The sequence below is a fragment of the Pseudomonas sp. PvP028 genome, from assembly GCF_017832255.1.
Classification (GTDB): Bacteria; Pseudomonadota; Gammaproteobacteria; order Pseudomonadales; family Pseudomonadaceae; genus Aquipseudomonas; species Aquipseudomonas syringae.
The window spans coordinates 5,769,537-5,825,667 of the sequence record NZ_JAFIBL010000001.1 but is presented as its reverse complement, the minus strand read 5'-3'; the positions used below and the strand labels follow the sequence as shown (position 1 = coordinate 5,825,667).

Here is a 56,131-nt window from a genome sequence, read left to right as displayed (position 1 = left end):
TCCTCGCGTCGCAAGATCGCTCAGTTCACCAACGTCGAAGAGCGTGCGGTCATCGCCCTCGAAGACGCGGACACCATCTACAAGATCCCGGGCATTCTGCATTCGCAAGGCCTGGACGATTTTGTGGTCGAGCGCTTCGGCCTGCAATGTGGTGGTGCCGACCTGTCCGAGTGGGACAAGGTCGTCGACGCCAAGCTCAACCCGGAACACGAAGTGACCATCGCGATGGTCGGCAAGTACATGGAGCTGCTCGATGCCTACAAGTCGTTGATCGAAGCCATGAGCCACGCCGGTATCACCAATCGCACCAAGGTCAACCTGCGTTACATCGACTCTGAAGACATTGAAAACCAGGGCACCGGCCTGCTGGAAGGCGTGGATGCGATCCTGGTTCCCGGTGGCTTCGGTCTGCGCGGCGTCGAAGGCAAGATCACTGCCGTTCAGTTCGCCCGTGAGAACAAGGTTCCGTACCTGGGCATCTGCCTGGGCATGCAGGTCGCGGTCATCGAGTTCGCCCGTAACGTGCTGGGCTGGAAAGACGCCAACTCCACCGAGTTCGATCGCACCAGCGCGCACGCTGTAGTGGGTCTGATCACCGAGTGGGAAGATGCCACCGGCGCAGTCGAAACCCGTACCGAAAGCTCCGATCTGGGCGGCACCATGCGTCTGGGCGCGCAAGAGTGCCAGCTTGAAGCCGGTTCGCTGGTCCACGACTGCTACACCAAGGACGTGATCGTCGAACGTCATCGTCATCGCTATGAAGTGAACAACAACCTGTTGCCGCAACTGATCGAGGCGGGCCTGAAGATTTCCGGCCGCTCCGGCGACGGCGCGCTGGTTGAAGTGGTCGAAGCACCGGATCATCCATGGTTCGTCGCTTGCCAGTTCCACCCGGAATTCACCTCCACGCCCCGTGACGGTCATCCGCTGTTCAGCGGCTTCGTCAAGGCGGCACTGGCTCAACATCAGAAAAATTCCTGACAGGGACTGCAGACATGGCTCAGAAAATCATCCGCGTAGGTTCGATCGAGATCGCCAACGACAAGCCAATGGTGCTGTTCGGCGGTATGAACGTACTCGAATCCCGGGATATGGCCATGCAGGTCTGTGAAGAATACGTAAAGGTCACCGAAAAGCTCGGTATGCCTTACGTGTTCAAGGCCAGCTTCGACAAGGCCAACCGCTCTTCGGTGAACTCCTACCGTGGGCCGGGCCTTGAAGAAGGCATGCGTATTTTCGAAGAGATCAAGCGCACCTTCAACGTGCCGCTGATCACTGATGTTCACGAGCCGCATCAGGCCGCCGTGGTGGCTGAAGTCTGCGACATCATTCAGTTGCCGGCTTTCCTGTCGCGGCAGACCGATCTGGTCGTCGCGATGGCGAAAACCGGCGCAGTCATCAACATCAAGAAAGCCCAGTTCCTTGCACCCCAGGAAATGAAACACATCCTGACCAAGTGCGAAGAGGCCGGTAACGATCAGTTGATTCTCTGTGAGCGTGGCTCCAGCTTCGGTTACAACAATCTGGTCGTGGACATGCTTGGCTTCGGCATCATGAAGCAGTTCGAATATCCGATTCTGTTCGACGTGACCCACGCCCTGCAGATGCCGGGCGGTCGTTCCGATTCTGCTGGCGGGCGCCGCGCTCAGGTGCTGGATCTGGCGAAGGCCGGTATCAGTCAGAATCTGGCCGGCCTGTTCCTTGAAGCCCATCCGGATCCTGATAACGCCAAATGCGACGGGCCATGTGCCCTGCGTCTGGACAAGCTCGAGCCGTTCCTGGCCCAGCTCAAGTCCCTGGATGAACTTGTAAAGAGTTTTCCGATCGTAGAGACCGCTTGAACAGGGTTCTCCGGTAAAGTGCCGTTCCCCGTCATTCGTGACGGGGTTGTCGCATTCAGACCTGCCTTTTTCTGCGTCTGATTGCGAGCATTGTTTCCCCAGCTGCGTCGTTTTCGTCAATCTTGGAGTGTTTACAACAATGGCAAAAATCGTCGACATCAAAGGTCGTGAAGTTCTCGACTCCCGTGGCAATCCCACCGTAGAAGCAGATGTGCTCCTCGATAACGGCATCATCGGCAGCGCCTGTGCGCCGTCCGGGGCCTCAACCGGCTCGCGCGAAGCGCTGGAGCTGCGTGATGGCGACAAGAGCCGTTACATGGGCAAGGGCGTTCTGAAAGCTGTGGCCAACATCAATGGCCCTATCCGTGACCTGCTTCTGGGCAAGGACCCGGTTGACCAGAAGGCGCTGGATCACGCGATGATCGAGCTGGACGGCACCGAAAACAAGGCAAGCCTGGGCGCAAACGCCATCCTCGCGGTCTCTCTGGCAGCTGCCAAGGCCGCGGCGCAGGATCAGGACCTGCCGCTGTACGCGCACATCGCCAACCTCAATGGCACACCGGGCGTGTACTCCATGCCGGTGCCGATGATGAACATCATCAACGGTGGCGAGCATGCCGATAACAACATCGACATCCAGGAATTCATGATCCAGCCTGTCGGCGCCAAATCCTTCGCTGAAGGCCTGCGCTGGGGCACCGAGATTTTCCATCACCTCAAGGCTGTACTCAAAGCGCGTGGCCTGAACACCGCAGTGGGTGACGAAGGTGGCTTCGCGCCCAACCTGGCGTCCAACAAGGAAGCGCTCGACGCTATCGCCGAGGCGGTTGCCAATGCGGGTTACACGCTGGGCACCGACGTGACCCTGGCGCTGGACTGCGCAGCGAGCGAGTTCTACAAGAACGGCAAGTACAAGCTGAGCGAAGAGGGCGAATACAGCTCTGCCGAGTTCGCCGAATACCTTGCCGAGCTGACTCGCAAGCACCCGATCATTTCCATCGAAGACGGTCTGGACGAGTCCGATTGGGATGGCTGGAAAATCCTCACCGACAAGATCGGCGAGAAAACCCAGCTGGTAGGTGACGACCTGTTCGTGACCAACACCAAGATCCTCAAGGAAGGCATCGACAAGAAGATCGCCAACTCGATCCTGATCAAGTTCAACCAGATCGGTACGCTGACCGAAACCCTGGAAGCCATTCAGATGGCCAAGGCTGCCGGTTACACGGCAATCATCTCTCACCGTTCCGGCGAGACCGAAGATTCGACCATTGCTGACTTGGCTGTGGGCACCTCTGCCGGTCAGATCAAAACCGGTTCGCTGTGCCGCTCCGATCGCGTGTCCAAGTACAACCAATTGCTGCGCATCGAGGAGCAATTGGGCTCCAAGGCTGTGTATCGTGGTCGTGCCGAGTTTCGCGGCTGAGCCATAGATGGTAAAAAGACGCAGAGTGCTGCACGGATTCGGGTTCCCTGACTCGCCTGTGCAGCTCCGATGCTGACGCTCCGCGGTAATCTGGAGTGATTGAGCCTGGCTTATGTCAGGCTCAATGCCCTCAGTCGTTTGTTGTTCACGTTGGCTCTGCTGTCTTTTTTACTGGGTACCTGATATTTCAATGCGCAGTCCTAACTGGTTGTTCCTCGTCCTGCTCCTGTTGCTGGCTGGCTTGCAGTACCGCCTTTGGGTCGGTAACGGAAGCCTCGCGCAAGTGGCCAGCCTGACTCAGCAGATTGCCGACCAGCACGCTGAAAATCAGGTGCTGCTTGAGCGCAACCGTGTGCTCGATGCCGAGGTCATGGAATTGAAAAAAGGTCTGGAAACCGTCGAAGAGCGTGCCCGACATGAATTGGGCATGGTCAAGGACGGCGAAACCCTTTACCAGCTCGCGCAATAATCAAGTTGGTGCGATGAAAGACTTTCTTCCTGCCTTCTGGGCAGTGATACCTGCAGCGGGCATTGGTGCTCGCATGGCAGCCGACCGTCCCAAGCAGTACCTGCCACTGGGCGGCCTGACAATTCTGGAACACAGCCTGCTTTGCTTTCTCGATCACCCCCGGCTCAAGGGGCTTGTGATCAGTCTGGCTGTGGACGACCCTTACTGGGCTGCATTGCCCTGCGCGCATGACACTCGCATTCAGCGCGTGGACGGCGGCAGCGAGCGCTCAGGCTCGGTGCTCAATGCGCTTCTGCACCTGCATGCGCAGGGCGCCAGTGATAATGACTGGGTGCTGGTTCATGACGCTGCGCGTCCGAACCTGGCGCGCAGTGATCTGGACAATCTGCTCGGCGAACTGGCCGATGATCCTGTTGGCGGCCTGCTGGCCGTGCCGGCCCGCGATACGCTCAAGCGTGCCGACAGCAGCGGTCGTGTGCTGGAAACAGTGGATCGCAGCCTGATCTGGCAAGCCTTCACGCCGCAGATGTTTCGTCTTGGGGCCCTGCATCGCGCCTTGGCGGACAGCCTGGTCTCTAACGTCAGCATCACCGATGAGGCATCGGCCATCGAGTGGGCGGGGCAATCTCCACGCCTGATCGAGGGACGCTCAGACAACATCAAGGTCACGCGCCCGGAAGACCTGGAATGGCTGCGCCAGCGCCGTAGCGAGTTCGGGCGCTAGGCCCCGCTACTGGCGGTACTCATCCCTCATCGCCAAGCCTTCCTTGAGATAATCCACCAGCTTGCGCACCTTGGGTGACAGGTGCCTTTGCTGCGGATAGAGCCCCCACACGGCCGTGTTGGGCGGTTGATGCGCCTCCAGCAATGAGACCAGCGTGCCGTCGTTGAGATGTTTCTGCACGTAGTAATCCGGCAACTGACACAAACCCACGCCATGCAACGCGGCATCCAGCACGGCCTGGCCGCTGTTACAGCGCCAGTTGCCTTGCACGCGCTGGGAAAATTCACGCCCGTTCTGCTGGAGCTGCCAGGTATCGCTGCCTCCGATCAGGCAATTATGGCGATTGAGTTCCGAAAGGCTGTGCGGTCTGCCGTAACGCTCGATGTAGGACGGCGAAGCACACAGGTACATCTGCCGTGGCGCGAGGCGGGTTGCGACCAGGCGCGAGTCCTGCAGCCGACCCAGACGAATCGCCAGGTCCATGCCTTCATGAACCAGGTCCAGCGTTTCATTGCTCAGCTCGATATCGACCCGCAGGTGCGGGTACAGGTCCATGAAGCGTGTGACCAGCGGCGTGATGAAGCGCTCGCCATAGGCCACGGCGCAGGTCATGCGCAACAACCCCTTCGGTTCGCTGGCCAGATCGCCCACCGCGCGCAGTGCTTCTTCGCGGCCGTCCTGCAGGCGCTGGCAGTGATGCAGAAAGGTCTGACCGGCTTCGGTGAGCGCGACCTTGCGGGTACTGCGGTAGAGCAGACGAGTATGCAGGCGTTCTTCAAGGCGCACGATCTGACGGCTGACATGCGACGAGGAGACCCCGAGCCGCAGAGCCGCGGCGGTGAACTGCCCGCATTCCGCGACGGCGACGAACTCATCCAGACCTTCCCAACGATTGGTGTACATCAATTATCCCTGTACAGCATTAATGTTTTGCTTTTAGCCGTATTACTCGTCAATTGGCACTGTACTACACTGCAATCCTTGTTTTTACCCGTCGGAGAAGATTGATGATCAAGTCGCGCGCTGCTGTCGCTTTTGAAGCCAAAAAGCCATTGGAGATCGTTGAAGTCGATGTGGCCATGCCCAAGGCGGGAGAAGTGCTGCTCAGAGTAGTGGCCTCCGGCGTCTGCCACACCGATGCCTACACACTGTCCGGGGCTGACCCTGAAGGGATCTTTCCATCGATCCTCGGCCACGAAGGTGGTGCGATTGTCGAGGCGGTGGGTGAGGGCGTGACCTCGGTGGTGGTCGGCGATCACGTGATTCCGCTGTACACCCCGGAATGCCGTCAGTGCAAGTTCTGCCGCTCGGGCAAGACCAACCTGTGCCAAGCGATTCGTACCACTCAGGGTAAAGGCCTGATGCCGGATGGCACTACGCGTTTTTCCTACAAGGGCGAGCCGATTTTCCACTACATGGGCACCTCGACCTTCTCCGAATACACCGTACTGCCGGAAATCTCGGTGGCCAAAATCGACAAGCAGGCACCGCTGGAAAAAGTCTGCCTGCTGGGTTGCGGTGTCACCACCGGTATCGGTGCGGTGCTCAACACCGCCAAGGTCAAGCCTGGCGATACCGTAGCCATCTTCGGTCTGGGCGGTATTGGCCTCTCGGCATTGATCGGTGCGGTCAAAGCCAAGGCGGCTCGCATCATCGCCATCGACATCAACCCTGCCAAGTTCGAGATCGCCAAACAGCTGGGCGCGACTGATTGCGTCAATCCGAAGGATTTCGACCGTCCGATCCAGGAAGTCATCGTCGACATGACCGATGGCGGCGTCGACTTCTCGTTTGAGTGCATCGGTAATGTGCAACTGATGCGTGCTGCGCTGGAATCCTGCCACAAGGGCTGGGGCGAGTCGGTCATCATCGGCGTGGCCGGTGCCGGTCAGGAAATCGCTACCCGTCCGTTCCAGCTGGTGACCGGGCGCGTCTGGCGCGGTTCGGCGTTTGGCGGCGTGCGTGGCCGTACCGAATTGCCGAGCTATGTGGACATGGCGCAGACCGGTGAAATCCCGCTGGATACGTTCATCACCCACACCATGGGCCTGGAAGACATCAACAAGGCGTTCGACCTGATGCACGAAGGCAAAAGCATCCGCACGGTCATTCATTTTTAAGGAGCAGCAGCAAGCTGTCAGCTCCAAGCGGCAAGCACGAAGGTCTCTTACATGCTTGTAGCTTGCGGCTTGCGGCTTGTAGCTAGAGGACACGATATGCCTTTGGAAAATATTTCCTGCCAAAAGAGCTTCGGCGGCTGGCACAAGCGCTACAAGCACCATTCTCAGGTGCTCGGTTGTGACATGGTGTTTGCCGTCTATCTGCCGCCACAGGCGGAGCAGGGCGGCAAGCTGCCGGTGTTGTACTGGCTGTCCGGCCTGACCTGCACGGATGAAAACTTCATGCAGAAAGCCGCCGCCCATCGACTGGCGGCCGAGCTGGGCATCATCATCGTGGCGCCTGATACCAGTCCGCGCGGTGCTGACGTGGCAGATGACCCTGACGGCGCCTGGGACTTCGGTCAAGGCGCGGGCTTCTACCTCAACGCCACCGAGCAGCCTTACGCGCGGCATTACCAAATGCATGATTACGTAGTCAAGGAACTGCCGGCGCTGATCGAGGGGCATTTCCCGGCGTCACAGGTGCGCAGCATCAGCGGGCACTCGATGGGCGGTCACGGCGCGCTGGTCTGCGCATTGCGCAATCCAGGTCGCTATCGGTCGGTATCAGCGTTCTCGCCGATCAGTAATCCGATCGATTGCCCCTGGGGGCAAAAGGCATTCTCCCGTTATCTGGGCGAAGACCGTTCTCGCTGGCGCGAGTGGGATGCCAGCGTGCTGATTGCGCAGGCGTCCGAAAAGCTGCCGACTCTGGTCGATCAGGGCGATCGTGATGATTTTCTGGTCAACCAGCTCAAACCCGAGGTGCTGGTTCAGGCGGCCAAGACTGCGGACTATCCGCTGACCCTGCGCATGCAGCCAGGTTACGACCACAGCTATTTCTTCATCGCCAGCTTCATCGAAGACCATCTCAGGCATCACGCAGCAGCCTTGAACAGCTAACGCGCGCCAAAGCAGGTAGAATCACGCCCTGACTTTTTTCAGGGCGTTTTTTTATGCGTATTGGCCATGGCTTTGATGTGCACCGTTTCGCTGAAGGCGACTTCATTACCTTGGGCGGCGTGCGGATTGCACACGGGTTCGGTCTGCTGGCCCATTCCGATGGCGATGTCCTGCTGCATGCCTTGAGCGACGCGCTTCTGGGTGCCGCAGCGCTGGGCGATATCGGCAAGCACTTTCCCGACACGGATCCGCAGTTCAAGGGCGCCGACAGTCGCGTGCTGCTGCGTCATGTCCTCACGCTGATCCATGGCAAAGGCTGGAAGGTCGGTAATGTCGACGCCACCATCGTCGCTCAGGCACCGAAAATGGCGCCGCATATCGATGCCATGCGTGCATTGATCGCTGCAGACCTTCAGGTTGAGCTGGATCAGGTCAACGTCAAGGCCACGACGACTGAAAAGCTTGGCTTTACCGGGCGTGAAGAAGGCATCGCGGTGCATGCCGTTGCGTTGTTGCTACGCGCATGAATGAACGTGAACTGCTGGGCCCGCGAGCTTACGGCGAGGCATTGGGGCGTGCAGTCCTCAAAGCGACTGCCGAAGACTTTCAGGTCGACGAAGTGCTGGACATTCCGCTTTCCGGGGATGGCGAGCACTTGTGGCTATGGGTCGAGAAACGCGGTCTGAACACGGAAGAGGCGGCCCGCCGACTGGCCAGGGCTGCGGGCGTCCAACTGCGCACAGTCAGCTATGCCGGGCTCAAGGATCGTCAGGCACTGACCCGCCAGTGGTTCAGCATTCAATTGCCTGGCAAGGCCGATCCTGACCTGTCCGCTGCGCAGGACGACACGCTGCAGATTCTCAAGAGCGGCCGCCACAAACGCAAACTGCAACGCGGCGCCCATGCGGCCAATGGCTTCACGCTGCGTCTGACCCAGCTGGATGCAGACAAGGGCGCCTTGAATCAGCGTCTTGAAACCATCGCTCGGCAGGGCATCCCTAATTATTTCGGCACGCAGCGTTTCGGCTATCAGGGTGGAAATCTTGGCGAGGCACGCGATTACGCCGCCCGCAAGGCGCTGCCTGAGCAACGCGCGGTGCGTTCGCGACTCTTGTCCACGGCGCGCAGTTACCTGTTCAATCGGGTGCTGGCCGCTCGGGTTGTCGATGGCAGCTGGCAGAAGGCTCAGGTCGGTGATTTGCTCGCGTTCACCGACAGCCGCAGCTTTTTCCCGGCCGGGGTGGATGAATGCAGCGATCCTCGTCTGGCGATCCTCGATCTGCACCCCACCGGACCTCAATGGGGTGAAGGCCCTTCGCCAGCTGGCGGTGCGACGGCAGCGCTGGAAAATACCGTTGCCGACGACGAATCTGTATTGCGTGACTGGCTGGTCAGAGCGGGCATGGAGCACGAACGTCGCATCCTGCGACTGCCCATTGGGCGGCTGACGTGGCATTATCCCGAGTCTGACATTCTGCAACTGGAATTCGTCCTTCCGCCCGGATGTTTCGCGACCGTTTTGGTCCGCGAACTCATCGATCTGGTGCCGGTTGGGCAGACGGACAGCTCATGCGTATTCTGATATCAAATGATGACGGGGTGAATGCGCCCGGTCTTGTCGCGCTCCATGCGGCGTTGGCGAACTACGCCGACTGCGTGGTGATTGCGCCTGATCAGGACAAAAGTGGTGCCAGCAGTTCTCTGACACTCGACCGCCCCTTGCATCCGCACACCCTGGAAAATGGCTTCATCAGTGTCAACGGTACGCCCACCGACTGCGTGCATCTGGGCATTCACGGGCTACTGGAACGTCAACCGGACATGGTGGTTTCAGGCATCAATCTGGGGGCCAATCTGGGCGACGATGTACTGTATTCCGGAACGGTCGCTGCAGCCCTTGAAGGGCGTTTTCTGCAGCGACCGTCGTTTGCCTTTTCGTTTCTGTCACGTCAGCCGGATAATCTGGCGACGGCGGCGCATTACGCGCGCTTGCTGGTCGAGGCCCATGAGCAACTCGACCTGCCACCCCGCACGGTATTGAACGTGAATATTCCCAACCTGCCGCTCGAGCATATCCGCGGCATTCAATTGACCCGATTGGGGCATCGTGCCCGCGCTGCGGCACCGATCAGAGTCGTCGATCCGCGTGGCCGCGCCGGCTACTGGATCGCTGCTGCAGGCGACGTCGAGGACGGCGGTGCCGGGACCGACTTTCATGCGGTCGTACAAGGCTACGTATCGATCACGCCGTTGCAGCTGGATAGAACCTATCAGGACGGATTCAGCAGCCTGAACACCTGGCTGGAGGGACTTCGTTGATGTCACGCGAGCAGGATGATTTATTGCGTCGAGGGATCGGAATGACGTCGCAGCGTACCCGCGAGCGTCTGATTCAACGCCTCTGCGAAGAGGGCATTTCCAACCAGCGGGTACTGGACGTCATTCGCAAGACGCCCCGGCATCTGTTTGTCGATGAAGCGCTGGCGCATCGCGCCTACGAAGACACCGCATTGCCCATCGGCCACAACCAGACGATTTCCCAGCCTTACATGGTCGCGCGGATGAGCGAGTTGCTGTTGGCAGCCGGGCCGCTGGACAAGGTCATGGAGATCGGTACAGGGTCCGGCTATCAGACTGCTGTGCTGGCGCAGCTGGTAGAACGAGTGTTTTCGGTAGAGCGCATCAAGGTGCTTCAGGATCGCGCCAAGGAGCGTCTGGTCGAGCTCAATCTGCGCAACGTGGTGTTCCGTTGGGGTGATGGTTGGGAAGGCTGGCCAGCCCTGGCGCCGTATAACGGCATCATCGTTACGGCGGTGGCCACCGATGTGCCGCAGGCATTGCTCGATCAACTGGCACCGGGAGGCCGATTGGTCATCCCCGTGGGCTCGGGAGAGGTTCAGCAGTTGATGCTGATCATTCGTGAAGAAAACGGTTTTTCCCGACATGTGCTGGGGGCTGTGCGCTTCGTGCCACTGCTCAATGGACCCATCGCTTGAAGATTGTCTGCGGTAAACAATGAATTCTGGCGTCAGTCATCGGTCTACAGCGCGCGGCCACAAATGTTAAATGGCCTGATGGCATCATTTCCATGCAGCTGATTGATACTTAACAGCGTTTTTCAGCGGATATCACTGGCTGCCCGTCGCTATTACGGCACAATAGGCATCTTTTTTGAATTCAGTCACCAGTAAAGGGAGTGGCGGGTGAGTCTCACAGTCATTCAGCAGCTCAGGTCTTCAAGAAGTTATCAGCGTCTGGTGATTGGCATTGCTCTCAGTGTCCTTTTGGTCGGCTGCTCCAGCTCGCCTTCAGGCGGCGTTCGCGTCGTTGATCGCAACGGCAACGCCGTGGCCCAGCGCCCGACAGTGACCACTGGCCAATATGTGGTCAGGCGCGGCGATACGCTTTTTTCCATTGCATTTCGTTACGGCTGGGACTGGAAGGCGCTGGCTGCCCGCAACCAGATTCCGGAGCCGTTTACCATCAAGCCAGGTCAGACAATTCGCTTTGACGGGCGCTCCTCTTCAACGCCGAGCGTGGCTTCAACGTCGGGCGCCGGGCGTCCAGTGACGTCCACATCGACCACCACCAGCAGCTCCGGATCCGTCAAAACCACGGTCATGTCCAAACCTGTTGCGGTTGTACCTGTGGTTATACCGCCGTCGGCGACCACCGGGACAGGCCCGGCCGGCAAGTCTCCGACGGGTTGGACCTGGCCTTCGAGTGGCATTTTGATAGGAAAATTTTCCTCAAACGGCAGTTTGAATAAAGGAATTGATATCGCTGGTGATTTGGGACAGCCTGTTTTGGCAGCGTCTGATGGTTCAGTTGTTTACGCCGGAAGTGGATTACGGGGCTACGGCGAATTGATCATCATCAAACACAGCGATACCTACGTCAGTGCCTACGGTCATAACCGCAGGCTTTTGGTACGGGAAGGACAACAGGTCAAGGCAGGGCAGACGATTGCCGAAATGGGGTCAACAGGAACTGACCGGGTGAAACTGCATTTTGAGATTCGCCGCCAAGGGAAACCCGTAGATCCGTTAGGATTCTTGCCACGTCGTTGATAGTTGTCAGCCTGTTCCTGGCGTAGTAGGAACAGGCTCAAGCGTTGCCATGGAATCAGGCGATGCTGGAGCTTGAGGTCGAACTCACCAAAGGACTAAAACAATGGCTCTTGGCAACGAAGCGCCGGAGTTTGACATCGATGATGAAGTGCTCCTTATGGAAGCCGGCATTGTCCTGAAGGAAGCGTCAAACGAGAAGCAGCCAGCCGCTGTCTCGGGACGTACCAAGGTCAAGCATTCAACATCGCTCAAACAACACAAGTACATTGACTACACGCGGGCGCTCGATGCTACCCAGCTGTACCTCAATGAAATCGGTTTTTCTCCTCTATTGTCCCCGGAAGAAGAAGTTCATTTTGCGCGCCTGTCGCAAAGTGGAGACCCGGCCGGGCGCAAACGCATGATTGAAAGCAATCTGCGGCTGGTAGTGAAAATTGCCAGACGCTATGTCAATCGTGGGCTGTCATTGCTCGATCTGATCGAGGAGGGCAACCTGGGGTTGATCAGGGCGGTCGAGAAGTTCGACCCGGAGCGCGGCTTTCGTTTCTCGACCTACGCTACCTGGTGGATTCGTCAGACCATCGAACGCGCGATCATGAATCAGACACGGACCATCCGACTGCCGATTCATGTGGTCAAGGAGCTGAACGTTTATCTGCGTGCGGCCAGAGAGCTGACCCAGAAGCTGGATCACGAACCTTCTCCTGAAGAGATCGCCAACCTGCTGGAAAAACCGGTAGGCGAGGTCAAGCGCATGCTGGGCCTCAACGAGCGTGTCTCGTCAGTGGACGTTTCGCTAGGACCGGATTCGGACAAGACGCTGCTTGATACGTTGACCGACGACCGTCCGACAGACCCCTGTGAGCTGCTGCAGGACGACGATCTCTCACAGAGCATCGATCAATGGTTGTCTGAACTGACCGAGAAGCAGCGCGAAGTGGTGATTCGCCGCTTTGGCTTGCGCGGGCATGAAAGCAGCACGCTTGAAGATGTAGGGCTTGAAATCGGTCTGACGCGTGAGCGTGTAAGGCAGATTCAGGTCGAAGGACTCAAGCGCCTGCGCGAGATCCTCGAGAAAAACGGTCTGTCCAGCGAGTCTCTCTTCCAGTAGTCCCCTTCCTCAGCATCCATCCAGGGCCGATATAACACAGTGTGTGTATATCGGCCTTTTTATATGTCTTCCATAATTTAAATGTTTCTGCGCGTCCTGCCAGCCAATGCAGTTCTGCTTGGACGGCAGCGGCATGCTTGTACTCAGAGGGCTCAAAGCCTGTAAGTCATTGCGCACGCTTGCTGTAAGTCATTCAGGTAACCGGAGTGAGGCTTGTCGCCAATTCATCGGTTTTTTTATCGCAAGATGTTGTTTTAGAATGGATTTTAATTCTGAAAGGCAATTGTCCAGGAAATATTCTGGAGCGTTTCGGGTGTTGCTCTCCAGCGTGATATCTCTAATATCGGAGCTGTGCCAACGGACCGGCACAGGCTATCAAGGATGACGGCCAAGGACATCGCGGGATGCGATTCATCAGGATGATGACAAGGGAATACAGGGATCAAGGAAAAATGTGGGCGGTTCATACCGCCCCTTTTTTTGTCTGCAGAAAAGCGTATCCAACAAAAAAGGCCCTCTTGGGGGCCTTTTGTCTGCGTGGAATCTAGCGTTCCAGTTCAGCGATCTTGCCGGTTTTGCCATCCCACTCTGCCGCATCCGGCATAGCGTCTTTCTTTTCGGTGATGTTTGGCCAGACTTCGGCAAGCTCGGCATTCAGCTCGATGAAGTTTTCCATGCCGGCAGGGATCTCATCTTCCGAGTAAATGGCTACGGCAGGGCACTCTGGCTCGCAGAGCGCGCAGTCGATGCACTCGTCCGGGTGGATCACCAGGAAATTCGGGCCTTCGTAAAAGCAGTCCACCGGACAGACTTCTACGCAGTCGGTGTACTTGCACTTGATGCAGTTGTCGGTGACGACGAAGGTCATTTCTAATTTTCTCCTCAGGCGGCTGCGGCATAGCCCTTCCAGACAGGGGTGCCAGGTTCGGGAGGTTTCCCGGCCCTATGAAAACACGTGCTTTTGGTGGGTCGCCTTGAGGCAGTAAGACTGCGTCGTCTACTACCTGTCCCTGCTACCTACCGTCGGTTCGCTGCATTTTCACGCGGCTCGAAAAACGCCTCGACCAGGCTAAAAGCCGAGAGCGTCCCAAACCGCGCGGGATTCTAACAGTATGTAACGCTTCGCGTCACAGGCGAGTTTGCAATGTGTATAGCAAATCCAGCGCCTGCCGCGGGGTCATATCGTCGACCTTGACCTTCGACAGCTCGTCGAGCACCGGGTGCGGCAGACTTGCGAACATATCGCTCTGTTGCGGGACTGCGGGCTTGCCGGGTTTGGCGCGCGGCTGCTCGTGCGGCAGGCTGGTGGTTTCCAGACGCTGCAAATGCTCCTTGGCGCGGCTGATGACCTTGCCCGGCACGCCGGCCAGTTGCGCCACGGCCAGACCGTAGCTCTGGCTCGCAGGCCCTGGCAGGACGCGGTGCAGGAACACGATGCGCTCATTATGCTCGGTGGCGTTGAGGTGCACATTGGTCACCAGCGGCTCGCTTTCCGGCAACACCGTCAGTTCGAAATAGTGCGTGGCGAACAGTGTGTAGGCGCGCAGTTGTGCGAGGCACTCAGCCGCCGCCCAGGCCAGCGAAAGGCCGTCGAAAGTACTGGTGCCGCGCCCGACTTCGTCCATCAGCACCAGACTTTTATCGGTCGCGTTGTGCAGAATGTTTGCCGTTTCGCTCATTTCCACCATGAACGTCGAGCGTCCGCCCGCCAGATCGTCGCTGGAGCCGATGCGGGTGAAGATCCGGTCGACCAGCGACAGTTCGCAGCTGGCAGCAGGGACGAAGCTGCCGATATGGGCCAGCAGCACGATCAGCGCCGTCTGACGCATATAGGTCGATTTACCGCCCATGTTCGGGCCGGTGATGACCAGCATGCGCGTGCTGTCGTCCAGCGCCAGGTCGTTGGCAACGAAAGGCGTACTCAGCACCTGTTCCACGACCGGATGGCGGCCCTGCTCGATGCGCATGCAAGGTTCGGCGACAAAGCGTGGGCAATTGAGGTCCAGGTTCAGTGCGCGCTCCGCAAGGTTGCTCAGCACGTCCAGTTCGGCCAGCGCCGCCGCTGTGTCCTGAAGCGGCGCAAGATGCCCGATCAGGTCTTCGAGCAGTGTTTCGTAGAGCATCTTTTCCCGAGCCAGCGCGCGGCTCTTGGCCGACAACGCCTTGTCTTCGAACTCCTTGAGCTCGGGTGTGATAAAGCGTTCGGCACCCTTCAGGGTCTGGCGGCGTATGTAATCAGCCGGCGCCTGCTCGGCCTGCTTGCTTGGCAGCTCGATAAAATAGCCATGCACGCGGTTGTAGCCAACTTTCAGGTTGCCGAGGCCGGTGCGGGCTTTTTCGCGGGCTTCCAGGTCGATCAGGAACTGACCGGCGTTTTCACTCAGCGACTGCAGATCATCCAGTTCAGCGTCGTAGCCGGTCTTCAAAACACCGCCGTCACGGATGACCGCAGGCGGATTGTCGATGATCGCGCGCTGCAGCAGGTCGGCCAGCTCGGGATAGGTGCTGGCAGTCTGCGCAAGTTGCTGCAGGTGCGGCGCGTCCAGATCGGTCATCGCCTGTTGCAGTTCGGGCAGGGCGCTCAGGGCGTCGCGCAGGCGGGCGAGGTCACGTGGCCGCGCGTTACGCAGGCCGATACGCGCCAGAATCCGCTCGATGTCGCCGATTTCCTTGAGCTGTGGTTGCAGGTTTTCGAAGCGATAGCGTTCCAGAAAGCAGGTGATTGACGTCTGGCGTGCCTGAAGGATGGTCAGGTCGCGCAATGGCCGGTTCAGCCAGCGGGTCAGCAACCGTGTCCCCATTGCGGTCTGGCAGCGGTCCATCACCGATTGCAGGGTGTTGTCACGGCCCCCGGACAGGTTGGTGTCCAGTTCCAGGTTACGGCGACTGGCTGCATCGAGAATCACGGTATCGTCGAGACGTTCGTGACGCAGGCTGCGTAAATGGGGCAGGGCGGTGCGCTGGGTTTCCTTGGCATAGCTGAGCAGGCAGCCGGCAGCACCGATGGCCAGCGTCAGGTTTTCGCAACCGAAACCCTTGAGGTCCTGGGTTGCAAACTGCTGACACAGACTTTTATGGGCTGAGTCGCGCTCGAAATCCCAGGGCGCGCGACGTCGAGAACCGCGGCGCTTCTCGGCAGGCAGACCTTGTGGCCAGTCATCCGGAATCAGCAACTCGACCGGGTTGATGCGCTCGAGCTCGGCCAGCAGGTTCTCCCAGCCCTTGATCTCCAGCACACTGAAGTTGCCACTGGTGATATCCAGTACCGCCAGGCCGAACAGGCGTTCGTCACCCAGCACGGCGGCGATCAGGTTATCGCGGCGCTCGTCGAGCAGGGCCTCATCGCTGATGGTCCCTGGCGTGATGATCCGTACTACCTGACGATCCACCGGCCCCTTGCTGGTGGCGGGGTCGCCGATCTGCTCGCAGATCACCACCGATTCGCCCAGTTTCACCAGCTTGGCCAGATAACCCTCGGCTGCGTGGTAGGGAATCCCGCACATGGGAATGCTCTGACCTGCCGACTGGCCGCGTGCGGTCAGGGTTATATCCAGCAGCTTGGCGGCTTTCTTCGCGTCTTCGTAGAAGATCTCGTAGAAATCGCCCATGCGATAAAACATCAGTTGATCCAGGTGCTGGTTTTTGAGTTTCCAGTACTGCTGCATCATCGGAGTGTGTGCGGAGAGGTCGGAAATTGCTTTATTCATCAGTGGCTTAGGCAAGTTCTTGAGAGGAGTGAGGCAACCTTGAGACGCGACGGGTGGCCCTTGTCTGAAGCAAGGGGCGTCTGCCGGGTATGTGCGATGGCGGCAAGGTTATCACGCTCGACCGGGTGGTGCAGTGACAGCGTGGCTTCCCGCGTATTGGTGACCGGGCGTTTCCAGACAGCCATGCATCCCGATTTGCCGTATAGACTTTCATCGCTGCCACTCGATCACCGGGCGGTAACTTATAAAAAAGGACTTTTATATGAAGAACAAACGAGCAAGGGATTCTGTCAGCGGGCGCTTCATCCCTTTGGAAGAAGCCAGAAAAAGGCCGAGAGAAACCACGGTGGAAACGGTCAAAAAGCCCGGGCGCAGGAAAAATGACAAGTAAAGCAGCATGCTCAGCCCTGTTGCGCGGCAGGTGCGCCGCCTCAGGATTCACCTTTACAGGCTTTCCAGCATGAATGATTACACCGTGAATGAGATAACCGGGCTTGCCGATACGCTTGGCAGGCTTCTGGGTGCAATGAACGCGCAGGTGACTACGGCCGAATCCTGTACGGGGGGCGGAATCGCTGAAGCGATCACGCGCATTGCCGGCAGCTCGGCGTGGTTCGAAGCGGGCTACGTGACCTATTCGAATGTCCAGAAGACCCGCCAGCTGGGAGTGCCCGAGATGTTGTTCGAACAGGTCGGGGCGGTCAGCCAGGCGGTTGTCGAAGCCATGGTGCGAAGCGCACAGCGTGAAAGTGGTGCACGATTCGCCGTTGCGGTCAGCGGTGTCGCAGGGCCCGGCGGCGGTTCGCCGGACAAACCGGTCGGTACCGTGTGGCTGTGCTGGGGCAAGGATGATGTGCTGATCGCCCGGCGTTGCCACTTCGATGGCGACCGTGATCAGGTCCGTCGACAGACGGTTGAAGCCGCGCTGCACGGGCTGATACAGCTTGCACGCGGAGAAATGCCAAAACAGGGGTAGGCGCGCGCTCACTGCTGTGGAATAATACTGTCTACTTATACAGGTGTTGTGGCCATCAAGGCCCTAATTGAATTTGATTACGTGAGGACTTCAATGGACGACAACAAGAAGAAAGCCTTGGCTGCGGCCTTGGGTCAGATCGAGCGTCAGTTCGGTAAAGGTGCCGTGATGCGCATGGGCGATCATGATCGCCAGGCGATTCCTGCCATCTCCACCGGTTCGCTGGGTCTGGATATCGCACTCGGTATTGGTGGTCTGCCGAAAGGCCGGATCGTGGAAATCTACGGTCCTGAGTCTTCCGGTAAAACCACGCTGACACTGTCGGTCATCGCTCAGGCCCAGAAAATGGGTGCTACCTGCGCCTTTGTCGACGCCGAGCACGCACTGGATCCGGAATACGCCGGCAAGCTGGGCGTCAACGTCGACGACCTGCTGGTTTCGCAGCCGGACACCGGTGAGCAGGCGCTGGAAATCACCGACATGCTGGTGCGCTCCAACGCCATTGACGTGATCGTGGTCGACTCCGTTGCTGCGCTGGTGCCCAAGGCAGAGATCGAAGGCGAAATGGGTGACATGCACGTGGGTCTGCAGGCACGTCTGATGTCGCAGGCGCTGCGCAAGATCACCGGCAACATCAAGAACGCCAACTGCCTGGTGATCTTCATCAACCAGATCCGTATGAAGATCGGCGTGATGTTCGGCAGCCCTGAAACCACCACCGGTGGTAACGCGCTGAAATTCTACGCTTCGGTACGTCTGGACATCCGCCGTACAGGCGCGGTCAAGGAAGGCGATGAAGTTGTCGGCAGCGAAACCCGCGTCAAGGTCGTGAAGAACAAGGTAGCTCCGCCGTTCCGTCAGGCCGAGTTCCAGATTCTTTATGGTAAGGGTATCTACCTGAACGGTGAAATCGTCGATCTGGCCGTTCTGCATGGTTTTGTCGAGAAGTCCGGCGCCTGGTACAGCTACCAAGGCAGCAAGATTGGTCAGGGTAAGGCCAACTCGGCCAAGTTCCTGGCAGATAACCCGGAAATCTGTAAAGCGCTCGAGAAGCAGATCCGCGACAAGCTGCTGACCCCTGGCGTCGATACCAAGGCTGTCGGCTCCCGTGAAGCAGTGGCTGCCGATGATATGTCTGAAGCAGATGTCGATATCTGATAGCCATGCCTGCCGTGCTCGATACACCCGTCGCCGTCAGGCGCACTGCAATGGACCTGCTCGCACGTCGCGAGCACGGTCGAGTCGAGCTGACGCGTAAACTGCGTCAGCGCGGCGCTCCCCCCGAGCTTATCGATGCAGCCCTTGATCGTCTGGTCGAGGAAGGACTGCTCTCTGAATCCCGTTACCTCGAAAGCTTCGTTTCTTACCGGGCACGTTCGGGCTACGGTCCTGTTCGTATTCGCGAAGAGCTTGGTCAGCGTGGCTTGCAACGTGCTGACATTGAGCAGGCTCTAAGGGAGTGCGGCGTTGATTGGCAGGAGAAGCTTCACGAGCTCTGGCAGCGCAAGTTTGCCGGTGCTTTGCCTGTCGATGCGCGCGAGCGAGCCAAGCAGGGGCGTTTTCTGAGTTATCGCGGCTATCCGCTGGAAATGATCGGCCGCTTGTTAAGCGGCCGTGGCGGGGATGACTGATATATCCGGGGGCTTACTGTGGCGTCCGGTTCCGAGCTGCGTCCCTTGTCGCTGAAGCGTCTTCCCAGTTTTCCTGTTGATTGATGTAATCCACCAGTTCCCGAAGTCTGCCCTGATTGCGCCCTGTGAAGGTGAACGCCAGTCGTGTCAGGTGACTGAATTGCGCTTCATCGTGCTCTTCGCCCTGATAACTGTGCTGATGAAAGTTTTCATTGATGCACAGGTCAGCGAACGCTTCCTGCATGTGCTCCAGGGCCTGTTCGTTCAGCGCATGATGCATACGGATCACGAACTTGTTTTTCAACCAGCGGCTGGAATGGAAGTTGGCGTAAAACCGGTTGATCTCCTCCACCGCTTCATCAGCGCTGTAAACCAGCCTCATCAGCTTCATGTCGGCTGGCAGAATGTAGTGATTGTCCTGCAACTGATGCTTGATGAAGTCCAGCGCACCTTGCCAGAAACTCCCGCCAGGCGTGTCCAGCAATACAACAGGCACCAACGGGCTTTTGCCGGTTTGTATCAGCGTCAGCACTTCCAAGGCTTCATCCAGAGTTCCGAACCCGCCTGGGCATAGCACCAGCGCGTCGGCTTCCTTGACGAAGAACAGCTTGCGCGTGAAGAAGAAGTGGAAGGGCAGCAGGTTTTCGCTGCCTTCTACCGTCGGGTTGGCGTGCTGTTCGAAAGGCAGGGTAATGTTGAACCCGAGGCTGTGTTTCAAGCCTGCACCGGCATGAGCTGCCGCCATGATGCCGCCGCCTGCGCCGGTGATGACCATCATGTCGGCGCGGGCCAGTTTTTCACCCAGCTCTGTGGCTTGTGCGTACAGCGGATGTTCCATTGGTGTACGGGCGGAGCCGAACACAGTGACTTTGCGGCGGCCCTTGAAGCGTTCGAGCACCCGAAAGGCTTTGTCCAGTTCGCGCAGGGTTTGCAGCGTTATCTTGACGTCCCAGCGGTTGCGGTCATCCTGGGCCATGCGCAGCACCGTGAGCATCATGTCGCGGTACAGCGGCAGGTTTTTCGTGCCCGGAGCCACCTCATTGATGTGCTCTTCAATCTTGCTGGTCAGGTCGAGGCCGTCGCTTTGAAAGTGTCGGGATAGAAGATCGTCAGGTACATACGGCATTCGGGATTTTTCCTCCTGCAGGATCAATGGCCCAGTGGGGCGTGTTGAACCGATGATGTCCCGGTTTGCAGAGAAAGGCTACCCATTGCCTGTTCATTGCCAGGGTGGATTAGTTGCAGGATGTCTTGAGTATTGCTCGACTGACGCGCCTGAGGGACAGGCGCGCGGGGGGCGGCTACATGTCGGGCGTGGCTTATTGCTTGGGCTTTACAGTGCAGTCGGAAGCCTGAAAGGTCTGCGTCACAACCGGGCGGTTGGTCTTGTACTCGGTGAACTGATACTTGAGTACGGCCCCCTTGGTCATCAACTGGCGGAAACCATTGTTGTGGCAAACGCTATTACCCAACTGGTTGCGCATCACGTCCGGATTAGCGCGCATCTGCTGAGCCTGGCCTTCACGAACGCTCAGGTGGTTGATCAACTGGTTGCCGCTGACGGTATAGCCCTGATCGAGGATGTCTTCGTTGATCGCTCGCGGCGTGCCGACACTGCTTTCCTTAGCGACTTTTTCCAGCATCTTGCTGAGTTCGAACTCCTGTTTCGACGCCGCTTGGGCGCACAGTGGAGCAACGAGCAAAAGCGTAAGGGTGGGTACGATAAGGCGCAGCATTAAACTCTCCTGATTAAGTCACTGGCCGTTGGACCAGCGACTTCAAAGTGCGTTCCGGGCAGCCCACCGATAGCGCGGGGTGCTGTGGCGCAGCAGTATAGAGCAGGAGCCTTGATCGGGCCTAGGCTCTGTATGAAAAGAGGCCGCCGGACTGAAAGCGCGTTGAAGTGCCGGGCCTCTGATAAACTGCGCGGACTTTAATCCAGCCGAGTCTTTGTGGTGTCGATGTATTTCCCCCGCAGGCATGTCCTGTAATGAGCCATGCCGTTTCCCGCCTGCGCGATGAGCGTCTGGCCCGCAGTACCAGGCCTTTTATTGCCCGTGGCTCGCGCGCGCCGCGCTGTCCGGAATGTCGGGTTATCTCCAGCTATTGTCTGTGCGAATGGCGACCCAGCGTCGCTGCCGACTCAGGCATCTGCCTGCTGATGTATGACACTGAGCCCTTGAAGCCGACCAACACCGGTTGGCTGATTGCCGATGTCATCCAGGACACTCATGCCTTCCTCTGGTCGCGGATAGAGGTCGATGAGCAATTGCTCGCCTTGCTGGACGACCCGCAGTGGCAGCCCTACATCGTGTTTCCCGGAGAATTTGTCGCCGAGGAGCGCGTGGTCAATAAGGTCTCGCGCCTGGATGGCAAGCGCCCGTTGTTCATTCTGCTGGATGCTACCTGGACCGAAGCGCGCAAGATGTTTCGCAAGAGTCCTTATCTGGAGCGGTTTCCGGTCTTGAGTCTGGAACCCGAGCAGATCTCGCGCTACCGTTTGCGTCGATCCAGGCGCGACGACCACTTCTGCACCGCAGAAGTGGCCGCCCTCTGTCTGGAACTGGCTGGTGATGCCAGTGCCAGCGGCGTGCTGGATGCTTATCTGGACGTGTTCAGCGCTCATTATCTGGGCGCCAAGTATCAGAACCCGATTGATCCCGACGACGTGGCGCATACCCATTTGAAGGCCTTCATTTGAAGGCTGTTCATAACCAGTGGCGGTCTAACTGCGCGGGTTTGGCTAATTGCCATCTATGTTCCCGGGTATCGACGCTTCGCGCTTGACCGTCATGGCCATGCTGGGCATGCTTGGCGCCGCCTGGAAGCCGATTCATCTGGTCTGGCAGTGCGCCGGAGCCCGCTACGGGTTTCGCGCCGAGCGTTCGCCAGCCTCGCTGGGCGGCCGATTCTTCGGCCCCTCACTATAAAAACAGGATCATTACATGACCTACGACATCCTGATCGCTGATGATCATCCCCTGTTTCGCAGTGCGCTGCATCAGGCGCTGAGCATCGGCCTGGGGCCTGACGCAAGGCTGGTCGAGGCAGAAAGCATTGCCCAGCTTGAGTCGCGGCTGGGGGAAAAAGCTGATTGGGATCTGGTTCTGCTGGACCTGAACATGCCTGGTGCCTATGGTTTCTCCGGGCTGGTCCTGTTGCGTGGCCAGTACCCGCAGATACCGGTGGTGATGGTCTCGGCGCAGGAAGAAGCCTCTATCGTGGTGCGCTCCAGAGAGTTTGGTGCCAGCGGCTTCATTCCCAAATCCAGCTCGCTGGAAGTCATTCAGCAGGCGGTACGCACGGTGCTCGATGGTGACGTCTGGTGGCCGCCGCAGGTCAATGAAGTGATCAGTGTTTCAGACGAAGCAAAGGCTGCCAGCGCAGGCCTTGCCAGCCTGACGCCGCAGCAGTTTCGAGTGTTGACGATGGTCTGTGAAGGCTTGCTGAACAAGCAGATCGCTTCCGAGCTCAGCGTGTCCGAAGCCACCATCAAGGCACATGTCACGGCGATTTTCCGCAAGCTTGGCGTACGCACGCGTACCCAGGCAGCATTGTTGTTACAGCAGCTTGAGTCCATTTCGTCCAGCTGACGGCTTTCAGGTTGCGAGCATTCACGCTTTTTTGACCTTTATTGCCTTAGCTTTCCTCATCTTTTTACACAGCAGTCTCTCTATGTCGCCCTTCAAAGGCCAAACCGGTCTGAAACGTATTCTTAACGCCGCTGGTTACTCACTGGACGGTATGCGCGCAGCCTTCAAAGGTGAAGCGGCCTTCCGCCAGTTGGTACTGCTCAACGTGGTCCTGATTCCGCTGTCGTTTTTTCTGCACGTCAGCAAGGGCGAGCATGCCCTGCTGGTAGCCGTGTGCCTGCTGGCGCTGATCGTCGAGCTGCTTAATTCGGCCGTAGAGGCGGCCATTGACCGTATCTCCCTGGACTTGCACCCGCTGTCCAAGAACGCCAAGGACATGGGCAGTGCTGCCCAGTTCATCGCCCTGAGCATGATTGGTCTGGTGTGGGCGATCATTCTGCTGGGCTGATGCCTTTCGATACAGACCGTCAATACAGGCTGGGCAGCACGATCTCGTCGCTGCGCTGCACCCCGGCGGTGAACGCGCGGCACAGCTCGAGAAACTCGCGCATGGCCGAGGTCTGGTATTTCTGTTTGTGCCAGATGAAGTAGAACTGCCTGGCCAGGTCCAGCTCGGGCGTGGCCAGTTCGACCAGATTGCCGCGACGAAAGGCATCGCGCAGCGCCAGTCTGGAAATGCAGCCAATGCCCAGCCCGGATTCGACTGCGCGCTTGATGGCTTCGGTGTGCTCGAGCTCCAGCCGGACATTCAGCCCGTTACGATGATGACGCATCGCCTGGTCGAAGGTCAGGCGTGTGCCGGAGCCCTGTTCCCGGAGAATCCAGGCTTCATGGGTCAGCTCTTCCAGGGTTACCTGGGCGCGCTTGGCCAGCGGATGCTGCGGGGCGCAGAACACCACAAGTTCGTCTTCGACCCAGGATTGCACTTCGATGTCCGGGTGGCTGCAATCGCCTTCGATGAGGCCCAGATCGATCTCGTAGTGCGCAACCTGTTGCACGATATGCGCGGTGTTCTGGACATGCAGCTTGACCTGGCTTTCCGGGTGGCGCTGCATGTAGCCGCCGATCAGCAGGGTCGCCAGGTAATTGCCGATCGTCAGCGTCGCCCCGACCGCCAGCGAGCCGAAGCCTGATTTACCGTTGAGCAGGTCTTCGATTTCCTTGGCCTGATCGAGCAGCGCGACAGCTTGCGGCAGCAATTGCCTGCCGGTGGCGTTGAGGCTGAGGCGCTTGCCGGCGCGGTCAAACAGCTGGCAGCTCGACTGGCGCTCCAGCTCGGTGATGGAGGTGCTGGCAGCCGACTGCGAAAGCGAAAGCAGTACCGCGGCTTTGGAGACGCTTTCCTGCCGGGCGACGGCCACAAATACCTGGAGCTGACGGAGAGTAAATCGCATATCTATATAACCGATAACCTATATCTTGATAATTCATTTAACAGATATTGTGTCTGCCACTAGAATGTCGCGCAATAGCGCAGTGCTTCTGCGCGCACTATTTTTTCAGGAGTCCTCACGTACATGAGCAACATGAACCACGAGCGTGTCCTCAGCGTCCACCACTGGAACGACACCCTCTTCAGTTTCAAGTGCACCCGCGACCCTGGTTTGCGTTTCGAGAACGGTCAGTTCGTGATGATCGGTCTGCAGCAGCCAAACGGTCGTCCGCTCATGCGTGCCTATTCGATTGCCAGCCCGAACTGGGAAGAGCATCTGGAATTCTTCAGCATCAAGGTGCCGGACGGCCCGCTGACCTCCCAGTTGCAGCACCTCAAGGAAGGCGATGAGATCATCATCAGCAAGAAGCCTACGGGTACGCTGGTGCTGGACGATCTCAAGCCGGGCAAGCATCTTTACCTGCTGAGCACCGGTACCGGCCTTGCGCCGTTCATGAGCGTCATCCAGGATCCCGAGACCTATGAGCGTTTCGAGAAAGTCATCCTCTGCCACGGCGTGCGTTACGTGAACGAAGTCGCCTATCGCGAGTTCATCACCGAGCATCTGCCGCAGAATGAGTTCTTCGGTGAAGCGCTGCGTGACAAGCTGATCTACTACCCGACGGTCACCCGCGAGCCCTTCGAGAACGAAGGCCGTCTGACCGACCTGATGCGCAGTGGCAAGCTGTTCAGCGACATCGGCCTGCCGCCGATCAACCCGCAGGATGACCGTGCGATGTTGTGCGGCAGCCCGAGCATGCTCGACGAGACCAGCGAAGTGCTCAACAGCTTCGGCCTGACCGTTTCGCCGCGTATGCGTGAGCCGGGCGACTATCTGATCGAGCGTGCGTTCGTCGAGAAGTAAGCCGGCTGCACAAGACCCGCCTCGTCCTTGAGTGGATCAGGCGGGTTTTTGTTGCGCGGGATTTGTCGCCCTGATCAGTTCAGACCAGCAGCAGCTTCAGGCGAGCAGTACTTCCAGCACGCAAATCACGCCGGCCTGCGGGTAGTGCCAGCGCACGTCCAGATCCCAGAACTGAGCGCCATAGCGACGTTCCGGCGTGGGTAGCTGGTAGGCCGGGCGCGGGTCCTGGGCCAGACACTGCTCGATCAGTTCGACCAGCGGCTCATTCAGGCGCAGCGCGTGTTCACGAGCCTGTTGCAGCGCGGAGTCTTGCCAGTGCACCGGTATCAGGGCTGGCGCAGCACTGGCGATGTGGTTGGTCGCGTCGGCAATTGCATCGGCGTAGGGTACGTAGGGCTTGATGTCCAGCACCGGCGTGCCATCCAGCAGGTCGATGCCGGACAGCCAGAGTCGCCCAGGCTCGACCTTGTCCAGCTTGACCACCGACTGGCCGATGCCATTGGGGCGATGGGTTGCGCGGGTAGCGAACACGCCCATCGACTGGTTGCCACCCAGGCGCGGCGGGCGCACCTTCAGGCGGGGCTTGTCTTCCAGCGCCTGGTGGAACAGAAACAGCAGCCAGACGTGACTGACTTGTTCCAGCCCCTGAACCGCTTCACCCTGATCGAAAGGTGCCAACAGCTCCAACACCCCGCGTGCCGCCGGGGCCAGCTGTGGCTGGCGCGGGATGGCGAATTTTTCCTTGAAGCAGGAGCGCACGAAGCCGACAGGGGAGACGTTGTAGCTCATCGAGGCTGGTTCAGCCGCGCACGCGCAGGGTCAGGCCCTTTAGGAAATTGCGCAGCAGTTGATCGCCACAGGCGCGATAGTTGGTGTGTCCGACCTTGCGGAACAGAGCGCTCAGTTCTGGTTTGGAAACCGGGAAGTCGACCGATTTGAGGATGGCGTGCATATCGTCTTCTTTCAGTTCGAACGCCACGCGCAGTTTTTTCAGGACGATATTGTTGGTGATCGGCAAATCGATCGCCTGTGGCGGACGGCTTTCGTCCTTGCCACGCTTGAAGTAGACCAGGCCATCGAGGAAGTGCGCCATGATTTCATCGCTGCAATCCAGGTAGCCTTCTTCTTCCTCTTTTTTCATGAAAGCGATGACATCGCTCTTCGACACTTCAAAACCGGTCAGTGCGGTGATTTCGACAATCTTGCTGTCGCTGATATCGAGCATGTAGCGCACGCTGCGCAGTACGTCGTTGTTCATCATGAGGCGTGGTTCCTGATAAGTCGTAGGGCAGCGCATGACGGTGGCCATGCGCGCTGTAATAAGGTGGGTGGCGCGAGGATCAGAACTTTTCCTTGGCCGTCATGTAGCGCCACTGGCCCTCGGGCAGTTTGCCCATGGACACGCCGCCGATGCGGATGCGGCGAATGGCGACGATCTTCAGGCCGACGGCCTCGCACAGCAGGGCGATGATGCCGGGCTGCGGGTTTTTCATCGCAAAGCGCAGGCGGTTCTCGTTCTGCCAGCTGGCTTTCACGGCTGGCAGCTCCTTGCCTTTGTAAGTCAGGCCGTGGTTCAGCCGGTTGAGGCCATGAGCAACCATCTCGCCCGAGATCTCCACCACGTATTCCTGCTCGATCTTGCTCCGGTCATCGGTGAGCTTGCGCAGGATCTTCCAGTCCTGGCTGAACACCATCAAGCCGCTGGCATTGGCCTGAAGGCTTGAAATCGCCTCAAGGCGCATGAAATGACCCTTGAGCGGACGCTTGCTGTAGCTGTGATCTACGGAGAGCGTGCCCGGCGTAATCATCTGCAAAGCCTCTTCGGCACTTGCCGAGGCGGGTTTGTGCAGGATGATCGTCACAGGCTCCGGGGAGTCGGCCTTGGCGTCCGGGCTGAGCTCGATTTTCTGGGTGCTGACCTTGAAGTGCGGCTCTTCGATGACCTCGCCGTCCACAGTGACCCAGCCACCCTCGATAAACAGTTCGGCCTCCCGGCGGGAGCAACCGACCAGTTCGATAAGGCGTTTGGAAAGGCGAATGGGGTCTGTCATGACAAAAAAGCCGTTTGCTAAAATAAAGTCACCATTGTAACCGCCCGGCGACGGTTAATCGCGGCAACATTGCATTTGCGCTGCAATCGGTGTCAGTGACGGCCGGTCAGGCGCATTCTGAGCATGGGGTAAGGCTGGCCCAGACCATCGACTTCAGAGCGGCTGACAACCTCGAAACCATGCCTGCGGTAAAACCCCAACGCCTGCGTATTCTGCTCGTTGACGTCCAGTTCACGGATATTGAACTGCTCGATTGCATGATTCAGCAGCTGTGTGCCCAGCTTCTGGCCGCGATGGTCAGGTTCGATGAACAGAATATCCAGACGGCTGTTACGCGTGCCTGCAAAGCCGGTGATGTTGAGCTGCTCATCCCGGGTACAGAACAGGGTCACACTGCCCAGATATTGCGGCAGCAGCACCTTGAGCCGGGTGATGTAGGCGTCTGGCAGAAAGTCATGGGTCGCGCGCACCGAGCGTTCCCATACCTCGGTCAATTCCGGGTAATCATGGGTATCCGGTGTGTATAGCTGCATCTCGCGTTCTCCTTTAAGCCGGTCCTGGATAGACAGCAGCCAGAGACGAAAAAGCCCTGCCGGTTAAAGGGCAGGGCTTTCGCTTGCGACCAGGGAGAGCGCTTAGAGCATTTCGGCCCACAGGTCGTATTCGTCGGCATCGGTCACCCGGCACATGATCTTGTCGCCGGGCTGAACGGTGCTGCCGTCTTCCAGGCCGATGAACACGTTGCCGTCGATTTCCGGGGCGTCGAAGAAGCAGCGGCCCACGGCACCACGATCGTCGACTTCGTCGATCAGCACTTCGATCTCCTTGCCGATCTTCATCTGCAGGCGAGCAGCGCTGATTGCCTGTTGATGAGCCATGAAACGATCCCAGCGATCCTGTTTGACGTCGTCCGGCACGATGGCCGCGTCCAGCAGATTGGCAGGCGCGCCCTCAACCGGCGAGTACTGGAAGCAGCCAACCCGGTCCAGCTGCGCTTCGGTCAACCAGTCCAGCAGGTACTGGAAGTCTTCTTCGGTTTCGCCGGGAAAGCCGACTATGAAGGTCGAACGGATGATCAGGTCAGGGCACTGCTCACGCCAGTTCTTGATGCGTGCCAGGGTCTTGTCTTCGAAGGCCGGACGTTTCATAAGCTTGAGGATTTTCGGGCTGGCGTGCTGGAACGGGATGTCCAGGTACGGCAGGATCTTGCCAGCGGCCATCAACGGGATCAGCTCGTCCACGTGCGGGTACGGGTAGACGTAGTGCAGACGCACCCAGACACCCATCGAGCCCAGCGCCTGGCACAGCTCGGTCATGCGGGTTTTGACCGGCTGGCCGTCCCAGAAACCGGTGCGGTATTTGACGTCAACGCCATAGGCACTGGTGTCCTGGGAAATAACCAGCAGCTCCTTCACACCGGATTTGACCAGGCGCTTGGCCTCGTCCAGCACATCACCCACCGGGCGGCTGACCAGCTTGCCGCGCATCGACGGGATAATGCAGAAGCTGCAACTGTGATTGCAGCCTTCGGAAATTTTCAGATACGCGTAGTGACGCGGGGTCAGCTTGACGCCTTGTGGCGGCACCAGGTCGATCAACGGATTGTGATCCTTGCGGGGCGGCACGACATCGTGCACCGCGTTGACCACCTGCTCGTACTGCTGCGGGCCGGTCACCGACAGCACGCTCGGATGCACATTGCGAATGACACTCGCATCGACGCCCATGCAGCCGGTCACGATGACTTTGCCGTTTTCCTTGATGGCTTCGCCGATCACTTCCAGCGACTCGGCCTTGGCCGTATCGATGAAGCCACAGGTGTTGACCACCACTACGTCGGCGTCCTCGTAGGTCGCAACGACTTCGTAACCTTCCATGCGCAGTTGGGTCAGGATGCGTTCAGAGTCAACGAGTGCCTTTGGGCAACCCAGTGAAACGAATCCAACCTTGGGGGCGGACGGCGTGGTGACGGTGGACATGGCAAACCTCGGCGTGAAGGGCGCCCGGGCGCGAAGCGCAGGCGCTGACTGGGCGCTTGCTGCGCCTCTGATCAAAAAGTGCGCAATTCTAGCGGCGAGTGGGCAGGATGACCAGCGTTTGCATGAGAATTACGACGTACGCGAGAGGCAGCCGGGGCCAGCGCGTGCTTGGCCGATTGCATCACCACCGACAATAAGTCGGTTACACGCAGTGTATCGAGGAGGATGGCCGATGTTGCAACGGGTGACGGTGACATTTTGAATGAAGTCCAGGCCCACCTGTGCAGGCCTGAACTGACTTTCACATGCTCTCAGCGGCGCGGCTCATGCATCGGGCAACCGTTGTGCTGACTGCGAAAGCCCGCCGAGTGTTCATAGGCCGGTTTGCGCACGCGCATGACGCCGCCCAACGGACGATGTGCCTCAAGGCCATGCCATGGGCTGAATGCCATGGCTTCGTCGATTTCCTGGATGTTTTGCTCCGACCACGATGACTGGCGGGGCACATCGATTCGAGCGACGGTTACGTAAGGGCTGAGGTCTTCCGGCCAGATCGCCGAGGCGTCCTCGATCGGCATTTTCTCCAGGTCCGTGGCCAACTGGACGCGGACTTCCCAGCTGGCATCGTGTTCAAGAAAGAACGCCTTGACCGCTTCGCGCAGACCGTCAGGGTTGTCTTTCAGGTCCACAGCCTTGTCGGTCAGCGCAATCAGCTCGGCGGAGACTGGCACGACGCTGAGCTTGGCGTAGTAGGGGCCGTATAGAAACGGCACGACGGTGTAGAACGTCTCGCCCAGGATGTGGGTCATCGGATGCCCGCCGAGACTTCTCAGTGTGCCACTTTCGCCCCCGGCAGACTCGATCACCGACTCGATGCCGCGCAGGACGGCAGACAGCGCGCGTTTCATGCTCGGCGCCTTGTCGGTCGTCTTGGCCAGCAGCTTCAAGGTCTTCAGGAAGGCCTTGGGGTCCTTGGCGGTAAAGGCCTTGGCGTTTTGCATGACGAAATCCTGAGTGGTTGCCTCTGCGCTGCCAGGCAAGCGCGGGCCTTCGACGCCGACCAGTTTGATGGCCAGGCCTCTGGGCGTGGACACCTTATCGTCGAGAATGTCGCCCGGGTTGGTCGAGAAGCGCATGACCACCGGGAAGTTGCCGGGCCTGGCAAAGGCACCCTGGACCAACGGCTCGGGCAGGTCGTCGTAAACCTGAATCTGACCGTGGAGCAAGCCATGGGCCTTGGCGTGCACACTGCGAATGGCGTGCCCTGTGTCTTGATACGTGGTCTCCAGGATGGAATGCATGGCTTCGACCAGCTCTTTGCTGGTCTGCGCTTCATCGTCCGGAACGACTTCAAATGAGGGTTGGAAGGGCAACGGCTGGACAGTCAGGTTTTGTGTGGTCATCAGGGCATCTCTGTCAGAGGTAATCAGGGTGCCCGGGCGTCGATGCGGTTCTTGTAGACCCCTGATGCGGCAGGCTTAACTAATGACCGGCCGATATTTTTGTCGTTCCATGAGAAACGTTGCCTCGAAAAACTCCCTCAACAGGCAGTGATCAAGGCAGGGAGGCAGGCCGGATCATTGCGATGATCTGCGTTTCACCAAGAATTACGACGAGTGCTGCGTTATGCTTCGCGCCATCGCGCCGAGGCATGTCAATGTCTGGCTGAATCTGAATTGTTACGCCTTGTGATGTTCTCAGTGTTGAACCTCATGTCTGGTTTCCGGGAGTAGTGGATGAGTCAAGCAAACAGTCATGCGGAGGCCGGCGGCGCTGCCAAGCCCATCGGGTTGCTGATCGCCGCGGTAGGGGTGGTTTACGGCGACATCGGCACCAGTCCGCTGTACACCCTCAAGGAGGTGTTTCAGGGTGGTTACGGTGTGGACGTGACCCATGACGCGATTCTCGGCGTGCTGTCGCTGATCTTCTGGTCGCTGATCTGGGTGGTTTCCTTCAAGTACATGGCCTTCGTCCTGCGTGCCGACAACCAGGGCGAGGGCGGCATCATGGCGCTGATGGCCCTGGCGCGGCGAGCGTCGGCCAAGCATCCCCGGCTGCAAATGATGATGGTGGTGTTCGGACTGTTCGGCGCCGCATTGTTCTACGGTGACAGCATGATCACCCCGGCAGTTTCGGTCTTGTCGGCGATGGAAGGGCTGGAGCTGGCGTTCGATGGTCTCGATCACTGGATCGTGCCCATGGCGCTGGTTGTGCTGGTGGGGCTGTTTCTGATTCAGCGTCATGGCACCGCGCGCATCGGCGTGCTGTTCGGCCCGGTGATGGTGATCTGGTTTCTGGTGCTCGGCGCGCTGGGTGTCTACGGCATCATGCAGTCGCCGGAAGTGCTGAAAGCGGTCAACCCGGCATGGGGTGTGAATTTTTTCATCATCCATCCGGGCATCGGTGTGGCCATTCTGGGTGCTGTGGTGCTTGCCCTGACAGGGGCCGAGGCGCTGTACGCCGACATGGGCCACTTCGGCCGCAAGCCGATTTCGCGTGCCTGGTTCATCCTCGTGCTGCCTGCGCTGCTGCTCAACTATTTCGGTCAGGGTGCGCTGGTGCTGGGCAACCCTGAAGCGGTTCGTAACCCGTTCTACCTGCTGGCGCCGGGTTGGGCGCTGCTGCCACTGATCGGTCTATCGACGATGGCGACCATCATTGCCTCGCAAGCGGTGATCTCCGGCGCCTTCTCGATGACACTGCAGGCGATCCAGCTGGGCTACATTCCGCGCATGCACATCCAGCACACCTCCAGCGACGCGCAAGGTCAGATCTACATCGGTGCCGTCAACTGGGCGCTGATGGCGGGCGTGATTCTGCTGGTAATCGGCTTCGAATCGTCTGGCGCGCTGGCGTCTGCCTACGGCGTCGCGGTGACCGGGACCATGCTCTGCACCACCATTCTGGTGTCCACGGTCATGCTGATGCTCTGGAAATGGCCGCCATTGCTGGCCGTTCCGCTGCTGATCTGCCTGCTGCTGGTGGACGGTCTGTTCTTCGCGGCCAACGTGCCGAAGATCTTCCAGGGCGGGGCTTTCCCGGTACTGGCGGGCGCGGTGCTGTTTATCCTCATGACCACCTGGAAGCGCGGCAAGCAATTGCTCGCGGAGCGAATCGACGAGGGCGGCCTGCCATTGCCGATCTTCATCGGCAGTATTCGCGTCCAGCCGCCGCATCGGGTACAGGGCACGGCAGTGTTCCTGACTGCACGTTCGGACGCCGTGCCCCATGCGTTGCTGCACAACATGCTGCACAACCAGGTGTTGCACGAGCAAGTGGTGCTGTTGACGGTGGTGTATGAAGATTCGCCGCGTGTGCCGTCCGCTCAGCGCTTCGAAGTCGAATCCTATGGCGAAGGCTTCTATCGGGTGATCCTGCACTTCGGCTTTATCGATGAGCCAGATGTACCGGCTGCGCTGGCCCTGTGTCACTTGCCGGAGCTGGACTTCAGTCCGATGCGCACCACGTACTTTCTCAGCCGCGAGACGGTGATCCCGTCCAAGATGGATGGCATGGCGCGCTGGCGTGAAGCGTTGTTCGCCTTCATGCTCAAGAACGCCAACGGCAACCTGCGCTTCTTCAAGCTGCCGTTCAATCGGGTGATCGAGCTGGGTACCCAAGTGGAGATGTAAACGTTGACCGGGCTGTCCGGCAGCGCATATAAAAAAATCCCGGCAACCTCACGGTGCCGGGATTTTTTTTGGTAGCAAACTGCAGCGTTACTGAGCGGCAGTCTTGCCCTGACGTTTGTTGATCGCGTCGATCAGGCGTTTGGCCAGCGCCGGATAGTCCTCATCGAAGTGATGACCGCCTGGCAACTGAACCGCTTCGCCGACGGCGGTAGTGTCAGTGCAACCGCTGTCTTTCTTCTCTTCGACGCCGTAAACGCAGAACACCTTGGCGGCTGGCAGCTTGGCCATTTCCTGTCCTGTGGTGGCTTCCTTGCCCGCGTTGCCGAGCCAGCCGTCAACGTGAATCTCGAAGCTGCCGGTGCGCGCGAAGGCCAGCAGGATGATTGCGTCCACCCGGTTTTGATCGTCTGCGGCCAGGCGATTGTAAATCGCCGGCATGACGTCCGCACCGAACGAGTAGCCCGCCAGGATGAAGCGCTTGGTGCCCCATTTCTGACGGTAGTGGTTCATCAGGTCGGTGAGGTCGACGGCGGTCTGTTCCGGCGTCTTGTGTTCCCAGTAGTAGCGCAGTACGTCAATGCCTACCACCGGGTAACCCATCTTGGCCATGTCGCCGGCCACGACTTTGTCCAGGTCGCGCCATCCGCCGTCACCGGACATGAACAGCGTCACGGTATCGGAAGGCTGGCTGGCCGGGACTTCGACCGTCGGTATACCCAGTCCGCCACTGTCATTTTCGCCGAGCAGCAGATGACGAAGTTCGGTGTTGAGCACCTGAGGCAGCGGAATGTCGTAGTCGCTGATGCTGGTGTCGGCGTTGGTCTGGTCGCGCACGAAGGCTGCGCTCGGATCATCCGGCGCGTCGTTCCAGGCGGCCAGCCAGTGCCCGTGCGCAGCCTTTTGCGGCAGCGCTACGTCGCAGATCTGTGGCGGCTTTTCGTCTTCTTCCAAAACGGGCGGTGGGTTCGAGGCATGCTCGAGCGCGAAATCTACTGAAATGGCCTGCGCCTTGTCATCGGTCTGTCCGGCCAGCCAGCGCCAGGCCAGTGTTGCGCCAGGGCCTATGCCACCGACGACCTTTGCAGGGCCATCGAGCTTCGTCAGAGCGTCCTGAAAGGTCTTCTGCTGCAGGACGCAGTCGTCCTTGGGCAACACCACCTGAATGATGCGTGCCGACGCATCCTTGCTGATCGCCAGCAATTGCTTGTCGGTCAGCATGTCTTCAGCGGTGACGGCCAGTGCGATACGGGTTTTGATGCTGGTGGCCGGCGTTACGCTGGTCAGCGGCGCGCCACCGTCAAGGTTAGAGTGTTCCAGTGATGCGGGCGGAGCGGGGCGGGTCCAGATCCAGACTCCCAGCGCTACCATTAAAAGAACAATTACCAGAGCTGCGAGCAAAAGGCGCCAGGAGCGTCGAATCATCAGCGTTTCACCAATCCAGTCAGGCCGCCCGCAATCAGGGCGGCGGTGTCAGCCAGTGCCACAAGCGGATCGAGTCCGGCAGGCACGGCCATGTAACGAGGTTCCCAATCGGGCTGAAACTTGTCCTTGAAGCGACGCAGCCCCTGGAAGTTGTACAGCTGTTCGCCACGGCGGAAGATCATCGAACCCAGACGCTGGGTGATGGGTGCGCCGCGTCGTGGCTGCAGGCCCGACAAAGGCACCATGCCCAGGCTGAAGCGCGCGTAGCCTTGGGCTTTGTAATGCAGAATCAGGCCGACCATCATGAACTCCATGGTCAGCTTGGGTGCATCCGGGTGAGAGCGCATCAGGTCCAGGCTGGCCAGTTCCGGGCTGGTGGTTTCCAACAGGTTGGAGAACGCGACCGGCTTGCCCTGGAAGTGCACGATGGCAATGCGGAAGTACTTCAGGTACTCAGTACTGAAGCGGCCCAGCGAGAAGCCTTTTTCACGGACATTCTTGCCCGTCAGCCAGGCGTCGGAAATCACTTTCAGCTCGTCGATCGGCGCCTGGCCCGGTTCGTAGATTTCCAGCGAAAGACCGTCGCGGCCACCCCGGTTCCAGGTGTAACGCAGGTCTTTCATCTCCTTGCCCTTGGCGTCGATGTCGAAGCGCCGCAGGTCGACGCGCGCTTCTTCACCCAGCTTGATGGCCGTGAGACCGATGTCCATGTAGAACGGCAGGTTTTCTGCACGTACCTGGTAGAACACCGGACGCGCATGGTGCACGTCGCACAGGTCGCGGAATTGCCAGATCAGCTCGGCACGCTGCTGTGTGGGGCCGATCGGGTCGTAAAGCGCTACCAGGCTGCGGCCGCGATGCGAGTACATCAGGAACGCATTGCCGGCCGGATGGAACAGGATTGCCTTGTCGCCGGTCAGCACCAGGCCGCCATCCGGCTGTTTGGATGCTTTGAGGATCTCGGCTGCCTTGTCCAGGTCTGCCGCGTCGGGCAGCTTGATGACCGGTCTGGCGGTACGCAGCAACCAGGTCAGCGAAACCACGACCAGCAGCACTGCGCTGCCCAGCGCCGAACGCAGGCCGCGCGGGGCGTCTGCATCGAGGGTGAACTGCCACCACAACTGATGACTGTAGGGCACGTCCTGATAGGCGAACAGCAGCAGCCAGATCGAGGCACCGACCACACAGATGCTGGCAATCAGGTAGACCGGCGAGAACGGCAGCTCCAGCAGGCGACTTGGACGGTAGAACGAACGGCGGAAGGTCAGCAGCAGGCAGGCGGTCAGCAGCAGCATGCTGGCTTCTTCCCAGTCGAAGCCCTTGAGTATCGACAGCACTGCACCGACCAGCAGCAAAATAGAGGTCAGCATCCATGCGGCCGACAGTCGACGACGCAGGCCTTGGGCGAGCAGCAGGCACAGCACACCCACCAGACTGGCCCCGAAGTGCGACGCATCGATCAGCCGATGCGGAATCATGAAGCCGACGTTTTCCAGACGGGTATCGATTTCAGGGGTGGCACCAGAGAAGAGCAGCACCACCCCCGACAAGAAAACCAGTAGTGCCAGAATCGGTGCCGCCAGCCCTGAAGCGACGCGCATGGCCTGCCGGGTCGGCAGCAGGCGCTGGGCCTCGGTAAACAGCAGGGTAAGGCAGGCCAGCAGCAGCGGCAGGATCACGTAGATCAGGCGATATAGCAGCAGCGCAGCGGCGAGCGGGGCGGCACCCAGCTCGTTGGCAAATGCCGCAAGCAGAATCGCCTCGAACACGCCGACGCCGCCAGGCACATGGCTGAGCACGCCGGCCGCGAGCGCCAGCAGGTAGATAAGGATGAATGCACCCAGCGGCGGCGCATGCGGCAGCAGCAGGTACAGCACCATCGCTGCGGCGGCGACGTCCAGCGCGGTGATCACCAGTTGAATCAGCGTCAGCTTCAAATCCGGCAGGCGCAAGGTGCGACGGCCGAGACGAACCAGAATATTGTGCGGGATGTCCTGTTCCGGCAGGCGGCGACGGTAGACGAACACCGCCAGCAACAGACTGCCGATCAACACCGCTGTAGCGACTACAGCCAGCACGTCCACGGGAAGTTTGAGTGCCAGTGACGCGCCTGACAGGTTGCTCAGCGTGGCCAGTGCAGCCAGCGGCGGCAGCGCACAACCCAGTGACAGGCTGGCGAACACGGTCATGCGGGCGATTTCGATTGCGCCTACGCCGTGGCGTGAATAAAGCCTGTAGCGCACCGAGCCACCCGACAGCATCGACAGGCCGACCGCATTGCCGATGGCAAATGAGGTGAAGCCGCCGAGAAGCAGCGTCTTTATGGGCAGGTCGACATTGGCGTACCGACTGGCGGACAGCTCATAGCCCATCAGGATGACGTAGCCGACGATTGCCGCGAGCAGCGCACCGCCCAAGGCGGGCAGGGGGACTGCGAACAGCGAATCGTGCAGCGCATACCAGTCCATTTCGACCAGCATGTGGCGGCAGGCTATAAGGGCCAGGCTGAACAACAGCAGCATCACCGCCAGCCCTATGGGCTGTCGGTATTTGCTCAGCAGCTCCCGCCAGTTATGGCGCGGTGGGCTGACGGGTTGCTCTGCATCAATGGTTTCATTGGAATCGGACATGTTGTCGCGCATCAATCACTCCTTGGATCGTGCGCGACAGGATGGAGGTATGCAGCCAAGTTACCAATCCCTACGCAGAAAATATTTCAGGATGTTAGCGCGTCAACGTCTAACGAGCGAATAGCGAATCGAGCCGGGTGATGCTGTTCAGCTACGGTTCAGTCGTGATTCAGCTTAGTAACACCTATCGGCAGCGCACGCAAAAACTGTCGTAAATGCACGTATTACGTTACAGATGTGATGATAGGGTTTCAAAGGACTTTGGAAATAGTCTTTTTTGTCAGACAGTTAGTCGTTGTCCGCATTGCTTTTTTACCGGAAACAAAAAAGGCCACTCTTTCGAGTAGCCTTTCTTGATGTTTGGTTGCGGGAGCCGGATTTGAACCGACGACCTTCGGGTTATGAGCCCGACGAGCTACCAGACTGCTCCATCCCGCGTCTGTGTGGCGGCATTCTACAGCCGAACGCTAAAGTGTCAACCCTTAATCCGCAAAGCATGCAAATGAGTAGCGGATTTTGCAGATTTTGCACGCTTGGGGTCGGGTGACCGGTTTTCAGAGCAGCATGCCTGCGTGGAGCATTATCAGGAAAGCGTACGGCCAGGCCGTCAGGATTCGCCGCAGGGTGCCGGAGAGCGCTGTATATCTGCGCGAGGCATGGCCCGATGTCCGGGCTTGAGAAGGGTGCTTTTCAGGCGCGCACAAAAAAGGCCACTCTTTCGAGTAGCCTTTTTTGATGTTTGGTTGCGGGAGCCGGATTTGAACCGACGACCTTCGGGTTATGAGCCCGACGAGCTACCAGACTGCTCCATCCCGCGTCTGTGTGGCGGCATTCTACAGAGAGATGACTAGGTGTCAATGGTTAGTTTCAAAAAAGTGCTTTTTCTTCAAACGCTTAGCGGATCCAGATGATCGGTCTGCATGGTATTGGCGCTTGCATGACGGGGCTTTGCAGCTGTTTCGGTCATGCATGATGGGCGTTTGACTACTTTTCATGGCGACCTTTCGCATCATTGGATGTTACTTGGCGGTACGAATGAGATACTGCGCGGCCATTGATTGCAAAATCCCATCAGGTCATGACGCAGCGCAAAATCATCCACATCGACTGTGACTGCTTTTATGCAGCCATTGAAATGCGTGACGAGCCCGACCTCGCTGGCAAGCCGCTGGCGGTAGGCGGCTCTGCGGAGCGACGCGGGGTGATTGCGACCTGTAATTACGAGGCGCGCGCGTATGGCGTGCGGTCGGCCATGTCCTCCCGGCATGCGCTCAAGCTCTGCCCGGACCTGACCATCGTCAAGCCGCGCATGGATGCCTATAAAGAAGCATCGCGGGAAATCCACACGATCTTTCGGGATTACACCGACCTTATAGAGCCGTTGTCTTTGGATGAGGCTTTTCTGGACGTGTCCGATGCCGGGCACTTTTCCGGTAGCGCCACGCGTATCGCGCAGGACATCCGTCGTCGGGTCTCGAATCAGTTGCACATCACCGTGTCGGCGGGCGTTGCGCCCAACAAGTTTCTCGCCAAGATCGCCAGCGACTGGAAAAAGCCCAACGGGTTGTTCGTCATCACGCCGGATCAGGTCGAGGATTTCATCGCTTCCTTGCCGGTCACAAAGCTTCATGGCGTAGGAAAGGTCACCGCAGACAAGCTCGGCAGGCTGGGTATCGTCGACTGTGCCGACCTGCGAAGCCGCAGCAAGCTCGCGCTGGTTCGGGAATTCGGCAGCTTTGGCGAGCGCCTCTGGAGTCTGGCGCACGGGATCGATGACCGACCGGTGCAGAATGACAGCCGACGTCAGTCAGTCAGCGTTGAAAATACTTACGACACGGATCTGCCCGATCTGGCGGCCTGCCTGGAAAAACTGCCCGACCTGCTGGAAACCCTGAGTGGCCGTATGGCCAGAATGGAAGGGCAGTACCGGCCCGGCAAGCCGTTCGTCAAAGTGAAGTTTCACGACTTTACGCAGACGACTCTCGAACAATCCGGGGCCGGAAGGGATCTGGGCAGTTATGAGCAGCTGCTGGCTCAGGCGTTCGCCCGCGGTGGCAAGCCGGTGCGATTGCTGGGCATAGGCGTGCGTCTGCACGATCTGCGTGCAGCCCATGAACAGCTGGAATTGTTCTCTCGATAATGACTGGCCGCGGTTATACGCCGCGGCCTTTCATGTTACAGGCACTTGTTACTGGCTCTGGGCAGGAACGGCGACCAGGCGGCCAGCGTCTCTGGCGAGTGACTTGAGAAATTCACCCTGCAACTGTGGATCGTTGCGCGTCAGTTCGATCAGGTTCTGTTCCAGCTCGCTGGCTTCTTCTTCCAGCCCCATATCAGAAAGACGCTTGACGCGATGCACCCACTGGCTGACCTCATCATCTTCAAGGTCGTCGTAGATCAGGGCGTGCGCCTCCAGCAGCTTGCCGCGTAGCGAATGGCTGATGGGCAAACTGGCGCTCGTGTGCGCGCTGTCCTGATCGTCTTCGACGTTGATATAAATGCGAGTGATGCGGCTGAGGTCCTGTTCGGCAAACGGACTGTCCAGCAGGTTCAGGCGCAGGATGCCGTTGCGGTCAGTGCTCATTTCGTGAGTTTCATTGCCGGCCTTGACCATCACCGGGCGTTCATTCCAGGGCAGGGTGGAGTTCTCGATTCGCTTGTCTTTCTGAACCTCGTCGATGCTCGCCAGATTCTGCTCGGCGCGACCGTGGGACGGGGCATTCATGAACGGGTTGAGACCTGCCACGCCATAGTGAATCCAGTCCTTGGTCATGCTTTCCGGCAAATTGCCCAGCGCAAACACGTTGACCACGTTGGCCCCGACACCTGCGACAACAGCGACTGCGCCGAGCGGGATCTCGTAGACCTCCCGCCACGGTTGGTAAGGCGTGTAGCGGTCATAGTGGCGGGTGACTTCAAAGTCGGTGACCTCGAACGATTTGTGCTCGTGAATCCGCACGCGGCGTTGCGGCAACTCCAGTGTCTTGGGTTCGCCGATATCGACTTGCAGGGTATGTTCGAGCAGTTTGCGTTCGACTCGCTCCTCGTGCTCGCTGCGCTGAGAGAGCTGGTTGGCACAGCCGCCGACGAGAAATGAGCCGCACAGAACGGCGCTGCCGAGGCTTAAGGTGCTTCGTTTGAGCATGGGATCTCTGATGCGGATTGGGCGAGTGAAGAGCGGCGCACCTGCGAGCAGGTGCGCCTTTTGACTCAGCGGTTCACTTTGCCCTGGATGAACGACAGCACGTCCGCGACTGCAATGGCTTGCGGTTGCGATTCGGTACGGCTCTTGTATTCCAGATTGCCTTCGGCCAGGCCTCGGTCGCTCACCACGATGCGGTGCGGGATACCGATCAGTTCCATGTCGGCGAACTTGATGCCCGGGCTGGTCTTCTTGTCGCGGTCGTCGAGCAATACTTCAAAACCGGCAGCCGTCAGGTCGGCGTACAGTTTGTCCGTCGCTTCACGAACGGCGTCTGTCTCGTAGCGCAGCGGGACCAGCGCAATCTGGAACGGCGCGAGGGTATCGTTCCAGATGATGCCGTTTTCGTCGCTGTTCTGTTCGATGGCAGCTGCAACCACTCGGGAAACACCGATGCCATAGCAACCCATCGCCAGATTGACCGGCTTGCCGTTTTCACCCAGCACCTGGCACTTCATCGCTTCGCTGTACTTGGTGCCCAGCTGGAAGATGTGACCCACTTCGATGCCGCGCTTGATTTCCAGTGTGCCCTTGCCGTCCGGGCTCGGGTCGCCCGCAACCACGTTGCGCAGGTCGGCAACGGTCGGAACCGGCAGATCGCGCTCCCAGTTGACGCCGAAATAGTGTTTGTCGTCGATGTTGGCACCGACGCTGAAGTCGCTCATCAGCTCGACAGAGCGGTCGATGATGCACGGCAGTGGCAGGTTCAATGGGCCCAGTGAACCCGCGCCTGCGCCGATGGCGTCGCGCAGTTCGGCTTCGGACGCCATGACCAGCGGGTTGGCGACCTGTTCCAGCTGACTGGCCTTGATTTCATTGAGCTCGTGATCGCCACGGATGATCAGGGCGATCAGCTTGCCTTCTTCGGCAGCATGCACCACCAGCGTCTTGACGGTTTTCTCGATTGGCAGACCGAAACCTTCGACCAGTTGGGCGATGGTCTTGGCGTTCGGCGTGTCGATCAGACGCAGCTCTTCGGTAGCGGCAGGGCGCGTCTTCTCGCGAGGAATCGCCTCGGCCTTTTCGATGTTGGCTGCGTAATCGGAGCCGTCGCTGAACACGATATCGTCTTCGCCGGATTCGGCCAGTACGTGGAATTCGTGCGAGCCGGCGCCACCAATCGAGCCGTTATCCGCTTCGACCGGGCGAAACTTCAGGCCCAGTCGGGTGAAGATGTTGCTGTACGCCAGATGCATGCGGTCGTAGGTGACCTGCAGCGATTCGTGATCGGCATGGAACGAGTAGGCGTCTTTCATGACGAACTCGCGTCCACGCATCAGGCCGAAGCGTGGGCGGATCTCGTCACGGAATTTGGTCTGGATCTGGTACAGGTTGATCGGCAGCTGTTTATAGCTGTTGAGCTCATTGCGTGCCAGATCGGTGATGACTTCTTCGTGGGTCGGACCCAGGCAGAACTCACGGTTGTGGCGGTCGACCAGGCGCATCAGCTCCGGGCCATACTGCTCCCAGCGTCCGGATTCCTGCCACAGTTCTGCGGGTTGAATGCCGGGCATCAGAATTTCGAGTGCGCCTGCGGCGTCCATTTCTTCACGAACGATGGCTTCGACCTTGCGCAGTACGCGCAGGCCCATGGGCAGCCAGGTGTAGAGGCCGGAGGCCAGCTTGCGAATCATGCCGGCGCGCAGCATCAGCTGATGGCTGACCACGACCGCATCGGAAGGGGTTTCTTTCTGTGTGGCGAGCAAAAATTGACTGGTGCGCATGGTTGGCCGTTGTCGGTTGCTGAGACAGGAAATGACCTGGCATTGTACGGCGCTGTGCCGGTCGCGTACAGGGCGCGGCTGGCTTGCAGGTGGCGTTGAAGCGCTTTCATGGGCTCATGAAAAAGCCCGGCATATGCCGGGCTTCTTCTATTAACGAGTGCTGAGCGGTGATTACAGGATCGAGATCGGGTAATCGACAATCAGGCGGAACTCGTTGACGTCGCCTTCGCCCTGGTCGGCGTTGGCGCGGTGCCATGCCTGACGCATACGAAAGGACAGGTCTTTGGCCGGGCCAGTCTGTACGACGTATTTGGCTTCAAGGTTGGTTTCGTGGTGCTCGCCGTCTGCACCGTACAGGCCAGCATAAGCGCTGCCGGTAGGTGTTTTGGTGCCGTCGATGTCAGTACCCTTGATGTAACGGGTCATGAAGCTCAGGCCTGGAACGCCGTACGGAGTCATGTTCAGGTCGTAGCGGACCTGCCAGGATTTTTCACCCGGACCGTTGAAGTCGGAGTACTGGATCGAGTTGTTCAGGAAGATCGAGTCGCCACCGCGGTTGTTGTCACCGATACCGATGTAGTCGAACGGAGTGTCACCGTTGATCTTCTGGAGCGCGAGGGTAACGGTATGCGCAGCAAGGAACGAGTAGGCTGCGGAACCGGAGAACGCGGTGTTGCTGATCGAGCCGGCTTTGGCGCTGCCTTCGTCAACGGTGCGATAGATGTTCGCATCGAATGCCAGAGACTGATCTCCACCCAGTGGCAGGGCGTAGTTCACGTTGGCGTAGTATTGATCCCAGATGTCTTCCAGCTTGGCGGCATAGAATGCAACGCCCAGGCTGTCGGTAATTGCGTATTTGCCGCCAGCGAAGTCCGCGCTATTGGCTTCAACGCCAGCATAGTTGGCAAAAATTCCGCCGTCATGGCTAGTATCGTTCTGGCTGGTGCCGGAGTAGAAGTGGCCAGCCTCAAGGTCGAGGCCTGAGATTTCACTACTTTGCAGGCTCAAACCACTTGCGGTTTGTGGAAGCAAGCGAGAGCCGCCAACTGCGAATACCGGGCTGGTAGGCTGCATGTCGCCAATTTTCAGCTCTGTTTTCGAGATGCGAAATTTGACAGCGCCACCGAGCTTGCCAAGAGAGTTTTCATTTTCACCGGTGTTGCGGTTGAACGCCAGGTTAGTGGAGCCCGAGTATGCGTCCGGAGCCCAGAGCTGCATGCCGAAATAGCCAAAAGCTTCAGCGCCGACACCGACGGTGCCTTGAGTGTAACCGGTGCTGAAATTCGCCCAGAGACCTTGGGTCCAGTCTCTCAAATCACTATTGCCGTTTTTGTTGTCACGGTTGAAATAATAGTTGCGCAACTTCAGGTCAAGCGTGCTGCCTTCCACAAAGCCCTTGGCATCAGCCTGATCGCTGACGAAAGGTGCGGCTGTTGCCATTTGGGCGCTGGCTGCCGTAACGGCCAGTGCGATTGCGCTCCACTTCATCACTCTCATCGTGATTGCTCCTTTGGTTTTTAGAAGATTTGTCTGCCGTCCCACCTGTTTTTTTATCTGGGCGGCTCTTTCTATTTTTGTCGGCGGAATCTATATCACGCTGACTTGGGTTGCTATAGCTACAGCCTTATCCTTTCAGAATCTTTACGACGCGCTGCCGGGCTGGCCTGTAGTGGCATTCTGCGCATTGTCAGACAGGTCAACGCGCGGTCCGTCACAGCGTCCCCCGGGGTCGCAAGCCTTGTTTCCCTTGATTCTGGTACCCCTGTTTTCCGCCAGGGTTGCCGTCATCATATGGGTGATAAAGCAACAAGCGTGCACAAAGTTTCCGAAAATGAAAAAATTTTGTGAAAAATCAGAATCAGGATCGCCTTTTTGCTCCATCTGACTGTTTTTAGTGACTATTTTTATTTTTTTAAAATACCTCTCGCTTTTCTTCGTCAAGAGTGGGTGCTGTCCTTATCGCCCAAAAACGTTACCGGTATCGGCTTGCGTTGAGTAGAAAACGAATCTGCTGTGTTGCTGTCGCAACAGCAGTGTGTGATTTTGGTGCAATCCCCATTGAGCTTGCCTGAACCTGGAGCACTGCTCTGGCTGGCGTTCATGGTGAGGCAATGGATGTTTCATTTTCATTTACGTGAAGCAGGCAATTGTAAGGCGGTGGTTCAAGGGGGTGGGGGTTGCAGCGGTATCTGCTGTCAGTCGGTGGCGTCAAACCGGTGCGGCGACCGTTGTGGAGGGTGCATTCTGGTGCGCAGGTGAAGGCCCGCGCGAACCCTAGTATCCTGCCTGCCTATCGCAGCACCTGTTACCGACAGGGCAGGTGCATTCACCTGGCAGTCAGGAGCTATTTATCGTGTTCGTTCTGGATTCTCGTCTTCAACAAGACACCTTGCCGATTGGCGACTTTCCGCTGTGCCGGTTGCTGCTCTCCAACGACAGCCACTACCCTTGGTTCATTCTGGTGCCGCGCCGCGCAGATATCACCGAAGTCTTTCAGCTGAGTGCAGCAGACCAGATGCAGTTTTGGCAGGAGACGAGTGCGTTGGCCAAGGTGCTGAACGAGCTCTTCGATGCGGATAAAATCAACGTTGCCGCGTTGGGTAACGTGGTGAGCCAGCTGCATATGCACGTCATCGTGCGCAAACTTGACGATGCCGCTTGGCCTGCGCCTGTGTGGGGCAAGCATGCTGCCATCGCTTATACTGACGAACAGCTCTCGGCAATCCGTCGACAACTGAAGCCGGTACTGACAAATGATTTTCGATTTGAGGAGGAGCAGTCATGAGCCTTGAAGAGCGAGTCATGGAGCTTGAAAGCCGTATGGCCTTTCAGGACGATACGATTCAGGCACTCAATGACGTGCTGGTAAAGCAGCAGCGCGAGCTTGATCATCTGCAACTGCAGATGGCGGCGATGCTCAAGCGTCAGGAGGAAATGGGCAGTCAGTTCGAGACTTTCGAGGAAGATGCGCCGCCACCTCATTATTGATGGGCTGCCATAAAAAAACCGCGACCTCCGTCAGGAGGTCGCGGTTTTTTTGTTGCTTGAAACAATCAGCGGCGGGGCAGGGCTGCAATGACATCTTCGGCCTGCAGGCCTTTGTCACGGTTCATTACGGAAAACTCGACGCGCTGTCCTTCGACCAGTACGCGATGACCCTCACCGCGAATGGCTCGGAAATGCACAAAAATATCGTCGCCGGAATCCCGGGAGATGAAGCCGAAGCCCTTGGAGGTGTTGAACCACTTTACGGTGCCAGTATCACGATTTCCCATGTCGTGGCTTTGTGGCGCGGACGAAGGGGTGTAAGACCTGTAGAAGCTGACGCTCAGGTGCAGGGCGACGGCTACGATGGCGACAGCCAGGCTCACCAGAATAGCCGGTTGACCGGCGATGCCGGGTAGAGGAACAAGCAAGGTTAGCGTTTGTACGATTACCGCAATGACAAGCAATGCACTGACCAGATTTTGCAGATTATGACGCGGACCTCTATTCCAGTAAGGAATGACCGGAGCGAGTATCAAGTTAAGCAGCCCTAGAAAAACCAGGCAGATCGCGTCAGGATTTTGCAGGTAGAGAGATGCCGCTTCACTACGCAGGCTCGGTATGAAAGAAAGCAACAGGGCTGCTGCTCCCGTTACCAGATGGACAATTTTCAACATTTTAAAAAGCTCACATGCAAGAAGGATTACAAGAAATAGCTGGTAACGCCCGGTACGCTTCTGAAAAAGATGAGGCGTGATGCACGGACGCTGGGCCGGCCTATGTGCCAGCGCTGGATCACAACTCGTTGGCGACACGGCGTGTATTTAACAGCAAAGCCTGATCCTACTCAAATCAGCAATCGATAATGGTGCGCGTGCCTGTCCGGCGCTGGCAGCCCGCTGTCCTTTAGTGGCTCTGCCGCTAGCTCTGTAGATGCGCGAAACAGAGCGTCTCACGGATTTTGCTGACGACTCCTTCAGGCACGCAGGTATTTTCTGCCCCGGAAGCCCGCTGCAGCCCCGTGTGAATAGCCCTGGCAGAGGCGTAGTTCGCTGCCAGCAGATAGCATCCTGCCAACGGAAAGCTGCGCCATTCGGGTTCTCTTGATAGAGTAGTCGTCTTTACTGCTTTTCAATCCTCACCAAAAGGGCATGAAACATGGCAATCGATATCGGTATCAGTGAAGAGGATCGCAAATCGATCGTGGACGGTCTGTCGCATCTGCTGTCGGATACTTATGTGCTTTACCTCAAGACTCACAACTTTCACTGGAATGTCAGCGGGCCGATGTTTCGCACGCTGCATTTGATGTTCGAAGAACAATATAACGAGCTGGCACTGGCGGTTGATTCCATTGCCGAGCGTATTCGTGCTCTGGGCTTTCCGGCGCCGGGTACTTATTCGACATATGCGCGCCTGTCTTCCATCAAGGAAGAAGAAGGCGTGCCCAGTGCTGAAGATATGATCAAAAGTCTGGTGCAGGGTCAAGAGGCTGTTGTCCGTACTGCTCGTAGTATCTTTCCTCTTCTGGATAAGGTTAGTGATGAGCCGACGGCTGACCTACTGACGCAACGCATGCAGGTGCACGAAAAAACCGCCTGGATGCTGCGCTCGATGCTCGAGTCCAAGTAACGGCCAGGGACGAGTGGCTTCAAGTGCCACTCGTCCCGTTCCTGAGTTGTTCTTCGCCCGTCACACCTGTCACTTCCTGCACCTGCTTTCATCGCGCAATTGCTCGGGCAAGCCGAGGCCCAACAGTCGCGCGCTGCTCTGCGGTTTTCCTCGCTTTTATTGGCGCCCCCTTCAAGGTTAATAACGATATTCCGTTGTTTCCTGTAGCCATCTCCTACAGTGACAACGTGTAGGGGCTTCTGGCTATAAAATCGCCAATCATGTTTTATACATCGGGACATTTATTTGTTTTTGAATATTTCTTTTGGTGTTTAAAATTCAATGATTCGAAGGTGGCGGTTATGATGTTACGAAGTGCTGAGCGAGAGCTTAAGTTGCTCCACCGAGAGGTGGAAATACGCCATGATCCTTTTGTCGAGGATTTCAATATGACGCTGGCGCAGCCGCACTCAAAATCCGTTCGACTTAACGGCCTGGCGACGTGCCTGCGTCTGGAGAAAGTGTACTGGAACATTCTTTCAGGTATCGCCAGTAGTAATGAGTGCTCCGTCAATGCGGTGCTGTCCTACATTGATCGGGAGGTTCACTTACGGTACGGGGGCGTGAAGAATTTCAGTGGTTTGATTCGTGTTGTCTGTGTGGCGCATATTTTGAAGGGCGACTGCCTGGAAAATTCTCACGTCTAGCGTGGGCTTATCCTCATTTCTGTGGGCTCGCTCAGGTGGGCCTGCGCTTTCCCCCGCGGCGCGAGCGAACGGCTCGGCTGCGCGGGGTGATCATGAGCTTATCCGGTCGTTAATAGGTTCGTCCGGCTGCACGGTGCCAATTAACTCTATATAATCCTCCGTCTTGCTAGCGGGCGTGACTCTGCGTGGGCCAGGGCTGGCTTTAGTCTTGTGCCGGTGCCTTGTACCTCTGAGCGCAAGCCAGGAGCGAAATCGCCACCGAATTCGAATTACGAGAAGTGAAAACACCATCATGATGCGCAGCCATTATTGCGGCCAACTGAACGAGAGTCTGGAAGGCCAGGAAATTACCCTTTGCGGATGGGTCCACCGTCGTCGTGACCACGGGGGCGTTATCTTCCTCGATATCCGCGACCGTGAAGGCATGGCTCAAGTCGTGTTCGACCCGGATCGTGCCGACAGCTTCGCTGCCGCTGATCGCGTGCGCAGCGAGTACGTGGTCAAGGTCGTGGGCAAGGTTCGTGCTCGCCCGGCAGGTGCCGTGAACGCGAACATGGCGTCAGGCGCCATCGAAGTTCTGGGTTACGAACTCGAGGTGTTGAACGAGTCCGAAACGCCGCCGTTCCCGCTGAATGAGTATTCCGACGTCGGCGAGGAAACACGTCTGCGTTATCGCTTCATCGACCTGCGCCGTCCGGAAATGGCCGAGAAGCTGCGTCTGCGTTCGCGCATCACTACCAGTATCCGTCGCTATCTGGATGACAACGGCTTCCTCGACGTCGAGACGCCGATCCTGACCCGCGCCACCCCGGAAGGCGCTCGCGACTATCTGGTGCCAAGCCGCACACACCCGGGCAGCTTCTTCGCCCTGCCGCAATCGCCTCAGCTGTTCAAACAGCTGCTGATGGTGGCTGGCTTCGACCGTTACTACCAGATCGCCAAGTGCTTCCGCGACGAAGACCTGCGTGCTGACCGTCAGCCGGAATTCACCCAGATCGACATCGAAACCAGCTTCCTCAACGAAGAGGACATCATCGGTCTGACCGAGAAGATGGTTCGTCAGCTGTTCAAGGAAGTTCTGGACCTGGAGTTCGGTGATTTCCCGCACATGACTTTCGAAGAGGCCATGCGCCGCTACGGTTCCGACAAGCCGGACCTGCGCAACCCGCTGGAACTGGTGGATGTTGCCGATCAGCTCACCGGCGTGGAATTCAAGGTGTTCAGCGGCCCGGCAAACGACCCCAAGGGACGCGTTGCCGCACTGCGTGTACCGGGCGCCGCCAGCATGGCGCGCAGCCAGATCGACGACTACACCAAGTTCGTCAGCATCTATGGTGCCAAAGGTCTGGCCTACATCAAGGTCAACGAGCGTGCGAAGGGGCCGGAAGGCTTGCAGTCGCCGATCGTCAAGTTCATTCCGGAAGACAACCTGAACGTCATCCTCGATCGCGTTGGTGCGGTTGATGGCGACATCGTTTTCTTCGGTGCGGACAAGTTCAAGATCGTCAGCGAGGCCCTTGGCGCGCTGCGCATCAAGATCGGCAATGACCTCAAGCTGCACACTTGCGAGTGGGCACCGATGTGGGTCGTTGACTTCCCGATGTTCGAAGAAAACGACGACGGCAGCTTCACCGCGTTGCACCACCCCTTCACGGCACCCAAGTGCACGCCTGAAGAGCTGGAAGCCAACCCGGCGACCGCGCTGTCCCGTGCCTACGATATGGTGCTCAACGGCACCGAGCTGGGCGGCGGTTCGATCCGTATCCATCGCAAGGAAATGCAACAGGCAGTCTTCCGTCTGCTGGGCATTGCCGAAGATGAGCAGCAGGAGAAGTTCGGCTTCCTGCTCGATGCCTTGAAATACGGCGCCCCACCGCACGGTGGTCTGGCTTTCGGTCTGGACCGTCTGGTAATGCTGATGACCGGCGCGCAATCGATTCGTGAAGTGATTGCGTTCCCGAAAACCCAGAGCGCGGCCGATGTCATGACCCAGGCGCCTGGCGTTGTCGATGCCAAAGCGTTGCGCGAGCTGCACATCCGTCTGCGCGAGCAGCCGAAGGCCGAGTGATGCCGGGCAGGGCGTATCGTCGATACGCCCTGTATCTGCCCTTATTGAGTGAAGCTTTTTGCCCGGTTTTCAGGGCGAAAGGTGAAGGTGTTTCCAAAAGAATCTGGAGCGAAAAATGGCAGGTCATTCTAAGTGGGCGAACATCAAGCACCGCAAAGAGCGTCAGGATGCCAAGAAAGGCAAGATTTTCACCAAGTGGATCCGTGAGCTGACCGTTGCTGCGCGTCAGGGTGGCGGTGATCCCGGTTCCAACCCGCGTCTGCGGTTGGCGCTGGACAAGGCGCTTGGTGCGAACATGACCCGTGACACCATTGATCGTGCGGTGGCGCGAGGAGTAGGGGCCTCCGACGGTGATGATGTCGAAGAGCTGGGGTACGAGGGCTATGGTCCGGGCGGCGTGGCGATTATGGTCGAAACCATGACCGATAACCGCAATCGTACCGCGGCGGCTGTACGCCATGCGTTCACCAAGTGCGGCGGCAATCTCGGCACCGACGGTTCTGTTGCCTACCTGTTCGATCGCAAGGGCCAGATCTCCTTCGCTGCCGGTGTCGACGAGGATTCGCTGATCGAGGCTGCCATGGAGGCCGATGCTGACGATGTCGTGACCAACGAAGACGGCTCGATCGATGTGTTCACCTCGTTCTCCGGGTTTTATGCGGTGCGTAACGCATTGGAGGCAGCAGGCTTCAAGGCTGCAGATGCAGAGATCGTCATGCTGCCGACCACCAGCGCTGTGCTTGATCTGGAAACCGCTGAAAAGGTACTCAAGCTGATTGATATGCTCGAAGACCTGGATGACGTGCAGAACGTCTATTCAAACGCGGAAATCCCGGACGAAGTGATGGAACAGCTGGGCTGATCGCTTACAGGCAACACCAGGTCGGAAGCCGGGGGAACGAAGCTGTGAGCAACACGCAGCTATCGGCCCCCGGCTTCTGCCTTTATGCTGCACCTATTGTTTTGCGTGACCTCCTCAAGCTGCAGGCGTTATGACTCTTATTCTTGGTATCGATCCCGGTTCGCGAATCACCGGCTATGGCGTGGTACGCGACACCGGGCGCGGCTGTGTCTATGTTGCGTCGGGCTGCATCCGCACTGGCAGCGGCGAGCTGCACGAGCGTTTGCAGATCGTTTATCGCGGTGTGCGGGAGGTCATCAAGACCTACGGACCTGTGACGATGGGTATCGAGAAGGTTTTCATGGCGCGTAACGCCGATTCGGCATTGAAGCTGGGGCAGGCCAGGGGCGCAGCCATCGTGGCGGGTGCCGAAGAAGCGCTGGAAATTGCCGAATACACCGCAACCCAGGTCAAGCAGGCCGTTGCAGGAACCGGCGGTGCCAATAAAGAACAGGTGATGATGATGGTCATGCATCTGCTCAAGCTGACCCAAAAGCCGCAAATCGATGCGTCCGATGCCCTTGCCATCGCCCTGTGCCACGCGCATACGCGCTCCAGTCTGATTCCTCACGGGTTGGCCACTGCGCGCAGTCGCGGCGGCCGCTTGCGGCTCTGACTGGCATTATGTGTCCGCATATTTTCTATGATGACGGTGTTCAACTTCTTCGCGCGAGCGACAGGCAACACGAAAGGATCTGAAACGTGATTGGACGTTTACGCGGCTCTCTCGCCGAAAAGCAGCCTCCGCATCTGGTGCTGGATGTCAACGGTGTCGGCTATGAGGTGGAAGTGCCGATGACCACCCTGTACCGGTTGCCGCATGTTGGCGAGACGGTGACGTTGCACACCCACCTGGTGGTCCGTGAGGACGCGCACCTTTTGTACGGCTTCTACGAAAAGCGCGAGCGCGAGCTGTTTCGTGAGCTGATCCGGCTCAATGGCGTCGGCCCCAAGCTGGCACTGGCGCTGATGTCCGGTCTGGAAGTCGATGAGCTGGTGCGTTGCGTGCAGGCGCAGGACACGTCGGCGCTGACGCGCATTCCCGGCGTGGGCAAGAAGACCGCCGAGCGTCTGCTGGTCGAGCTCAAGGATCGTTTCAAGGCCTGGGAGTCCTTGCCAGGCACCTTTACGCTGGTTTCCAATGGCCCCAATCAGGCTGAGCCTGTAGCGTCGGCAGAATCCGATGCGGTCAGCGCACTGATTTCGCTGGGCTACAAACCTCAGGAGGCGAGCAAGGCTGTCTCCGCCATCAAGGAAAAAGATTTGAGCAGTGCGGATCTGATTCGCCGTGCGTTGAAGGGGATGGGTTAAGTGATAGACGCCGACCGCCTGATAACCGCCACGGGTGGCCGTGATCGCGATGAGCAGATTGACCGCGCGATTCGGCCACTGAGCCTCGCGGACTACATCGGCCAGCCGACTGTACGCGAGCAGATGGAGTTGTTCATCCAGGCTGCCCGTGGTCGCAGCGAAGCGCTGGACCACACGCTGATCTTCGGTCCGCCCGGCTTGGGCAAGACCACGCTCGCCAACATCATTGCCCAGGAAATGGGCGTGTCGATCAAGAGTACGTCCGGCCCGGTCCTCGAGCGGCCTGGCGATCTGGCAGCGATCCTGACCAATCTCGAACCCAATGACGTGCTGTTCATCGACGAGATCCATCGTCTGTCGCCGATCGTCGAGGAAGTGCTGTACCCGGCAATGGAAGACTTCCAGCTCGACATCATGATCGGTGAGGGACCGGCAGCGCGTTCGATCAAGCTTGATCTGCCGCCGTTCACGCTGGTCGGCGCGACCACTCGTGCCGGCATGCTGACCAATCCGTTGCGCGACCGCTTCGGCATCGTGCAGCGACTCGAGTTTTACAACATCGCCGATCTTTCGACGATTGTCTCGCGCTCGGCAGGCATTCTGGGTTTGGTCATTGAGCCGCAGGGCGCTTTCGAGATTGCCAGACGCGCCCGTGGCACGCCGCGTATCGCCAACCGCCTGTTGCGTCGCGTACGGGATTTTGCCGAGGTTCGTGGCAATGGGCAGATTACCCGGCAGACAGCCGATAAGGCCCTCAACCTGCTGGACGTCGACGAGCACGGCTTCGATCATCAGGACAGGCGTTTGCTGCTGACCATGATCGAGAAGTTCGACGGTGGTCCGGTGGGCGTGGACAGCCTGGCGGCGGCCATCAGCGAGGAGCGTCATACGATCGAAGACGTACTCGAGCCCTATTTGATCCAGCAAGGCTATATCATGCGCACACCTCGCGGGCGTGTGGTGACCCGGCATGCGTATCTGCATTTCGGCCTGAATATCCCGTCGAGGATGGGGGAGATACCGGTACCGGATGATTTTGGCGACGAGCCTGTGGATTTATAGCGATGCTTTGCAATTTATTTGCAGTCTGCGTGGTCACATTGCCAGTCCTGCCGCCGATACCTGTAACTAAGTGGCAAAACGTTGAAAAACAGTTGCCTGACCCGATTGGCAACCTGAGGAGTAAGCTCTAGAGTATGCGCGCGCAAAACGGGGTTCAGTCGTTCGCACATCGCTGTCGCGTTTATTACGAGGACACCGATGCCGGCGGCATCGTCTACTACGTCAATTATCTGAAATTCATGGAGCGGGCTCGTACCGAGCGGCTACGGGAATTGGGCTTTGCCCAATCCGAACTGGCGCAGGAAAACCTTTTATTTGTCGTGCACTCCAGTGAGGCTCGTTATCACAAGCCGGCGCGGCTGGATGACGAACTGCTCGTCAGTGCAGAAGTAACCGAATTGAATCGCGTCAGCCTGCGCTTTAAACAGCAGATCAGGCGGGCGTCGGATGCAACGCTGCTCTGTGAAGGGCAGTTTCTGGTGGCGTGTGTACGCGCCGATAGTTTTAAACCCCGGGCCATTCCCGAAGCTCTGCGAGCGGCCTTCGCCGACCAGGGCGGCGCGGGCATACATTCAGAGCAGGAGATAAAGCGTGGAAGCTAACGTCGTCGACCATTCCTCCATGTGGAGTTTGGTCAGCAATGCCAGCATTGTTGTTCAGTTGGTAATGCTGATTCTGGTAGCTGCTTCGGTCACTTCGTGGATCGTGATTTTTCAGCGCAGCAATATGCTGCGCGCAGGTCGACGTGCACTGGACAGCTTTGAAGAGCGTTTCTGGTCGGGTATCGATCTGTCCAAACTGTACCGTCAGGCGGGCAGCAATCCCGATCCGGACTCGGGCGTCGAGCAGATCTTCCGTGCCGGTTTCAAGGAGTTCTCGCGTCTGCGTCAGCAGTCCGGCGTCGATCCTGATGCGGTCATGGAAGGTGTGGCGCGCGCCATGCGTGTTGCCATATCCCGCGAGGAAGAGAAGCTCGAAGCCGGTCTGCCGTATCTGGCGACCGTCGGTTCTACCAGTCCTTATGTCGGTCTGTTCGGTACGGTCTGGGGGATCATGAACTCCTTCCGCGGTCTGGCGACTGCGCAGCAGGCAACGCTGGCTACCGTGGCACCGGGCATTGCCGAAGCACTGATTGCAACGGCCATCGGCCTGTTTGCAGCCATTCCGGCCGTTATTGCCTACAACCGTTTCGCCGCGCGCAGTGAGACCTTGATCAGCCGTTATTACACGTTTGCTGACGAGTTCCAGGCCATCCTGCACCGTAAAGTGCACACCAGCGAAGAGTGAGCAGGTAATTCCCCATGGCTTTAATCGCTCGAGATCGTCGCAGAAAACGCAAGCCGGTCGCCGAAATGAACGTAGTGCCCTACATCGACGTGATGCTGGTGTTGCTCGTGATTTTCATGGTCACGGCTCCCATGATCAACCAGGGCGTGAAAGTCGACTTGCCCAAGGTCTCCAGCGAGGCTTTGCCGCAAGACAACAACAATCAGGTCCTGACCATTTCGATCAAGGCTGACAAGACCTATTACTGGAACCTTGGCAGCGAAGTCGATACCGACAAGCAGATGGACAAGGCAATGACCCTGCCACAGCTGACCGCCGCAGTGACCAAGATCGTCGCCGCCGGTCGTGACGCAGGCAAGCAGACGCAGGTTTTCATTCGTGGTGACAAGACCGTCGATTACGGCTCGGTCATGGGCACGATGGGCGGGCTGCAGAAGGCTGGGGTCGGGAATGTTGGCTTGATTACCGAGGCACCCTGATGCAGCCGATTCGAGAGCCGTCCGCCTCGGAAAGCTACTTCTGGCCCAGTGTCTGGGCCGTGGCATTGCATATTCTGATTTTCGGCATGCTGTTCGTCAGCTTTGCCATGACTCCGGATTTGCCCGAAGCCAAGCCTATCGTTCAGGCAACGCTCTATCAGCTCAAGTCCAAGAGCCAGGCCACTACCCAGACCAACCAGAAGATTGCCGGTGAGGCGAAGAAAACCGCTGCGCGACAAACAGAAGTCGAACAGCTGGAGCAGAAAAAGATCGAGCAGCAAAAACAGGAAGCTGTAAAAGCTGCGGAACAAAAGAAAGAAGAGTCTGCTCAAAAAGCCGAAGAGCAGAAAGCTGCCGACGAAGCCAAAAAGGCCGAACAGAAAGCAGAGGAGGCCAAAAAGGCTGACGATGCCAAGAAAGCCGATGAAGCCAAGAAGGTCGCCGACGCCAAAAAGCTTGAAGATAAGCAACAGGCTGATATAGCCAAGAAAAAGGCCGAAGAAGAGGCGAAGAAAAAAGCCGAAGAAGACGCCAAGAAAGCTGCTGCCGAGGAAGCCAAGAAACAGGCTGCTGATGAGGCCAAGAAAAAGGCCGCAGAAGACGCCAAGAAAAAGGCTGCCGAGGACGCGAAGAAAAAAGCCGCTGCCGATTCCGCCAAGAAGGCGCAGGAAGCAGCTCGTAAATCCGCTGAAGACAAGAAGGCGCAGGCACTGGCCGATTTGCTGTCCGATAAACCGGAGCGGCAACAGGCTTTGGCTGACGAGCGGGGCGATGAAACGGCTGGCAGTTTTGATGACCTGATTCGTGTCAGGGCTTCCGAAGGCTGGAGTCGTCCACCATCGGCACGTAACAACATGTCGGTAACGTTGCAGATCGGGATGTTGCCCGACGGTACGATTGCCTCTGTATCGATTGCCAAATCCAGTGGCGATGGACCGTTTGACAGCTCTGCGGTTGCTGCGGTGAAGAACATTGGACGTTTGACAGAAATGCAGGGTCTGAAGCCGGCTGACTTCGCGCCCTATCGTTCATTCAAGATGACATTCACACCTGGAGATCTAGCCTTGTGATCAACCTTTTTCGAGGACTGCTGGTCGTTCTCTGTTTCGCATCCGCAATGGTGTCGGCAGAAGAAAAGAACATTCTGGTCACCAGCGGCAGTGACCGTGCAGCGCCCATCGCTGTTGTGCCTTTCGGATGGCAGGGCGGTAACGTCCTGCCTGAGGACATGGCCGAAATTATAAGCAACGATCTGCGCAACTCCGGCTACTACGCGCCGATCCCGAAGCAGAACATGATCAGCTTGCCGACCCAGGCCAGTGAAGTCATTTTCCGTGACTGGAAAGCGCTGGGTGCCCAGTACGTCATGGTCGGCAACATCACGCCTGCCGGTGGACGTCTGCAGATCCAGTACGCACTGTTCAACGTGGCCACCGAGCAGCAAGTGCTGACCGGTAACGTGTCGGGTACCAATGATCAGCTGCGCGACATGGCGCACTACATTGCAGACCAGTCGTTCGAGAAGCTCACCGGTATCAAGGGTGCGTTTTCCACTCGTATGCTTTACGTGACGGCCGAACGCTTCTCGGAGAACAACACGCGTTACACCCTGCAGCGTTCGGATTACGACGGTGCTCGTGCGGTAACCCTGTTGCAATCCCGTGAGCCAATCCTGTCGCCGCGTTTTGCGCCGGACGGCAAGCGTATTGCGTATGTCTCGTTCGAACAGAAGCGTCCACGCATCTTTGTTCAGCACATCGACACCGGTCGTCGCGAACAGATCACCAACTTCGAAGGCCTGAACGGCGCGCCTGCCTGGTCGCCGGATGGCAGCAAGCTGGCGTTCGTGCTGTCCAAGGATGGCAACCCGGAGATCTATGTGATCAATCTGGCGTCGCGTCAATTGAGCCGCGTCACCAACGATTCTTCGATTGATACTGAACCTTTCTTCGGCAAGGACGGGTCTACGCTATACTTCACGTCGGACCGTGGCGGCAAGCCACAGATCTACAAGACCAATATCAATGGCGGCGGTGCCGAACGCGTAACGTTCGTGGGTAACTACAACGCCAACCCGAAATTATCAGCCGATGAAAAGACGCTGGTAATGATTCACCGGCAGGACGGCTTCACTAATTTCAAGGTAGCAGTGCAGGATTTGGCCCGCGGTAGC

General features: G+C 58.3%; 57 protein-coding genes and 2 tRNA genes (2 of these 59 only partly in view). 38 read left to right on the top strand and 21 right to left on the bottom strand.

Translation table 11 applies throughout. The features are described from left to right. From JOE34_RS24940 to ispD, 5 genes are all read left to right on the top strand, one after another. Nucleotides 1-981 carry the 3' portion of a CTP synthase gene (locus JOE34_RS24940; protein ID WP_003364819.1) on the top strand. It extends 651 nt beyond the left edge of the window, so 981 of the gene's 1,632 nt are visible here — the last part of the coding sequence; its start codon lies off the left edge, out of view; the stop codon is at nt 979-981. A gap of 14 nt (nt 982-995) precedes the next feature. Further along, nucleotides 996-1,841: a 3-deoxy-8-phosphooctulonate synthase gene (kdsA, locus tag JOE34_RS24935; RefSeq protein WP_010416375.1), complete on the top strand. Its 846-nt coding sequence runs from the start codon at nt 996-998 to the stop codon at nt 1,839-1,841. A 139-nt stretch (nt 1,842-1,980) separates the two neighbouring features. After that, nucleotides 1,981-3,267 carry a phosphopyruvate hydratase gene (gene eno, locus JOE34_RS24930; protein ID WP_003339565.1) on the top strand — a complete coding sequence of 429 codons (1,287 nt, stop codon included), beginning with the start codon at nt 1,981-1,983 and terminating at the stop codon, nt 3,265-3,267. Nucleotides 3,268-3,457: 190 nt separating this feature from the next. Further along, nucleotides 3,458-3,736, top strand: coding sequence for a cell division protein FtsB (ftsB, locus tag JOE34_RS24925; protein WP_003314315.1), 279 nt, complete (start codon nt 3,458-3,460; stop codon nt 3,734-3,736). A gap of 13 nt (nt 3,737-3,749) precedes the next feature. Next, nucleotides 3,750-4,460, top strand: a complete 711-nt coding sequence (ispD, locus tag JOE34_RS24920) for a 2-C-methyl-D-erythritol 4-phosphate cytidylyltransferase (protein ID WP_003314316.1) — start codon at nt 3,750-3,752, stop codon at nt 4,458-4,460. A 6-nt stretch (nt 4,461-4,466) separates the two neighbouring features. Here the strand turns inward: ispD and JOE34_RS24915 are convergent, their stop codons facing one another. Next, nucleotides 4,467-5,363: a LysR substrate-binding domain-containing protein gene (locus tag JOE34_RS24915; protein WP_209996781.1), complete on the bottom strand. Its 897-nt coding sequence runs from the start codon at nt 5,361-5,363 to the stop codon at nt 4,467-4,469. 104 nt (nt 5,364-5,467) lie between these two features. Between JOE34_RS24915 and JOE34_RS24910 the strand changes: the two genes are divergently transcribed. From JOE34_RS24910 to rpoS, 8 genes are all read left to right on the top strand, one after another. Next, entirely contained in the window at nt 5,468-6,580 is a 1,113-nt protein-coding gene (locus JOE34_RS24910; RefSeq protein ID WP_003339560.1) for an S-(hydroxymethyl)glutathione dehydrogenase/class III alcohol dehydrogenase, read from the top strand. A 96-nt stretch (nt 6,581-6,676) separates the two neighbouring features. Further along, the gene (gene fghA / locus JOE34_RS24905) at nt 6,677-7,522 is read left to right on the top strand and encodes an S-formylglutathione hydrolase (protein WP_003339558.1); all 846 of its coding nucleotides are present in this window, start codon (nt 6,677-6,679) and stop codon (nt 7,520-7,522) included. Nucleotides 7,523-7,575: 53 nt separating this feature from the next. Beyond that, nucleotides 7,576-8,049, top strand: coding sequence for a 2-C-methyl-D-erythritol 2,4-cyclodiphosphate synthase (gene ispF, locus JOE34_RS24900; protein WP_003391045.1), 474 nt, complete (start codon nt 7,576-7,578; stop codon nt 8,047-8,049). Further along, the gene (gene truD, locus JOE34_RS24895; protein WP_024960248.1) at nt 8,046-9,104 is read left to right on the top strand and encodes a tRNA pseudouridine(13) synthase TruD; all 1,059 of its coding nucleotides are present in this window, start codon (nt 8,046-8,048) and stop codon (nt 9,102-9,104) included. The genes ispF and truD overlap by 4 nt, the downstream gene beginning before the upstream one ends. Next, the gene (surE, locus tag JOE34_RS24890) at nt 9,092-9,841 is read left to right on the top strand and encodes a 5'/3'-nucleotidase SurE (RefSeq protein WP_003314323.1); all 750 of its coding nucleotides are present in this window, start codon (nt 9,092-9,094) and stop codon (nt 9,839-9,841) included. Before truD ends, surE begins: the two co-directional genes overlap by 13 nt. Nucleotides 9,842-9,882: 41 nt before the next feature. Beyond that, the gene (locus JOE34_RS24885) at nt 9,883-10,518 is read left to right on the top strand and encodes a protein-L-isoaspartate(D-aspartate) O-methyltransferase (protein ID WP_002554702.1); all 636 of its coding nucleotides are present in this window, start codon (nt 9,883-9,885) and stop codon (nt 10,516-10,518) included. Nucleotides 10,519-10,725: 207 nt separating this feature from the next. After that, nucleotides 10,726-11,592, top strand: a complete 867-nt coding sequence (locus tag JOE34_RS24880; protein WP_003391034.1) for a peptidoglycan DD-metalloendopeptidase family protein — start codon at nt 10,726-10,728, stop codon at nt 11,590-11,592. Between the two features lie 103 nt (nt 11,593-11,695). Next, nucleotides 11,696-12,703 (top strand): RNA polymerase sigma factor RpoS, encoded by a 1,008-nt coding sequence (gene rpoS, locus JOE34_RS24875; RefSeq protein ID WP_003314325.1) that lies wholly within the window; start codon nt 11,696-11,698, stop codon nt 12,701-12,703. A gap of 544 nt (nt 12,704-13,247) precedes the next feature. Here the strand turns inward: rpoS and fdxA are convergent. Together fdxA and mutS are read right to left on the bottom strand one after the other, a co-directional pair. Then, nucleotides 13,248-13,571, bottom strand: a complete 324-nt coding sequence (fdxA, locus tag JOE34_RS24870; protein ID WP_003339547.1) for a ferredoxin FdxA — start codon at nt 13,569-13,571, stop codon at nt 13,248-13,250. 259 nt (nt 13,572-13,830) lie between these two features. Continuing rightward, entirely contained in the window at nt 13,831-16,398 is a 2,568-nt protein-coding gene (mutS, locus tag JOE34_RS24865; protein ID WP_161420914.1) for a DNA mismatch repair protein MutS, read from the bottom strand. A 153-nt stretch (nt 16,399-16,551) separates the two neighbouring features. On the opposite strand from mutS, the gene JOE34_RS24860 reads away from it, so the two are divergent. The 4 genes from JOE34_RS24860 (at nt 16,552) to recX (ending at nt 19,017) form a co-directional block, all read left to right on the top strand. Then, on the top strand, nt 16,552-16,794 hold the full coding sequence (locus tag JOE34_RS24860) for a damage-inducible protein CinA (protein ID WP_154218219.1): 243 nt from the start codon (nt 16,552-16,554) through the stop codon (nt 16,792-16,794). A gap of 91 nt (nt 16,795-16,885) precedes the next feature. After that, nucleotides 16,886-17,386: a nicotinamide-nucleotide amidohydrolase family protein gene (locus tag JOE34_RS24855; protein WP_209996889.1), complete on the top strand. Its 501-nt coding sequence runs from the start codon at nt 16,886-16,888 to the stop codon at nt 17,384-17,386. Between the two features lie 93 nt (nt 17,387-17,479). Continuing rightward, a complete protein-coding gene (gene recA / locus JOE34_RS24850) occupies nt 17,480-18,544 on the top strand; it encodes a recombinase RecA (RefSeq protein WP_002554688.1) in 1,065 nt (354 codons plus the stop codon). Nucleotides 18,545-18,549: 5 nt separating this feature from the next. Beyond that, nucleotides 18,550-19,017: a recombination regulator RecX gene (gene recX / locus JOE34_RS24845; RefSeq protein ID WP_003339537.1), complete on the top strand. Its 468-nt coding sequence runs from the start codon at nt 18,550-18,552 to the stop codon at nt 19,015-19,017. A gap of 13 nt (nt 19,018-19,030) precedes the next feature. On the opposite strand, the gene JOE34_RS24840 is transcribed toward recX, so the two are convergent. Beyond that, the gene (locus tag JOE34_RS24840) at nt 19,031-20,143 is read right to left on the bottom strand and encodes an LOG family protein (RefSeq protein ID WP_003422071.1); all 1,113 of its coding nucleotides are present in this window, start codon (nt 20,141-20,143) and stop codon (nt 19,031-19,033) included. Between the two features lie 193 nt (nt 20,144-20,336). Further along, nucleotides 20,337-20,753 carry a quorum-sensing-regulated virulence factor family protein gene (locus JOE34_RS24835; RefSeq protein WP_003314332.1) on the bottom strand — a complete coding sequence of 139 codons (417 nt, stop codon included), beginning with the start codon at nt 20,751-20,753 and terminating at the stop codon, nt 20,337-20,339. A gap of 254 nt (nt 20,754-21,007) precedes the next feature. Between JOE34_RS24835 and JOE34_RS24830 the strand changes: the two genes are divergently transcribed. The 4 genes from JOE34_RS24830 (at nt 21,008) to JOE34_RS24815 (ending at nt 23,058) form a co-directional block, all read left to right on the top strand. Further along, nucleotides 21,008-21,718, top strand: coding sequence for a tRNA-uridine aminocarboxypropyltransferase (locus JOE34_RS24830; RefSeq protein ID WP_003391009.1), 711 nt, complete (start codon nt 21,008-21,010; stop codon nt 21,716-21,718). Nucleotides 21,719-21,764: 46 nt separating this feature from the next. Next, nucleotides 21,765-21,947, top strand: a complete 183-nt coding sequence (locus JOE34_RS24825; RefSeq protein ID WP_004418676.1) for a hypothetical protein — start codon at nt 21,765-21,767, stop codon at nt 21,945-21,947. Between the two features lie 15 nt (nt 21,948-21,962). After that, nucleotides 21,963-22,610 (top strand): response regulator transcription factor ErdR, encoded by a 648-nt coding sequence (gene erdR, locus JOE34_RS24820; protein ID WP_003319664.1) that lies wholly within the window; start codon nt 21,963-21,965, stop codon nt 22,608-22,610. An 82-nt stretch (nt 22,611-22,692) separates the two neighbouring features. Then, nucleotides 22,693-23,058, top strand: coding sequence for a diacylglycerol kinase (locus JOE34_RS24815; protein ID WP_003314336.1), 366 nt, complete (start codon nt 22,693-22,695; stop codon nt 23,056-23,058). A gap of 19 nt (nt 23,059-23,077) precedes the next feature. Here JOE34_RS24815 and JOE34_RS24810 read toward each other — a convergent pair whose 3' ends face one another. After that, a complete protein-coding gene (locus JOE34_RS24810; RefSeq protein WP_003339525.1) occupies nt 23,078-24,004 on the bottom strand; it encodes a LysR family transcriptional regulator in 927 nt (308 codons plus the stop codon). A gap of 123 nt (nt 24,005-24,127) precedes the next feature. Here JOE34_RS24810 and fpr point away from each other — a divergent pair, with 123 nt between their 5' ends. Next, complete coding sequence (gene fpr, locus JOE34_RS24805; protein WP_002554680.1) at nt 24,128-24,907, top strand: ferredoxin-NADP reductase; 780 nt, start codon at nt 24,128-24,130, stop codon at nt 24,905-24,907. A 96-nt stretch (nt 24,908-25,003) separates the two neighbouring features. Here the strand turns inward: fpr and tsaA are convergent, their stop codons facing one another. The 6 genes from tsaA to JOE34_RS24775 all read right to left on the bottom strand — a co-directional run bounded on the left by tsaA (nt 25,004) and on the right by JOE34_RS24775 (nt 30,340). Next, entirely contained in the window at nt 25,004-25,696 is a 693-nt protein-coding gene (gene tsaA / locus JOE34_RS24800) for a tRNA (N6-threonylcarbamoyladenosine(37)-N6)-methyltransferase TrmO (protein WP_046719788.1), read from the bottom strand. A 10-nt stretch (nt 25,697-25,706) separates the two neighbouring features. Continuing rightward, nucleotides 25,707-26,168 (bottom strand): DUF1456 family protein, encoded by a 462-nt coding sequence (locus JOE34_RS24795; protein WP_003314340.1) that lies wholly within the window; start codon nt 26,166-26,168, stop codon nt 25,707-25,709. A 79-nt stretch (nt 26,169-26,247) separates the two neighbouring features. Further along, nucleotides 26,248-26,958 (bottom strand): rRNA pseudouridine synthase, encoded by a 711-nt coding sequence (locus JOE34_RS24790; RefSeq protein WP_003422083.1) that lies wholly within the window; start codon nt 26,956-26,958, stop codon nt 26,248-26,250. 92 nt (nt 26,959-27,050) lie between these two features. Then, nucleotides 27,051-27,491, bottom strand: a complete 441-nt coding sequence (locus JOE34_RS24785) for a GNAT family N-acetyltransferase (protein WP_010414401.1) — start codon at nt 27,489-27,491, stop codon at nt 27,051-27,053. Between the two features lie 102 nt (nt 27,492-27,593). Then, nucleotides 27,594-28,937: a 30S ribosomal protein S12 methylthiotransferase RimO gene (gene rimO / locus JOE34_RS24780; protein ID WP_003390994.1), complete on the bottom strand. Its 1,344-nt coding sequence runs from the start codon at nt 28,935-28,937 to the stop codon at nt 27,594-27,596. 311 nt (nt 28,938-29,248) lie between these two features. Then, complete coding sequence (locus JOE34_RS24775) at nt 29,249-30,340, bottom strand: catalase family protein (RefSeq protein ID WP_010414404.1); 1,092 nt, start codon at nt 30,338-30,340, stop codon at nt 29,249-29,251. A gap of 333 nt (nt 30,341-30,673) precedes the next feature. Here JOE34_RS24775 and JOE34_RS24770 point away from each other — a divergent pair, with 333 nt between their 5' ends. Next, nucleotides 30,674-32,569, top strand: a complete 1,896-nt coding sequence (locus JOE34_RS24770; protein ID WP_003390988.1) for a potassium transporter Kup — start codon at nt 30,674-30,676, stop codon at nt 32,567-32,569. Between the two features lie 87 nt (nt 32,570-32,656). Here JOE34_RS24770 and JOE34_RS24765 read toward each other — a convergent pair whose 3' ends face one another. From JOE34_RS24765 to JOE34_RS24750, 4 genes are all read right to left on the bottom strand, one after another. Continuing rightward, complete coding sequence (locus tag JOE34_RS24765; RefSeq protein ID WP_209996779.1) at nt 32,657-33,991, bottom strand: virulence factor family protein; 1,335 nt, start codon at nt 33,989-33,991, stop codon at nt 32,657-32,659. Beyond that, nucleotides 33,991-36,633, bottom strand: a complete 2,643-nt coding sequence (gene mprF / locus JOE34_RS24760) for a bifunctional lysylphosphatidylglycerol flippase/synthetase MprF (RefSeq protein ID WP_060406058.1) — start codon at nt 36,631-36,633, stop codon at nt 33,991-33,993. Before mprF ends, JOE34_RS24765 begins: the two co-directional genes overlap by 1 nt. Before the next feature lie 349 nt (nt 36,634-36,982). Further along, a tRNA-Met gene (locus tag JOE34_RS24755) sits at nt 36,983-37,059 on the bottom strand. Between the two features lie 302 nt (nt 37,060-37,361). Beyond that, a tRNA-Met gene (locus JOE34_RS24750) sits at nt 37,362-37,438 on the bottom strand. A gap of 261 nt (nt 37,439-37,699) precedes the next feature. Here JOE34_RS24750 and dinB point away from each other — a divergent pair. Further along, nucleotides 37,700-38,761 carry a DNA polymerase IV gene (gene dinB, locus JOE34_RS24745; protein ID WP_003422095.1) on the top strand — a complete coding sequence of 354 codons (1,062 nt, stop codon included), beginning with the start codon at nt 37,700-37,702 and terminating at the stop codon, nt 38,759-38,761. A gap of 48 nt (nt 38,762-38,809) precedes the next feature. On the opposite strand, the gene JOE34_RS24740 is transcribed toward dinB, so the two are convergent. The 4 genes from JOE34_RS24740 to JOE34_RS24725 form a co-directional block, all read right to left on the bottom strand. Continuing rightward, nucleotides 38,810-39,766 carry a lipoprotein gene (locus JOE34_RS24740; protein WP_003390980.1) on the bottom strand — a complete coding sequence of 319 codons (957 nt, stop codon included), beginning with the start codon at nt 39,764-39,766 and terminating at the stop codon, nt 38,810-38,812. A 65-nt stretch (nt 39,767-39,831) separates the two neighbouring features. After that, nucleotides 39,832-41,547, bottom strand: a complete 1,716-nt coding sequence (locus JOE34_RS24735) for a proline--tRNA ligase (protein WP_016567429.1) — start codon at nt 41,545-41,547, stop codon at nt 39,832-39,834. 171 nt (nt 41,548-41,718) lie between these two features. Then, entirely contained in the window at nt 41,719-43,044 is a 1,326-nt protein-coding gene (locus tag JOE34_RS24730; protein WP_004418667.1) for an OprD family porin, read from the bottom strand. 144 nt (nt 43,045-43,188) lie between these two features. Next, complete coding sequence (locus JOE34_RS24725) at nt 43,189-43,488, bottom strand: hypothetical protein (protein WP_024663460.1); 300 nt, start codon at nt 43,486-43,488, stop codon at nt 43,189-43,191. Nucleotides 43,489-43,900: 412 nt separating this feature from the next. Here JOE34_RS24725 and JOE34_RS24720 point away from each other — a divergent pair, with 412 nt between their 5' ends. Further along, a complete protein-coding gene (locus tag JOE34_RS24720) occupies nt 43,901-44,332 on the top strand; it encodes an HIT domain-containing protein (RefSeq protein ID WP_026175281.1) in 432 nt (143 codons plus the stop codon). Then, nucleotides 44,329-44,535: a SlyX family protein gene (locus tag JOE34_RS24715; RefSeq protein WP_003304583.1), complete on the top strand. Its 207-nt coding sequence runs from the start codon at nt 44,329-44,331 to the stop codon at nt 44,533-44,535. Before JOE34_RS24720 ends, JOE34_RS24715 begins: the two co-directional genes overlap by 4 nt. A 65-nt stretch (nt 44,536-44,600) precedes the next feature. On the opposite strand, the gene JOE34_RS26085 is transcribed toward JOE34_RS24715, so the two are convergent. Next, entirely contained in the window at nt 44,601-45,209 is a 609-nt protein-coding gene (locus JOE34_RS26085; protein ID WP_003314355.1) for a cold-shock protein, read from the bottom strand. Nucleotides 45,210-45,690: 481 nt separating this feature from the next. Between JOE34_RS26085 and JOE34_RS24705 the strand changes: the two genes are divergently transcribed. The 12 genes from JOE34_RS24705 to tolB form a co-directional block, all read left to right on the top strand. After that, nucleotides 45,691-46,164: a Dps family protein gene (locus JOE34_RS24705; protein WP_003314356.1), complete on the top strand. Its 474-nt coding sequence runs from the start codon at nt 45,691-45,693 to the stop codon at nt 46,162-46,164. A 341-nt stretch (nt 46,165-46,505) separates the two neighbouring features. After that, nucleotides 46,506-46,850 (top strand): ribbon-helix-helix domain-containing protein, encoded by a 345-nt coding sequence (locus JOE34_RS24700; protein ID WP_003339491.1) that lies wholly within the window; start codon nt 46,506-46,508, stop codon nt 46,848-46,850. 292 nt (nt 46,851-47,142) lie between these two features. Continuing rightward, complete coding sequence (gene aspS, locus JOE34_RS24695; protein ID WP_002554661.1) at nt 47,143-48,918, top strand: aspartate--tRNA ligase; 1,776 nt, start codon at nt 47,143-47,145, stop codon at nt 48,916-48,918. Between the two features lie 115 nt (nt 48,919-49,033). Continuing rightward, nucleotides 49,034-49,780, top strand: coding sequence for a YebC/PmpR family DNA-binding transcriptional regulator (locus JOE34_RS24690; protein WP_003339485.1), 747 nt, complete (start codon nt 49,034-49,036; stop codon nt 49,778-49,780). A gap of 130 nt (nt 49,781-49,910) precedes the next feature. Continuing rightward, entirely contained in the window at nt 49,911-50,435 is a 525-nt protein-coding gene (gene ruvC / locus JOE34_RS24685) for a crossover junction endodeoxyribonuclease RuvC (protein ID WP_003314361.1), read from the top strand. Nucleotides 50,436-50,521: 86 nt separating this feature from the next. Then, on the top strand, nt 50,522-51,130 hold the full coding sequence (gene ruvA / locus JOE34_RS24680) for a Holliday junction branch migration protein RuvA (protein ID WP_003364731.1): 609 nt from the start codon (nt 50,522-50,524) through the stop codon (nt 51,128-51,130). Beyond that, nucleotides 51,131-52,192 (top strand): Holliday junction branch migration DNA helicase RuvB, encoded by a 1,062-nt coding sequence (ruvB, locus tag JOE34_RS24675; RefSeq protein ID WP_003422111.1) that lies wholly within the window; start codon nt 51,131-51,133, stop codon nt 52,190-52,192. Between the two features lie 134 nt (nt 52,193-52,326). Continuing rightward, entirely contained in the window at nt 52,327-52,794 is a 468-nt protein-coding gene (gene ybgC, locus JOE34_RS24670; RefSeq protein WP_003314364.1) for a tol-pal system-associated acyl-CoA thioesterase, read from the top strand. Continuing rightward, nucleotides 52,784-53,479: a protein TolQ gene (tolQ, locus tag JOE34_RS24665; RefSeq protein WP_002554655.1), complete on the top strand. Its 696-nt coding sequence runs from the start codon at nt 52,784-52,786 to the stop codon at nt 53,477-53,479. The genes ybgC and tolQ overlap by 11 nt, the downstream gene beginning before the upstream one ends. Before the next feature lie 23 nt (nt 53,480-53,502). Then, entirely contained in the window at nt 53,503-53,958 is a 456-nt protein-coding gene (gene tolR / locus JOE34_RS24660; RefSeq protein ID WP_161420636.1) for a protein TolR, read from the top strand. Beyond that, a complete protein-coding gene (gene tolA, locus JOE34_RS24655; protein WP_003314366.1) occupies nt 53,958-55,028 on the top strand; it encodes a cell envelope integrity protein TolA in 1,071 nt (356 codons plus the stop codon). Before tolR ends, tolA begins: the two co-directional genes overlap by 1 nt. 47 nt (nt 55,029-55,075) lie before the next feature. Continuing rightward, nucleotides 55,076-56,131 carry the 5' portion of a Tol-Pal system beta propeller repeat protein TolB gene (tolB, locus tag JOE34_RS24650; protein WP_210434907.1) on the top strand. 195 nt of this gene lie beyond the right edge of the window, so the window shows 1,056 of its 1,251 coding nt (coding positions 1-1,056); it begins with the start codon at nt 55,076-55,078; its stop codon lies off the right edge, out of view.

Excerpts from the sequence above, each read along its gene's own strand:
- erdR (WP_003319664.1), top strand. The coding sequence starts at position 21,963 with ATGACCTACGACATCCTGATCGCTGATGATCATCCCCTGTTTCGCAGT.
- JOE34_RS24765 (WP_209996779.1), bottom strand. The coding sequence starts at position 33,991 with ATGATTCGACGCTCCTGGCGCCTTTTGCTCGCAGCTCTGGTAATTGTT.
- rimO (WP_003390994.1), bottom strand. The coding sequence starts at position 28,937 with ATGTCCACCGTCACCACGCCGTCCGCCCCCAAGGTTGGATTCGTTTCA.
- ybgC (WP_003314364.1), top strand. The coding sequence starts at position 52,327 with ATGCGCGCGCAAAACGGGGTTCAGTCGTTCGCACATCGCTGTCGCGTT.
- truD (WP_024960248.1), top strand. The coding sequence starts at position 8,046 with ATGAATGAACGTGAACTGCTGGGCCCGCGAGCTTACGGCGAGGCATTG.
- JOE34_RS24785 (WP_010414401.1), bottom strand. The coding sequence starts at position 27,491 with ATGCAGCTATACACACCGGATACCCATGATTACCCGGAATTGACCGAG.
- JOE34_RS24840 (WP_003422071.1), bottom strand. The coding sequence starts at position 20,143 with ATGCCGTATGTACCTGACGATCTTCTATCCCGACACTTTCAAAGCGAC.
- fpr (WP_002554680.1), top strand. The coding sequence starts at position 24,128 with ATGAGCAACATGAACCACGAGCGTGTCCTCAGCGTCCACCACTGGAAC.
- JOE34_RS24705 (WP_003314356.1), top strand. The coding sequence starts at position 45,691 with ATGGCAATCGATATCGGTATCAGTGAAGAGGATCGCAAATCGATCGTG.
- aspS (WP_002554661.1), top strand. The coding sequence starts at position 47,143 with ATGATGCGCAGCCATTATTGCGGCCAACTGAACGAGAGTCTGGAAGGC.
- eno (WP_003339565.1), top strand. The coding sequence starts at position 1,981 with ATGGCAAAAATCGTCGACATCAAAGGTCGTGAAGTTCTCGACTCCCGT.
- JOE34_RS24810 (WP_003339525.1), bottom strand. The coding sequence starts at position 24,004 with ATGCGATTTACTCTCCGTCAGCTCCAGGTATTTGTGGCCGTCGCCCGG.
- JOE34_RS24730 (WP_004418667.1), bottom strand. The coding sequence starts at position 43,044 with ATGAGAGTGATGAAGTGGAGCGCAATCGCACTGGCCGTTACGGCAGCC.
- JOE34_RS24735 (WP_016567429.1), bottom strand. The coding sequence starts at position 41,547 with ATGCGCACCAGTCAATTTTTGCTCGCCACACAGAAAGAAACCCCTTCC.
- fdxA (WP_003339547.1), bottom strand. The coding sequence starts at position 13,571 with ATGACCTTCGTCGTCACCGACAACTGCATCAAGTGCAAGTACACCGAC.
- kdsA (WP_010416375.1), top strand. The coding sequence starts at position 996 with ATGGCTCAGAAAATCATCCGCGTAGGTTCGATCGAGATCGCCAACGAC.
- recA (WP_002554688.1), top strand. The coding sequence starts at position 17,480 with ATGGACGACAACAAGAAGAAAGCCTTGGCTGCGGCCTTGGGTCAGATC.
- mprF (WP_060406058.1), bottom strand. The coding sequence starts at position 36,633 with ATGCGCGACAACATGTCCGATTCCAATGAAACCATTGATGCAGAGCAA.
- recX (WP_003339537.1), top strand. The coding sequence starts at position 18,550 with ATGCCTGCCGTGCTCGATACACCCGTCGCCGTCAGGCGCACTGCAATG.
- JOE34_RS24815 (WP_003314336.1), top strand. The coding sequence starts at position 22,693 with ATGTCGCCCTTCAAAGGCCAAACCGGTCTGAAACGTATTCTTAACGCC.
- JOE34_RS24830 (WP_003391009.1), top strand. The coding sequence starts at position 21,008 with ATGAGCCATGCCGTTTCCCGCCTGCGCGATGAGCGTCTGGCCCGCAGT.
- JOE34_RS24715 (WP_003304583.1), top strand. The coding sequence starts at position 44,329 with ATGAGCCTTGAAGAGCGAGTCATGGAGCTTGAAAGCCGTATGGCCTTT.
- ruvC (WP_003314361.1), top strand. The coding sequence starts at position 49,911 with ATGACTCTTATTCTTGGTATCGATCCCGGTTCGCGAATCACCGGCTAT.
- tolA (WP_003314366.1), top strand. The coding sequence starts at position 53,958 with ATGCAGCCGATTCGAGAGCCGTCCGCCTCGGAAAGCTACTTCTGGCCC.
- JOE34_RS24795 (WP_003314340.1), bottom strand. The coding sequence starts at position 26,168 with ATGATGAACAACGACGTACTGCGCAGCGTGCGCTACATGCTCGATATC.
- JOE34_RS24885 (WP_002554702.1), top strand. The coding sequence starts at position 9,883 with ATGACGTCGCAGCGTACCCGCGAGCGTCTGATTCAACGCCTCTGCGAA.
- JOE34_RS24770 (WP_003390988.1), top strand. The coding sequence starts at position 30,674 with ATGAGTCAAGCAAACAGTCATGCGGAGGCCGGCGGCGCTGCCAAGCCC.
- JOE34_RS26085 (WP_003314355.1), bottom strand. The coding sequence starts at position 45,209 with ATGTTGAAAATTGTCCATCTGGTAACGGGAGCAGCAGCCCTGTTGCTT.
- JOE34_RS24690 (WP_003339485.1), top strand. The coding sequence starts at position 49,034 with ATGGCAGGTCATTCTAAGTGGGCGAACATCAAGCACCGCAAAGAGCGT.
- rpoS (WP_003314325.1), top strand. The coding sequence starts at position 11,696 with ATGGCTCTTGGCAACGAAGCGCCGGAGTTTGACATCGATGATGAAGTG.
- JOE34_RS24700 (WP_003339491.1), top strand. The coding sequence starts at position 46,506 with ATGATGTTACGAAGTGCTGAGCGAGAGCTTAAGTTGCTCCACCGAGAG.
- JOE34_RS24835 (WP_003314332.1), bottom strand. The coding sequence starts at position 20,753 with ATGCTGCGCCTTATCGTACCCACCCTTACGCTTTTGCTCGTTGCTCCA.
- ftsB (WP_003314315.1), top strand. The coding sequence starts at position 3,458 with ATGCGCAGTCCTAACTGGTTGTTCCTCGTCCTGCTCCTGTTGCTGGCT.
- ispF (WP_003391045.1), top strand. The coding sequence starts at position 7,576 with ATGCGTATTGGCCATGGCTTTGATGTGCACCGTTTCGCTGAAGGCGAC.
- fghA (WP_003339558.1), top strand. The coding sequence starts at position 6,677 with ATGCCTTTGGAAAATATTTCCTGCCAAAAGAGCTTCGGCGGCTGGCAC.
- JOE34_RS24910 (WP_003339560.1), top strand. The coding sequence starts at position 5,468 with ATGATCAAGTCGCGCGCTGCTGTCGCTTTTGAAGCCAAAAAGCCATTG.
- surE (WP_003314323.1), top strand. The coding sequence starts at position 9,092 with ATGCGTATTCTGATATCAAATGATGACGGGGTGAATGCGCCCGGTCTT.
- tsaA (WP_046719788.1), bottom strand. The coding sequence starts at position 25,696 with ATGAGCTACAACGTCTCCCCTGTCGGCTTCGTGCGCTCCTGCTTCAAG.
- JOE34_RS24740 (WP_003390980.1), bottom strand. The coding sequence starts at position 39,766 with ATGCTCAAACGAAGCACCTTAAGCCTCGGCAGCGCCGTTCTGTGCGGC.
- ispD (WP_003314316.1), top strand. The coding sequence starts at position 3,750 with ATGAAAGACTTTCTTCCTGCCTTCTGGGCAGTGATACCTGCAGCGGGC.
- JOE34_RS24775 (WP_010414404.1), bottom strand. The coding sequence starts at position 30,340 with ATGACCACACAAAACCTGACTGTCCAGCCGTTGCCCTTCCAACCCTCA.
- JOE34_RS24790 (WP_003422083.1), bottom strand. The coding sequence starts at position 26,958 with ATGACAGACCCCATTCGCCTTTCCAAACGCCTTATCGAACTGGTCGGT.
- JOE34_RS24915 (WP_209996781.1), bottom strand. The coding sequence starts at position 5,363 with ATGTACACCAATCGTTGGGAAGGTCTGGATGAGTTCGTCGCCGTCGCG.
- dinB (WP_003422095.1), top strand. The coding sequence starts at position 37,700 with ATGACGCAGCGCAAAATCATCCACATCGACTGTGACTGCTTTTATGCA.